Here is a 57,457-nt window from a genome sequence, read left to right as displayed (position 1 = left end):
GCCGATTTCCTTCATGGTCTGCTGGACGAACTGCTGCAGTTGTTCGCGCAGGTGATTGCCCGAGGTGGTGGAGCAACTGAAGGCGAGCCGTACGCCGTTCTTGGCACGGATGCCATCCGAGCCTTTTACCCAACCCGCATCATCGAGCAGCTTGCGTGCCTTATCGAGACTGAATTCGTGTTTGGGCAGATCATGGTTGTAGTAGACCGAGCCGCGCGGCATATAAGACTCGACGGGCTCGGGCAAGCCATAGTACAGCGCGTCGATGATCGCTTGTTTGTCGATGGCGGCATAGATCGCCTGGCGAACGGCGAGCTCCTTGAATACCGGACGTTCCAGATTCAGATAGATCTGCTCAACGGTGGGCGCCGGTTGCAATTCAACGACCCGGTTCTTCAGCGTCTTGGCCTCTGCGTAGTTGTCGGGCGTGATGTATTGACGTCCCACCAGATCAATATCGCCACTCTTGAACTGCGTATACAGCACTGTCAGATCGGGAATGTATTTGAATACCAGTTGTTCGATGTAGGGCCCTTCGCCGTGGTAGTTGGCATTAGCGACCAACTCGACATGATCGCCCGCGACGCGGCGGCCCCATTTGAACGCGCCGGTGCCGATCGGGGCTTGGTTGAACGCCGCGGTGTTCTTGTCGGCCTCTTTCTCCAGCACATGCTTGGGAACGATAAACGTCTCCGTCAGGAACGACATATACGGAGCGAAAGGCTCTTTCATCTTCCAGGTCAATTCGGTCGGAGAAACGACGGTAATGTCCTGAACGAGATTGTGCCCGGCGGTGCGCCAACTGCGGAACTTCGGATCGACGATCAGCTCGAGCGTGAACTTCACATCCTCGGCCGTCATGGGCGTGCCGTCATGCCACTTCACATCGTCGCGCAGCTTCACGCGCCATTGCAGACCATCAGCAGACAGCCCACCGTTTTCCTGGGTCGGTACCTCTGTTGCGAGGTTGGGCACAATCGAACCATCCGGCATAGTGCGAAACAGCGCATCGAACACCGAAAAATGCAGACCATCATCGACTTCGATCTTCAACATCAACGGATTGAACACCGTTGGCTCTTGCGACAGGCCCACGATGACTCGCCCTGTTGGCGCGGCGGGCGGCGTCTGGGCAAAAGCAGGCTTGCCCAGCAGATTCGTTGCAAACAAACCCGTCGCACCGGCAAGCCCCATCAGTTTCAATGCGGAACGGCGGCTCATCGAGGTGGTTGTGTCAGTCATGGGAGATCCTCCGTGGGAATACGGCATGGTTAGCGCTGAAGTCTTCAGTTGACGGCTCCCGCTGGCCCGGCTCCTGGCCCGGGATGGCAGCCACCAACTCGCGGGTATAGGCAGATTGGGGATTGAGAAAGATCTGCGAGGGTGGTCCCATCTCGACGATCTTGCCTCTCTGCATCACAACAATCTCGTCGCAAATCTGACTGGCGACGCGCAAATCATGGGTGATGAAAACCATCGATACGCCCGTCTCGCGTTGCACTTGATCGAGCAACATCAGGATTTGCGCCTGAATCGACACATCGAGTGCTGAAACCGACTCATCGGCCACCAGCAGCTTGGGCTTGAACATCAACGCTCGAGCGATGCCGATACGCTGACGCTGCCCACCAGAAAACTCATGCGGATAGCGCTCGAAAGCCCCCGCATCCAGGCCTACGTGCGACAACAGCGCTTTCGCTTGTTCGCGGGCCTGCGCGACGGGCATGCCATACGCGACCGGCCCGACGGTCAGGATGTGTGCAATGGTCGAGCGCGGATTCAGCGACGCGAAGGGATCCTGAAAAATCATCTGGATCTTTGGACGCATCGCACGGAATTTGTCCTCGCTCATCGGGGCGATATCGGTGCTCTCAAAGAAGATCCGGCCGCTATCGCTGTCCATCAGCTTGATCAGCAGCCGTCCAAGCGACGTTTTCCCCGAACCGCTTTCTCCCACGACGCCAAGCGTGCGACCGGGTTTCAGTTCAAAAGAGACATCGTCGACGGCCTTGACGATGCGCTCACTGCGCAGCAGGCGGCTGCCGCTGCGATAGGTCTTGACCAGATTTTCGACTTTCAGAATCGGCGTTTCGGTCGTTCGCGACAGCACGCGGTCGGTACCGGTCAAATGCGGGACGGCTGCGATCAGACGCTGCGTATAGGGATGCTCCGGAGTCCTCAGTACCCGGTCGGCAGGCCCTTGCTCGACGATCTTTCCCTTTTCCATCACCACCACGCTATCGGCGATCTCCGCGACCACGCCGAAGTCATGGGTGATGAACATCACACTCATCCCTTTGCGACGCTGGATATCTCGGATCAGGTCCAGGATCTGCGCCTGCGTGGTCACGTCGAGTGCGGTCGTCGGCTCGTCCGCGATCAGGATGGTGGGCTCCAGTGCCAGCGCGATCGCGATCATCACCCGTTGCCGTTGTCCGCCGGACAAGCGGAACGGATACTGGTGATACATCAACGCTGGGTCCGGCAAACCAACCTCGGTCAACAGCTTGAGGGCGCGCTCCTTCCGACTATCTGCGGTGCCCACACCGTGCGCCATCAACGCTTCGGTAATTTGCTCGCCTACCGTCATCAAGGGATTCAATGCCGACAGCGGATCCTGAAAGATCATGGAAACCACACGGCCACGCAAGTCGCGTAAACGCTCGGATGCGGCACCGATGATCTCGGTATCTCCCAACCGGATCGAACCCTCAGTGACACGAATCACTCTGGGCAGCAAGCCCATGATGGCATTGGCTGTCACCGATTTACCCGAGCCCGATTCCCCGATGATGCAGAGGATCTGCCCTTTCAGTAGATCGAATGAAATGCCGTCGACGGCGTGGGCACGCTCCATGCCAGCCGGCAGACTGACGGTCAGATTGCGCACTGCAAGTGTCGACTCAGAGGCTGCTGTACTGCTTGCCGGTATCGAAGCCACAAATCCCCCTACCTGTAATGATAGTGATGGCGTGCGAGCAAAAATTTAGGATATATTGAAAATCTGGCAGATATCTTCATTATCTTGCTAGACGCTCATTTCCTGTCAATAGGGGATTTCGATGCCGGCATCCGGGAAAAACGCCGATCAGCGTGCGACCGCCCATCATGCGGATGCCGTTGAATTTCATGTCGGCACCAATCTGCGAAAACTGCGCAAGCAAAAGGGAATGTCGCTCGAGAGCCTCGCTCAGGCGTCGGGAGTTTCCATGGGAATGATCAGCCAGGTCGAACGCGGTGTCGCCAACCCTTCAATGCGGCTGCTGACCTCGCTGCGCCGAGCGCTGAACATCAGCATGCAGGAATTGTTTGGCGAAACGAGAAACGAAGCGCTCAAGACAGGAGAGCCCTCTTTTGTGCGTCGCCGTGCACAGCGGCCAGTCATCGATCTGGGCATGCTGCACAAAGAACTCCTCACGCCGCCTGACCGGCAAAACCTGCAGATCATGATCCTGCGGCTTGAGCCTGGCGGGAAATCAGGCGGCCATGCCCTGAGCTATCCGGCAGAGAAAGGCGGCCTCGTCCTGTCAGGCAAGGTGGTTCTTACCGTCGATGATGAAGCCTCTGAGTTGGAGAGCGGCGATAGCTTCGTCTTTGACAGCAACCGGCCGCACTCCCTGCGCAATACCAGCGATGCTCCGACTGAGATTCTGTGGATCATCGGAGCAGTCCAGTTCGATCGTTTCCTCTAGCCCCCTATCCTGCACAAGGAGATTCTCCATGCAACAGCCTCCCCTCGCCGACAAGAGCACTCCCTATTGGTGGGAGGCCGCGCCGGTCCGACCGCTGCCGACACAACCGTTGGCCAAACAAGCCGATGTCGTGATCGTGGGTGCGGGCTACGCCGGGTTGACGGCGGGGTTGACGCTGGCGCGTGCGGGCCGTCGCGTCGTGGTGCTGGACAAGATGAATCCCGGCGAAGGCGCATCGTCGCGTAATGGCGGTATCACCAGCGGCAACATCCGATTGAGCTATGCCGAACTGGTACGGAAATATGGCGAGGCACGCGCCATGGCTATCGAGGCCGAGGGCAAGGCTGCGCGCGAATTCATCTACGACTTTATTCGCACTGAAAATCTGAATTGCGACTTCAGTTTGACCGGCCGCTTTTACGGCGCCATAGGCAAGGCGCAATACGAGACGATGGCCCGCAGTGCCGAAAAGCTGCAGAAAACGCTGGGAATCGAGTCCTATGCCATTCCGTATGCCGAACAGCGCCAGTATGTGGGCACCGACTACTATCGAGGTGGTTCGGTCCGCATGGATATAGGCGGGCTGCATCCCGGCAAATACCATGCAGAGATTCTGCGCGTGACACTGGCGGCCGGCGTTAGCGTGCATTCCGACACGGCAGTCAAATCCATCACGAATAATGGCGCGGGCTTTCGGGTCGAGACGTCGGCGGGCACCATCATTGGACGTCAGGTGCTGATCTGCACCAATGGCTATACCGATGGCGCCGATCCGTGGCTGCGGCGGCGCCTGGTCCCCGTACGCAGCCGTATTATCGCTACCGAGGAACTGCCCTCCGAACTGATGGCGCAGTTGATGCCACGCAGAATGATGTGCGGCGAAGGCAAGGTGCTTGGCTATTACTATCGTCCCTCGCCCGACGGAAAACACATCCTGCTGGGCGGTCGCGATGCATCGCAAAGCGGAGATCCAACGGCATCAACAGTGCAGTTGCGCGACGGATTGATCAATCTTTTCCCCGAGCTCGCGGATGTGAAACTCAGCCACAGCTGGTTTGGCAACGTCGCCATGCACCGCGACATGCTGCCTCGAATCTTTGAACACAATGGACTGACCTACGCCACGGGCTTTTGTGGCTCGGGCGTCGTGTGGGCTCCATGGATAGGCAGCCGTGCGGCGCACAAGCTATTGGCGGACGATCAACGGAAATCGGCTTTCGATTTCCGGCCTATCCCTGCCATTCCCCTCTACGCCGGTAAACCCTACTTTATGCCTGCACTCATCCAGGTCTATCGGCTGCAGGATCGCCTCGCGCTGGCTCGCGCCGAGCGCTGAATACGTTCTGTCTGCGCGACTCCAGCCTGGCACGTGCTCGGCGGCTTTGATTTCACAAGGATGTCTGATGGCCTTTCTCATGCTGTCCTATCCCGAACGCGTCGACGTATTTCGGCGTGCTTTCGCCCGTGATTTACCCAGCGTCCCCTTCTACAGCGACGCGACGCAGGTCGACCCACATGCGGTGCGATATCTGATGACCTGGACCTTTCCAGGCGATCTGGCTGACCGTTACCCGAATCTCGAAGTGATTTTTTCTGTGGGTGCGGGTATCGATCAGGTCGCCCAGACGCCGATCCCGCCTGGGGCAAAACTGGTGCGCATGATAGAGAGTGGCCTGACCAGTCTGATGCGAGACTATGTCGTGATGAGCGTCCTGGCGCTGCATCGCCGCCTGCCGACTTATCTGGAGCAACAGCGGCGCCATGAATGGATAAATCTCGATTTCGCCTGGGCAGATCAACGCCGTGTGTCGGTACTAGGCCTGGGTGAGCTTGGACGCGCATCGCTCGAGGCGCTCAAACCGTTCGGATTCCAACTCGCCGGCTGGAGCCGCAGCCCAAAAACCCTCGAAGGCATCCGCGCATATCATGGTCCCGATGGATTGCAGACCATGCTGGCCGCCACCGATATCCTCATCTGCCTGCTGCCACTCACCGACGAGACCACCCACATTTTGAACAGCGAACTCTTTGCGCAATTACCTCGCGGAGCCTCGCTCGTTCAAGTGGGTCGTGGCAAACACATGGACCAGGATGCACTATTGGCTGCGCTGGATAGCGGACAATTGGAGGCCGCGTTTGTCGACGTGACCGAACCCGAGCCGCTGCCCGCTGATCATCCGCTGTGGTCTCACGCGAAGGTCGTGCTGACGCCACATATTGCCGCACACACGCGCGCCGACAGCGCGGCCGCAGCGACGATCGTTAATATGCAACGGATACTGGCGGGTGAAAATCCTCATGGGCTCGTCGATCCTTTACGGGGATATTGACGCACTGACGAGGAGAAAAGCTGGCGGCGCGGGTCAAATGATGAGCCTGCATGATGCTGAGGCTCCGCGTCGCTATGACTTCATGGCATGACAAACGAACTAAAACGCCGGTTTACGCTGCCGCCAGGGCGCTGCCCGTTCGAGTTGAGCCGAGACGCTCAGTATCATGTCTTCGCGCCCGAAGCGTCCCACTAGTTGCGTAGCAACGGGCACGCCCTCTGCCGTGGCAAACAACGGCAGGCTGGCGGCAGGTTGGCCTGACGCATTGAATGCCGCCATAAAGGTCGCATACCTCGAGACCCTTTTACGCAGATCGAGAAACTCGCCGCGTTGCGTGGACAGCTCTCCGAGTTTCACAGGCAACTCGGTCAGTGCCGGCGTCAGAATCAGGTCAAAGTCACTCATGTAGGCTTCCATCGCGCGGCCGATGGCGTGCAAACGGTTCACGCTGGCGATGTATTCTTTCGCCATCAAGCGCTTGCCCTGTTCGTAGCCTGAGAGCATGATGGGCTCCAGATCGTCGCTTTGCAACGCTTTGCCCGTCAATGCCAGGCGCGTGTCCACCGCAAGCACAATATTGCTGGCCAGGATGCATGCATGCGCCAATACAAAGGCGTCATAATCGATGGCCGGTGGCGCCGAATCGATGACGGTATGCCCCAGGCTGCGCAGTAAGTCAGCGCTGTGCTGCACCGCATGCAATGGCTCTGACGAAATCGCGATATCGTTCCAGGCCGAACGCCATACGGCGATCCGCAGCGGCTTGATGGCCGACTCTGCCACCACATCCAGATAGGCCCCTGTCTTGGGAGGCGCCGCGTACGGCGCGCCAGGCTCGTAGCCGGAGATGGCATCCATGGCGGCGGCAGTGTCCCGCACGGTCACACTAAGCACGCCGTCGGTTGCCATGCCTCCCCATCCCTCGCCACGCAAAGGACCCATCGGTACGCGACCGCGGGATGCTTTTAAACCGTAAACGCCGCAGCACGCAGCCGGAATACGGATCGAACCGCCGCCATCACTACCATGAGCCACCGGGACGATACGTGCGGCCACTGCAGCCGCCGCACCGCCACTGGAGCCACCCGCCGAGCGGCTTCGGTCCCAGGGGTTGAGGGTGGGCCCACCGTTGACCACAGCCTCGGTCGTCGCCACCATGCAGAACTCCGGTACGGTAGTACGGGCGAACGCAATCAAGCCCGCCTGCTCGAAACGATCCGTGAGCGTGCCATTGCATTCGTAGGTCGTGTCGTTGAGCAGGCGCGAACCCACACTGGATGGAAACCGCGTAGACGGCAGCCCTGAATCCTTCAACAAAAAGGGAATACCGCCGAACGCTCCCCTCTGCAGCCAGGTGTTGGCCAACTCGATGGAGGTTTCATACTGCTCGTAGCGCAGCGCATTGAGTGTCTTTCCGCGACTACGCGCCAACTCCACAGCGCAGCGCATCAATTCGCCGGAGGAAATCTCCCCCGACTGAAGTCGAGCTGCCATGTCCAAACCGTCCAATGATTCATACTCGTCATGTTGCATATGCTGTAGGTTCCTCTGAAGAGCCGGCTCGGGAGAGATCCGGCTTGGACCACTGTTTACCGGGGATGGAGTCGATCAATCGACGCGTGTATGCGTGCTGCGGACGATAGAAAATATCGATGGCCCGCCCTTGCTCGACCAGCTCGCCCTGACGCATCACCGCAATGCGGTCGCAAATCTCGGCGGCGACACGCAAATCATGGGTAATAAACAAGACTGACAGATCGAACTGTCCGCTGACGGTCTTGAGCAGCTCCAGCACTTGTGCCTGAATGGACACATCCAGCGCCGATACCGCCTCGTCGGCCACGAGCAGCCGAGGGCGTAACGCCAATGCGCGGGCAATACCCACTCGTTGTCGCTGCCCGCCTGAAAACTGGTGTGGATAGCGATCGCCGGCATCCCCCCCCAGGCCTACGAGTTCAAGTAGTTCACGCGCGTTGGCCAACGCTTTGCGCCGTGACTCGCCAAATGCGATAGGACCTTGCGCCACGGCATCGACGATGCGATGGCGCGGATTCAATGAGGCATACGGATCCTGAAAAACCATCTGGATCTGGCGCCGATGCTCGCGCCATTGGCGGGCAGATAGGCCCACGAGTTCTCTCCCGTCGATCTTCACGCTGCCGCTGTCAGGAGTAATCAAGCCAGTGAGCGTGCGGCCCAGGGTGGACTTGCCCGATCCGGACTCACCGACCAGCCCCACTGTCTCGCCTTGCTGAATCGTCAGAGAGATATCGTCCAGCGCCAGTACCTGCCGTCCCTTGTCCGAACGAAAGGTCTTGCGCAATTGATCGATCACCATCAGCGGCGGCGCCACGGCTGCCTCCGCTTTGCCCAGAGGTTTATGCGGAACAGCAGCAATCAACTGGCGGGTATAGGCGGCTTGCGGCCGGTTCAGGATGTCGTCGGATGCGCCCTGCTCTACCACCTGGCCCTGCCGCATCACCACGATTCGATCAGCGATCTCCGCAACGACGCCAAAATCATGGGTGATAAAAATCACGCCTATGCCCATCCGCGCCTGGATGTCTTTGATCATGGCCAGAATCTGGGCCTGCGTGGTGACATCCAGCGCCGTGGTGGGCTCATCGGCGATGAGAATATCCGGCTCCATCGCCAGTGCCATCGCGATCACCGCACGCTGGCGCTGGCCGCCTGACAACTGGAATGGATAGGCATTCATCAACTTCTCAGGCTCGGGCAGCATGACGTCGCGAAACAGTTGCAATATCCTGGTGCGGCGCGCCTCGACAGATAGATCGGTATGGCGTTCGAGTACTTCGTCTACCTGACGGCCGATACGCATGATGGGGTTCAGTGCCGTCATAGGCTCCTGAAACACCATGCCAAATGACTTGCCTCGCAAGCCGTACCAGTCTTTCGGCGTCAATCCAACCAGTTCGCGGCCGCGATAAAGAATGCTGCCCGAATCGACCTGCAATTCGCCATCGGGCAACAGCCCCATCATGGCGTGCGCGGTCACGGATTTTCCTGAACCTGATTCACCGACCACGCACAGGATTTCGTTTCGGTTAACGGTATAGGACACGCCCTTCACGACGTGCGTCGAGGGTCCATTCTGCACGACAGAAATAGACAGATCGCGGATTTCCAGTAACGCTGTCATGAGCCGGCCCTTTTACGCGCCAGTTTGGGATTGAGCGCGTCGTTGAGCGCCTCACCCACCAAATTGAAAGCCAGCACCGTCATCAGGATGGCGACCCCTGGAAATACACTCATCCACCACGCATCGCGCAATACGCTGCGCGATGCCCCGATGATGTACCCCCATGTCATGGTGTTGGGATCACCCAGTCCCAGAAAACTCAGCGCCGACTCCAGCAAGATTGCGCTGGCGACCATCAACGAGCCGGACACGATGACGGGCGACAAGCTGTTGGGCAGTATCTGGGTCAGGATGATGCGCGTGTTGGACTGACCACTCAGGACTGCTGCCTCGACAAATTCGCGGTGTTTCATACTCATGAATTCGGCACGGACTAGCCGCGCCAGCGGTGGCCAGGATACGAGCGCAATCGCAAAGATCACCGTGCCGATGCTGGGGGTCAAAATAGCCACCAGCACGACAGCCAGGAAAAACCCTGGAATCGTCTGGAACAGCTCAATGAATCCGACGATGACTTGATCGACTTTGCCACCGTAGAAACCAGCGATAGCCCCGACTGTGATGCCGACCAGGACCGACACCGCTGTGGAGATCAACGCCAGCACCAATGTGACCCGGGCGCCATAGGCAATGCCGCTGGCGATGTCACGGCCCAGGGTATCGGTACCCAATAGAGCATCCTCGGACAAGGGAGGCATATACGGCGCGTTGACCATGTCCCATGGGCTGTCGGGAAATATCCAGCTGGCGCAAACGGCTAGCAGGCTGACCAGTGCCAGGACAGCCAAGCCCATCAGGCCGCCCTTGTTGCGGCAAAATGCGCGAAAGAAGCTCTTCATTTCAGCTCTATCCTGGGATCGACGATCGTGTAGAGAATGTCGGTCAGCAGATTGACAGCTACGACGACAATGGATGCAACGAAGAACACACCGAGCAACACGCTGTAGTCGCGTTGCACCAGGGCATCGAACGCCAATCGCCCTATGCCCGGCCAGGCGAACACGGTTTCAACAAGCAAAGACCCGCCTATCAGGTGCCCCGCCTGGATGCCCGCATAAGTGATGATGGGCAGCAAGGCATTGCGCAAGACGTGGCGCGTAATCACCGTGCGTTCCGCGAGCCCCTTGGCACGCGCCGTCTTCACAAAATCGAGCTGGCGAATCTCCAGCATGGACGCGCGGGTCAAGCGTGCATACACCGCCATGTAAAACATACCCAGCGTGATCGTCGGCAGGATCAAGTGGCGCGCAATGTCTGCGACACGTGCTAGCCCCGTCAGATTGGCACCCACGCTCTCGTAGCCAAAGGAAGGCAGCCACTGCAGTTGTACCGAAAACACCAGCACCAGCATCAACCCCACCCAAAATATCGGTGTAGCGTAGGCCAGCATGGCAAACGTCGTGATGATGGTATCGCCCCACTTGCCCACGCGTAATGCGGCCTGGATGCCCAGCCCGACTCCGGCAAGAAGCGCGAATGCAAACGACGTCAGCGCCAGCACCAGGGTTGCGGGTAAATGCGCCAGGATCAGTGTTGATACGGGGGTTTGCTGCCGATGGGAATAGCCCAGGTCAAACGTAGCCACGTCTTTGAGATAAGACCCGAGCTGTACCACCAAGGGCTTGTCCAGTCCAAAATCCTGGCGCAGCTTTTCGATGTATTCCGCGTCGGCTGCCCCGGACTGCCCTGCCAGAATCTCGGCAGGATCTCCCGGTGCGGCCCGAACGAGAAAGAAATTGAATATGGCGATCATGAAGAGCACCAAGAGACTCTTGACCACGCGCCTGCCCAGGAATGCGGCGATCTTGCTCATTCTTTCGACAACCAGGCATCGCTGTAGGTGTCGACTACGCCCAGGCCTGTAGTGATGGCGTCATGCACGCGCTTGTTCAAGACTGTGCCGTAATTGGTGTCCACCAGCCATACCAGCGGTACGTCCTCGACCAGAATTTTTTGCACCTCGGAGTAATACTGCTGCCGCTGCGCATCGTCGCCGGCTTTTGCGGCGAGGTTGAACAACTCGTCGACCTTCGGGTTGTTGTACTGGGACGTGTTGCTGAACATCACGCCCTTGCGTATGTTGGTACCCACATAGGTGCGCGCCACGCCGATGGCGGGATCGGCATACTGAAAGACGCCGTTGCCCGCCATGTCGTAGTCCCAGTTGCCGACACGCGACACCCATCCGCCTACGTCAGTGCTCTCGAGGTTCAACGCGATACCGACCTTGGACAAATTCTGTTTGATGTATTCGGCCACCCGCCGCGGCATCTCGCCATAAGGCAGCGGAATCATGCTGACGGTGACCCGCACGCCATCGCCGTTCGGTTTCAAGCCCATTTCATCGAGCAGAGCAATGGCCTTCTTGGGATCGTAGTCGTACTTCTTGACATTCGAATCATAGAAGCGCGTGTTGTGGTGGATCGGACCCGTGGCGGGTATCCCCTGGCCAACCATGATCTTTTCCGCGATGAACTTACGGTTGATCGCATACATCAATGCCTGGCGAAAACGCTTGTCGTTGAACGGTGCTTTCGCGTTGTTCAACTCGATCCATTGCATGGTTGACCAGTATTCGTAGCCCTTGTTGGTATGGGTCATGTTGGGCAGCTTCGCCACACGCGGCACATCCATCGGCTCCAGGTCTTGCAGCCAGGCTTGCATCACCGTGCCCTGCTCGATGGCCAATCGGCGCGAGGCGGCGTCGGGAATCACACGATAAGTAATACCGTCCAGGTACGGGCGACCGGCTTTCCAGTAATGCTCGTTCTTGACCAGCTCCACATACGAACCACGTTCCCATTTCTTGAACTTGAAGGGACCTGTGCCGATCGGATGCGCGTTATTCGGGTTTTGGCCGATGGGCGTGTCCACGTCGTATAGATGCTTGGGCAAAATGGCACCGCCACCGATATCAAGTCCATACAGGAACGCGGCGTAGGGTTCCTTTAACTTGAATACCACCGTGTTCGCATCGGGCGCCGTGATCGATTCGACGTTTTGCATCAGGCCACGGGTACGTGGTGTCTGGGACAACACTTTTTCATACGAAAACACGACGTCTGCCGAAGAAAACGGCTGGCCATCATGCCAGGTCACACCTTGCTGCAAATGGAAGGTATACGTCAGCTTGTCGTCGGAAATTTCCCAGGATTTAGCGAGGCTGGGCAATGGCTTCAGATCAAACGAATAGGTCAACAGGCTCTCGAAAATCTTGCCACCGACCATCTGCGTCCCAGCAACCTGCTGGAGTGCCAGGATGAGGCTGGGCGGCTCCGGATGCAAAATTGCCGTGAGTACGCCACCGGACTGCGGCGTTTCGGCGGCGTGCGCGGGCAGTTGTACCAGCATAGCGGCAGCGGCTAACGCAAACCCGCATTTGACAATGGCCCGACGGACCTGACTGACCAGTTTCATCCTGTTCTCCATGAAACACGTGGATTAACGGAAAGCATCAACTGCGCTTGGGTTCGACCCCGCACCACTCGTTTAGAAAGAGCGCAAACGTCTTGGCAACGCGCAGCATGCTCTGCACGCTGACGCTTTCATTGAACCCGTGATAGTTGCGCGAGACCGGTCCATAGCAAGTGACCGGCACATCCGCCATGAAATGGAAATGCCGGCCGTCAGTCGTGCCGGTCGATGCTACCGATTCAGGCAACTCCCCCGCTACCTGCCGGTGCAAATCTGCCAACAGGCGCAATGCTGGCACGGCCAGGTCATATTCGCACCCAGGCGCATGAAAACCTTCGTAGCGAATGATGAACTGGGTGTCGGGCTGTGCCACCTCTTGTTCGACTTGGCGTACGCACGCCTCGATACGCGCCTTCGCCGTTTCGACATGCATGTCTGGATAGCACGACAAGCGCAAGCCCAGCGTGCAGACACTGGGCACCGACGAGTTCCAATCGCCGGCATGGATCTGGCCGAGATTAAAGTTGATCGGGTGCGCGTGATCTCGATATGCAGGATGACGATTCTCGGGCAGATTCCATTCATGCTCGATTTTCTTGACCGCATCCACGACGCGCATGCCCAGATCCACTGGATTGATTCCCGTCGTCATCAGAGACGCGTGAGCCGGCTTGCCGATGATATCTACATACATCCAGAACACGCCCACCTGAGCCGACATCAGGGCTTCCTGCGTGGGCTCAGGAATCAACACCGCGTCGAACGAGCTGAGTTTGGCGACGCCCACCGCGCTTTTCAGCGCAGATATCGTGGCCAGCGTGCCATTGCCGGTGTTTTCTTCTTCGAGCACGCCGTTAAAGCCGACGAGCGCGGCGGGTTGCATGCCTAGATCCTGGAGTGCTTTGAATGCAGCCAGCGAACACACGATGCCCGCCTTCATGTCTCCCGCGCCTCGGCCATAGAGCCAGCCGTCATGCAGGCTGCCTTTAAACGGCGACTCTGCCCAGAGATGCTCCGGTCCCGTGGGAACGACATCCAAGTGGCCGTTGAAAAGCACGGACCGCCCAATATTGTTCGCCGGTTCATGGCATGCCAGCACATTGAAACGCCCGCCATCTGGGCAGCAAGCCGGCGAATAGAGGGGCAATCCCTCGATGTCTTCGGTACGCAGCGCGATGCGCTCGCTTTGCAGTCCGAGCGCTGCCAATTCGATCTCGAGGAACTCGGCAGCGGGGATCTCCTGGCCTGGCAGGCTGCGACATTGCACGAAACGCGACAAGGTGTCGGTCATGTAGTGCTCCAACCGGTCGACTGCTGCTTCGATGTCCTGTGCGGACAACTTTTGCGCCTGGACTTCGTTCATTTCACCTCCATGATTTTGTCGGTAAAATACAAGTATCAAATATTGATACTTACGTGCCTATTAATGACATCTTAGGATCGTATATAAAACCGGGCAAGATCTTTGGAATGAGAGATTTCCCTAACATCGGCAGTGGTACGACAATCGCTACCGTGTCAGCAGGAGGCAAATAATGAGCAGTGTGGATACTCGATTCAATCAGTCCGTGGCCAAGGCATTCGACATCCTTGAAGCGTTCAGCGTAAAACCCGGCATATTGAGCTTGAACGAGCTGGTGGAGATTTCAAATCTGGATCGCAACTCGACGTTGCGTATGCTGCATACATTGGTGGCATTGGGCTATCTCGAACGTGGCCCCAACCAACGCGGCTACACATTGGGCAAGAAAATCCTGCACCGGACGTTCGACTATCTGCGCGGCAACCCGTTGATCGAGCGTGCCAATCCGGTGTTGATCGAACTGCAGCAAGAGTCCGGCGAAGGGGTGGACCTGAGCCTGCCCAATGATCTGAACATTGTGTACGCACTGCGTCGGCAAACTCGGCGCCGCTACTATTTCGCGACCTTGGTCGGACGCACTATGCCGATGTACCGAGCATGCGCGGGCCGCGCCATCATGGCGCACTTGCCCGACGAGCAGGTCGATGACATCTTGACGCGTTCCGACCTTGTGGCCGCCACGCCGCATACCCTCACCGAGCCGCGCGCCATTTGGAAAAAAATCTCACAGGCCCGTCAAGACGGTTTTGCCATGACCGTACAAGAATCGTTGCTGGGTGAACTCGCCGTGTCGTCGGCTGTGCTGGACCTCGCGGGTCATCCCATCGCGGCGATTCACATTTACGGCCTGCTGTCGCAATGGAAGCCAGAGGATTTCGCCCAACGCTATGGGCCTTTGGTCATCAATGCGGCACAGGCGCTGAGTAAGCAATGAGACCGGCGATAAGCGCCGAATCTACCGACTGGAAGTCATTCGGCGCAACACCCCATCGCGCAGCACATAGTGATGGAACAGCGCCGAGAGTGCGTGCCCGACCGTCAACACAATAATGGTCCAGGCCACGTAGTAGTGCAGGCCACCAATGAACTGGCGCTGTTCATGATCGATCGCAATCAATGTGGGGATGGAGAACAGCCCAAAGAACGTAAAAGACTCGCCCTGGGCCCAGCGAAACAAAAACCCCAACACAATCTGCGCAGCCAGCAACAAATAGAACACGCCATGCACAGTCGCCGCGGCGCTTTGCATCAGGCCGCTCGAGGCAGGCGGCAAGCGCCGGCCCAGCGACACTCGCCACAGCATGCGCAGCACGAACACGACTGCAAACAGCAAACCAAAAGAAATATGGAGCCATTGCAACAGGCGCCGCACCGGCGTGCCTTTGGGCAGAAATTCCCAGATTTCTGCCAAGGCAAAAAGCCCCACCACCAAAAATACCGTCGCCCAATGAAAGAAGATCGTCAAACGATCATAGTGACAGGTTTTCGGGTCGTTCAAGGTAGTTGCTGAAGTCGCCACGTCGCACGCTCGCTGGTAGTGAATGGAGAAAATCCGAAGCCCCTAGCGTAAATAGGGACAGCTTACAAACCCCTGACTTCTGAACGCAGTAACTACTCGTTGATCCAGTTCTGGGTATCCCTCACGAACCATGGGAGATTTAGTCTTTCACCCTCACCCGACTGAATTGTCAGCCGGGGTTTCGGCGCAACATGTACGGTATCGCCGTCCTTTGCGGTATAGGTGTATTCCGGCGGCGATTCACCTCGTACCTCGGGAGGCTCGAACGCGGTATTGGCGCATGAGGCTAGCAACGCACTCATTATCGCCAGCGGGACTCGCGATGAGGCTAAACGATGGATAGGCATGATGCTGGCGGCTCCAAGTAGCTATGCCGCCAAGCATAGCAAATCTGTCAGCTCTTATTCAGGCCACCGATCGATTGAATTACAGTCCGCCATTTTTGAGTCTCAGAATCGACCAGTTGCGTCAATGCGTCAGGCGTTGAACCGACGGGTGTGGCGCTCAGGTCCTTGAGCTGGGCCTGCACATCCGGCTGTGCGACCACCTCATGCAAAGCACCGCTCAGGGCGTCGACCATAGGACGCGGCATACCGGCGGGGCCGAATACCGCGTTCCATGTCCATGTCTCGTAGCCGGGCACCCCGGATTCCGCCATCGTGGGCAAATCAGGAAAAGACGCTACCCTCTCGCTCGTGGTCACCGCGAGCGCGCGTACCGAACCTGCGCGTATATGCGAGGCTGCGCCGCTCAATACGTCGAACAGAATCGGAATATGGCCTGCGATGAGATCGGTCATTGCCGGGCCGCCGCCCTTGTACGGCACGTGGGCCATCTGCAATCCCATCATCGATTTGAACAGCTCGCCAGACAGATGCGGCGGTGTTCCCACGCCCGACGAGCCATAGCTGAACTGATTCGGATGCGCCTTTATCAAGGCGATCAACTCTCGTACGTTGTTGGCTTTGACCGACTTGTTTACTAGCAGCACGTTGGGCACTGTGACGACCAGCGACACGGGCGTGAAATCGGTCTGAGCACGGTATGGCAACTGCTGCCCCATAGACAGCGGATTGATCACATGCGTAGCGATGGTGCCCATCAATAAGGTATGGCCGTCAGGCGTAGCACGGGCCACTTTCGCCGCACCGATTGCGCCGCCACCTCCGGATAAATTCTCCACCACCACGGTGCGTTGGATACGATCCCCGAGTCGTTGCGTCACGAGACGGGAAACCACATCGGTGGCTCCTCCTGCGGCAAAAGGGACCACCAGGTTAATAGGCCCCTTTGGTAGTGCTGTGTCAGAGGACCTCGCCAGAACTGGCGATGCAACCAGCCCGAACATCGCCGTAACCCCAGCCTGCAACAGTTGGCGGCGTGATGGGTTCTGCATGGTGCTGTCTCCTTTTTTTGGTATCGGTAATAGACGCATCCCATGACAGAAACCGAAAGGATCAGGATGCCGGAGTTGAGATAGTAGAAATCAATTCGTTAATCCTTCAAATAGAATTTTGGCATCGATGGATCACAATTATTGATCGTCTGTTGAGCACTTCCATCGCTCAACAGACAGGAGTAAACGTTCGACACCGTTGGTCAGACTCTGCTTTGCCGGGACGGCAATACGAGCGGCAGGTAGCGCTTAGTCCACGCGGGCGCCCGACGCTTGGACCAACCGCTTCCACAGCACGACTTCGTCTTTCAAGAACGCCTGAAATTGAGCGGAGGTGCTGCCGACCGGCTCCGAGCCTTGGTCTTCGATCAATTTTTTGGTCTCAGGATTCGATACCGCCTTGACGATCGCCTTAGACAGGGTATCAACCACCGCTGGAGGTGTCCCCGCCGGAGCGAAGATTCCATTCCAGGTCCCCACGTCGAACCCTGGAAAGACCGTCGCAATCGGCGGCACATCGGGGACCTGAGGCGCCGGCTTTGACGTCGTAAGCCCCAGGGCTTTCACCTTGCCGCTGCGAATGAACGAAAGCGCATCGATCAACGGTGCAAACATGATCTGGATGTTTCCGCCCACTAGATCCGTCACCGCCGGAGCGGCGCCCTTATAGGGAACATGAGTCATCTTCACACCAGCCATCTGCTCGAACATCACGCCCGCCAGATGTTGCGACGTCCCCGACCCGCCCGAACCATAGTTCAGTTTGCCAGGATTGGCTTTGGCATACTTGACCAAGTCCTCGATACTATTTTCCGCGAGTGACTTATTGGCAATCAGTACCAATGGCGTGTGCACAATCTGCGAGATTGGGATGAAATCCTTTTCGATATCGAACGGCAGCGTTTTAAATAGCGAGATGTTGGCGATAGATGTACTGGTGCCCATGAACAGGATGTAGCCGTCCGGCGCAGAGCGTGCCACATAGTCACCTGCGATATTGCCACTGGCACCGGCCTTGTTTTCCACGACAACCGGCTGATTTAACTCGCCAGTCAGCTTGCTGGCCAGGATTCTCGTCACAATATCGGTACTGCCGCCCGGAGCGAACGGCACGACAATATTGATACGCCGATCAGGGAAACTGTCCGCGGCCAAAACAGACGCGGACAGCGCCAGACATAGCAATCCCGCCACGTATCGCATCGTATTTTTTTTCATGTTGTCTCCTCGAGGTTTTACACACTACGTATGGCGCGTATCAGCTCAGTACAGCGACCTTCATTCTTTCGATAAGCGCGAAATCAATATCGGCCCCTAGCCCGGGCCCGGTGGGTGCATACACATATCCGTCGGCATCTGCCTCGATGTCCGTTGCGAGACCGTATTTCTGCGCCCCGTCAGGCAGCAGCACCTCGAAGAACTCCGTGTTCTTCAGTGCCATGATGACGTGCAGACCTGCCACGTTGTTCAGTGAATTCCCGCCATGGTGAACTTCGTAATTCATCCGGAACGATTCAGCCAGGTGCGCGGTCTTCATCATGTTGGTGATGCCGCCCTTCAATGCGACATCACCACGCAGAAAATCCGTAGCGCTCTGCAACACCCATGGCGCATAAGCATCCAACCCCACAGCGGGAAACTCTGTCGCCATGATCGGGATGTGTACCTGCTGTTTTAGTTTTACATAGTTGTAAATGTCAGCATCATGCAAAGGATCTTCGTACCAGTAGTAGTTCAAGTCCTGAATCGCGCGCCCAACGCGCACGGCTTCGGGGTATTGATAACTCCAGGCTGCATCCAACATGACGAGGTAGTCGTCACCGACGGCTTTGCGAACCGCCTCGCAGACTTTGATGTCTTCCTGCCAAGGATGTGGTGGATGAATTTTGTAGGCGGCCCAGTTCAACGACTGATAGTGTTGCGCCTCCTCTGCATAGGCCTGTGGCGAATCCAGAATCATCGAGCTGGCGTATGCCTTGACCTTATCCCGATAGGAACCGAGCAGGCGATGGATGGGTAAATTGGCAACCTTGCCCGCGATGTCCCACAAGGCAACATCGCAAGCACCGATGGTGCGTACCGTCGTGGTACGCGAACGACGCCAGAGCGCATGAAACAGCCGCTCACGATCCAATGGATCCTGCCCCATCAAGATGGGCTTCAAATACTTGATCAAGTTCGGGCCGTCGAGATCAGCGCCGTAGTAGGCAGATCCTAGAAACGCGTGGCCCGTGACACCTTCGTCCGTTTTAATCTCCAGCAATCCGATTTTGCTGGATCCGGCGAATTTTCCCGTATGGGCGGCATAACTGGTCGGCGGAATATCGTTCCAGGCAAACAGCGTAAGCGAAACGTCCGTTATTTTCATTGTTTCCTCTCGTGTTGGGTAAAGTGGGGCCGGCCAATGGCCGGAAATCGAACTATGCGGCGTGGCAATTACACATAGGCTGGGCCCTCAATGACGGGATGAGCCAGCAAAAATGATTCATCCACCTCTACGCCCAAGCCCGGCTTGTCACTGGGATAAACACATCCGTCCTGGTCAAGCAGATCGGGGCGAGAGGTCAGCTGATCGCGAAACAGGTTTTCGCGCGCAACGTCTGCCTCGAAATAGCCGCCGTTATCGATTGAAGCCAGGAGGTGAATACTGGCTGCCATGTTCAATCCGCTGGCAGAGGTGTGAGGGCAAATTGGCAATTTCCACGCCGAAGCCAAGGCCGCGATTCGCAAGCCCTCGGTCAAACCCCCGGTCTTGGACAGGTCCGGCTGCAGAATCCCTACCGCCTCGTCTTCGATCAATCGATTGAACTCAAAGCGCGTGTAGTGATTTTCACCGGCAGCTAAGGGCACCGAGACCAACTGCCGTGCCTCGCGATAAGCACGGTAGTCCTGAGGCGCAAAGGGTTCCTCTAGCCACAACACCTTGTGATCACTCAGGGCCGCAGCCACATTGCGTACATCATCCAAGGTGTAGTTCACATTGGCATCGACCATAATGCCAATGTCGGCGCCAAAAGCCTGCCGTACCGCACTGAGCCGCTCTATATCACGTGACACCGTGTCGCCAAAGCGCAATTTGATGGCGCGATAGCCCTGCCCTACTAGATTGGAGACCTCATCCACCAATTGCTGTGGAGGTTGAAATCCCAGAGAAATGCCTCCTGCATAGGCCGCAATCGCCCGCGCCGAACCACCCAGCAATCGGTATAGCGGCCATCCCACCGCCTTGCCACGGATATCCCATAGGGCCATATCGAGTCCACTCATGGCCAAAGCGGCCGCTGTGCCCATTCCGTGACTGGCCAACTGGCGCTGATGTATACGTGACCATACCCCCACGACATCTGTCGCAGACATACCGCACACCAATTGGCGTAGGGTGGTCTTGATCAACTGTCCGATCGCCCCGGGACAACGTCCATGGTGCGACTCGCCCCACCCGACCAATCCGTTCTCGGTCGTCACCTTCACAATGACACAATCCCGTTTGACTGCCCGGCCAATCCCCAGTGTCACGCCCGCCGTCACCGGAAAAGAAGTCGGAAACGCTTGAACGTCGACAATACGCAATTCGTCAGGGATACTCATGCCAGTGTCTCCGCCATTTTTCGCCGGCGCTCCCAGATATCCGGATTCACGAGGTGGTCGGGGCGATCTCCGCGCATCAGTTGCAGAATCTGCCGCGCCGTACCGATACTCATGCTCGCTGTGCTTTCTTCGGTCAGGCCAGCGATGTGCGGGGTGAGCAATGCGTTATCGACATCAAGCAGCGCATGATCGGACGCCAACGGTTGCTGCCCATAGACATCCAGTGCCGCGCCTTTAATCCGCCGGGCACGCAGCGCATCCATCAGCGCCTCTTCATCCACAATAGGGCCCCGTGCGGCGTTGACCAACACCGCCTCGGCCCGCATCCGCCCCAACCGCTCGGCGTTTAAAAGGCCTTTAGTCTGGTCGGTCAGTGGACAACACAGCACGACAAAGTCACTTTCGCCGAGTAATGCCTCCAGCGTCGCCGGCACGATGTAATCAGGGACGCCCGCATAGGTCGGCTGATGGCCCAACACACGCATGTCGAATCCGAAATGACAGAGGCGCGCTAATTTTTGGCCCACAGTTCCCAAGCCGATGATCCCTACCGTTTTTCCGGCGATCTCTGCTGCGCCTGCGGTGAGCCTTCTACCGGCCTCCCAACCTCGCTCTCGAAAGCACCGGCCTATGCGATCGACCCCACGCGCCAAACTCAACATGCTGGAAATGCAGTATTCCGCGACGGCTTGGGCATTAGCACCCGGAACATTTGCGACCGGGATACCCAAGACGGAAGCTTCGGCAACCGGTATGAAATCAAGTCCCGTGCCATGTCGTATCACGCCTTTCAGACGGTCGCCATGGACGAAGACTCCAGACGGCAGCTTGGTGCGCACAACCAAAAAGTCAGCATGCGGCAATAACCTGGCAAAGGCATCACCCGATGTGTCGGGCATGACGGTGATGTCAGCGTGGCCTGCTAATAACGCAATACCCGCCGGGTGCATGGGGAGCGTACATAAGACGTTCATCACTGTGCTCCTGAGAGGTGGGCCGGACCGTCCGCCCATGGCGAGAAGTCGGCCGGTATCAAGATTTTGTTTTGCTGAGTCATGACCAACGGCTGCACTTTGGCCGCGTAGGCTTTCCAGGCTGGATCGGCCAAGAGCCGCGCGCGCCGCGCGCCACGGTCCTCAAAGCTCTCATAAGCCCATAGATGCACGACCTGATTCAACTCACCCATGTCGGAGGTGAAATACCCCACCAGGTGCCCGAGTATCGGGCGCTGTATTGCAAGACCTTCCGCCTGATACATCGCAACGTACTGCGCCGCCTTGGCGCAATAACAGGTGTAGATGCGTTCCTCGACAATCATCGATAAACCTCTCAATAAGTGGGTGCCACGATCCGGCCAGGAAAATCGAACAGCTCGATTTAAATACTATAGCTATAGTCCTATATAGGACTAGAATTCTAGTACTCTTGATCTGTGTGTCAAGCGGTTTTTTTGAACTGCCGAGACGTGCCTTAACATCCAGCTCCCGGATAAACTAAGCCTATGACTGCATCCGCTCATACCCCACCCCCTCTCCTGCATCTAACAGGTGTCAACGGACTTCCCAAGTACCTGCAACTGAGAGACGCGTTGATTTCAGCCATTGATGAGGGCCGATGGGTACCCGGCGATAAGCTTCCGGCGGAGGATGTGCTTGCAGAGATGTCCGGACTGAGCTTAGGTACAGTTCAGCGATCATTGCGCATGCTGGTAGAAGAAGGCCGGCTACTGCGGCGTCATGGTTCAGGCACTTTCGTGGCTGAGAAGCAAGCACCTCTTGGTGGACCTTTTCAGCATTTCCGTTTTCTTGACGATAGCGCAGAGGGCTTGTTGCCGATCTACACCAAGGTGGTTCGGCGCTTTGCGGTCAACACGGCCGGCCCATGGGACGCCTGGTTGAGCAGTGACCGCTTGATCTGCATAGACCGGATATTTTCAATCAATAAGGAATTTGACGCCTATGTGCAGATTTATTTCTGTGGCCGTCGATTTCCCGAGTTGAATCAAGTGGACACCAAGGCACTTACCGGCGTCAGCTTCAAGGATCTCATTTCCCGCCGCTATCACCAGCCGACGAGCAGCTACACACAAAAAATGCGGATCTGTGCGTTTCCCGACGCTATCTGCAAAGCAATCAAGCAGCCCGCGGGCACAACAGGTGCACTGATGGAGATTGTCGCGCACGATGCGCGCGGGGACGCTATCTACTTACAACACGTGTATCTGCCGCCTAATGGGCGCCAGCTTCTGATTCAGCCATAGAGCGGTGGCTGAGCAACGACGGTAACCTGAAGGCGCTGCTTAGCAGCNCCACAAACCGAAAAGGGCCTACAGAGAAAACTCTGTAGGCCCTCGGTATTGCTGGTCGGGACGGCGGGATTCGAACTCGCGACCCCTTGCACCCCATGCAAGTGCGCTACCAGGCTGCGCTACGCCCCGAAAGAAAAAGAGTATAGCAGAGATAAAAAAAGCCTGCATCGAAATGCAGGCTTTTTTTTAGGAAAAATGCGAAATTTTTTTAGTGCTTTGCGATACAGATAAGACCTCAGGCGTGCCCACCTGATTGCCCGCTTGACGCGGTTGCTGCAGCGCCACCCGATGAGGAATTCAACGCCTCTGCCAGCATGGTTGAGATGTTGCCCAACTCGGTACGCAACGACTGGAGCTCTGCCCCACTCAACCGCACTGCCGCGTCTTGATCATGTGGTGTATCGCGGGTATCGCCGAGACGATTGCGCGCACCGCTGATCGTGAAGCCTTGTTCGTACAGCAAGGAACGGATACGGCGTATCAGCAGGACTTCGTGGTGCTGGTAATAGCGGCGGTTGCCACGACGCTTTACCGGACTGAGTTGCGTGAATTCCTGTTCCCAGTAACGCAGCACGTGAGGCTTGACGAGACATAGATCGCTGACCTCACCGATGGTGAAGTAGCGTTTGGCGGGAATGGGCGGAAGCGCAACGGTGGGTTCGGGACGAGTCATGGATTGATTTTATGCCGTGATGGACGTTAAGCCGATAACAATTGCCGACAAAGCGTATCACTCCTCGTTGGAGTCCGCATCCGCCGGCTCGGTCTGTTCGACCACGCTTTTCAATTTTTGACTGGCGTGAAACGTAACCACGCGCCGTGCGGCGATGGGGATCGTCTCGCCCGTCTTGGGGTTGCGCCCAGGACGGGGAGGTTTGTTGCGCACCTGAAAATTGCCAAATCCCGATAGCTTGACGGCGTCTCCGCGAGCCAGGGCGTCGCGGATTTCCTCGAAGAATGTATCGACGATGTCTTTGGCTTCGCGCTTGTTCAGGCCGACTCGCTCGAACAGCAGTTCGGCGAGTTCGGCTTTGGTCAAGGTACGCGGCTCAGCAAGCATAGAGGTTCCCATGATCAAGTGCGTTGACGCGCGCCGTGTGCACCGATGAGCGCCTGAGTGATGCGGGCCAGGCAGTCGGCAACACGGGCTTCGTCCAGCGTGACTTCAGTGTCTTGTAGCCAGAAACGGAAAGCAAGACTTTTCTCGGTGACAGGCTTGCCGTCTTGGGGCTTGTCGCGCCATACATCGAACAGGCGCGTGTCTTGCACCACAGCCAATGTAGCATCTGCTGCGATGGTTGCGGCAACGGTGTCCAGCATCGCCTGGGCGCTGACGGGCAAATCGACCCACAACGCCAAGTCGCGAACGACGACAGGCTGACGCGATAGCTCGCGCACCTGGGGCAATTGCCCCTGCGACAGCGCCTGGACGTCGAGTTCGAACACGACGGGGGCATGCGCCAGGTCGGCCTGTTGCGCCCAACGGGGGTGCAATTCACCGATCCAACCCACAGGCTGGCCATCAAGATCGATGCGAGCGCTACGGCCGGGATGCAATGCGGGATGCGTGACAGCCTCGAAGCGCAATTCGCTGGCACGCGCACCGAACAAGGCCTCTACGTCCATTTTGACGTCGTAGAAATCGACCTGACGAGTCGGCGTGCCCCACTGTTCCTCGACGGCCGGGCCCCAGGCTGCGCCCGACAGGCGCAAGGGCTGGCGTACACCGGCCACATCGAGCGGACCGTCCTGGTGCGCCGAGTCGCGCAGGAATACGCGGCCCAGCTCAAAGACGCGCACGCGTGATTGTTTGCGATTGGCGTTGTAGCGGATGTTGGCGACCAGACCCGCGATCAGACTGGAACGCATGACCGACAGATGGCTGGCGATCGGGTTGAGCAGGCGCACAGGCTCGTTGTTGCCTGCGTAGTCACGTTCCCAATCGGCCTCGACGAAGCTGTAATTGACGACCTCTTGGTAGTCTTGGGCCGCAGCCATGCGACGCAGCGTATGCGGGCCGCGGCGCTGTTCGGGCTGCGAAAACATCTGCGCGCGCGCGATAGGCGGCACATCGGGCAGGCGCTCGAAACCGTAGATGCGTGCGACCTCTTCGATGAGGTCTTCTTCGATCTCGAGATCGAAGCGATACGAAGGCGGCTCGACAATGAAGTCGTCGCCTTCGACCTGGAACTGCAGACCGAGGCTATTGAAAATCTGCGCGACTTCGGCTTGAGGCACGGGGACGCCCAACACGCGATGGCAGCGCGACAGGCGCATGCGTACGGGTTGGCGCGTGGGCAGATTGACGATCTGGTCGTCTGCGGGGCCGGCCTGACCGCCGCAGATGTCGATGATCAGGCGCGAGATGAATTCCAGATGCTCGGGAATGCTGGCGTAGTCGACACCGCGTTCGAAACGATGGCTGGCCTCGGAGCTGAACTTGTAGCGGCGTGCGCGACCAGCGATGGCCTCGGGCCACCAGAACGCGGCCTCGAGATAGATGTTGGTCGTATCCAGCGTGACGGAGGTCGCCTCGCCGCCCATGATGCCGGCCAGGCTTTCAACCTGGTCACCCGCCACGACGACGCCGACTTTGGGGTTGAGCTCGACGGTTTGGCCGTTGAGCAATTCGAGGGTCTCGCCCTCGCGTGCCCAACGTACGTCGATATCGCCGCCGATCTTGTCCAGGTCAAAGACGTGGGACGGACGGCCCAGCTCGAGCATGACGTAGTTGGAGATATCCACCAGCGCCGAGATCGAACGCTGCCCTGCCCGCTCGAGGCGGTTTTTCATCCAGGCGGGCGTCGCGGCACGGGCATTGACGTCGCGGATCACCCGGCCTGCGAAACGGCCGCACAGGTCCGGCGCGGACACGGTCACGGGCAGGCGATCCTGCAAGGTGACCGGCACGGCGACCGCGGTGGGGACCGACAGCGGAGCGCCGGTCAGGGCCGCGACCTCGCGTGCGACGCCGAGGATCGACAGGCAATCGGCACGGTTGGGCGTGAGTTTCAGGGTAAAGAGCGTGTCGTCCAGGTCCAATGCCTCGCGGATCGACTGGCCCGGGGTCAAGTCGCCGGGCAACTCGAGCAGGCCGGCGTGATCCTGGGACAGGCCCAGTTCGCGAGCGGAACACAGCATGCCGGCGGACGGCACGCCGCGCATTTTGGCGACACCGATTTTCATGCCGCCGGGCAGTTCGGCGCCGACACGGGCCAGGGGCACGGTGAGGCCTTGGGCGGCATTGGGGGCACCGCATACGATCTGCAGCAGCTCGCCCGAGCCGTCGTCAACCTGGCAGACACGCAGCTTGTCGGCGTCGGGATGCGGCGCGATCGAGACGATGTGCGCAACGACCACGCCGGTGAAAGGCGGCGCAGCGGTGGTGGTTTCTTCGACTTCCAGGCCGGCCATGGTGAGCCGATGGGCCAGTTCGTCGGTAGTGATCGCGGGGTTAACCAGGGCACGTAGCCAAGATTCAGGAAATTGCATGATCAGCCGTCGGTTATACGTTGAACTGGCGCAGGAAGCGCAGGTCGCCTTCGTAGAATTGGCGCAGGTCGTTGACGCCGTAGCGCAACATCGTCAAGCGCTCGAGGCCGGAGCCGAACGCAAAGCCGATGTAACGCTCGGGATCCAGGCCGAAGTTGCGCACGACTTGCGGGTGCACTTGGCCCGAGCCAGAGATTTCCAGCCAGCGGCCACGGTTGGGGCCCGACGTGAACATCATGTCGATCTCGGCCGAAGGCTCGGTGAACGGGAAGAACGACGGGCGGAATCGCACGACCAGATCGTCGCTCTCGAAAAAGCGGCGCAGGAAATCGGTGTAGACGCCTTTCAGGTCGGCAAAGGAGATGTCCTCGGCGATCCAGAGGCCCTCGACCTGGTGGAACATGGGCGAGTGCGTGGCGTCGCTGTCGACGCGGTACGTACGGCCCGGGGCGATGACCTTGATGGGAGGCTTGTTCATGCGGGCATAGCGCACCTGCATGGGGCTGGTGTGCGTGCGCAGCAACAGCGGCAAACCATCACCGTCTTGCAGATCGACGTAGAACGTGTCCTGCATGGATCGCGCGGGATGATCCAGGGGGTTGTTCAGTGCCGTGAAGTTGGTCCAGTCGTTTTCGATTTCGGGGCCGTCGGCCACGTCGAAACCGATGGAGCGGAAGATTTCTTCGACGCGTTCCCAACTGCGAGCCACAGGATGTATGCCCCCCATTGAACGGCCACGGCCGGGCAAGGTGACATCGATGGTTTCAGAAGCAAGGCGAGCATCGAGCTCGGCCTGAGCCAGTTCAGCACGACGCTGGTTCAGCAGGGCTTCGATCTGCTGTTTGGCTTGATTGATGCGACCGCCCATTTCGCGTTTTTGCTCGGGGTCGAGCTTACCCAAACCCTTGAGCAACGCGGTCAGTGCGCCCTCTTTGCCCAGAAAACGCGCTTTGGCATTTTCCAGAGCCGCGGCGTCGGTGGCCTCGGCGAATCGTTCTTGGGCCTGGGAGACCAGGTCTTCAGCCAATAGAGTCATGGAGTCAGTGCCATAAAATGCGCCCCACGCCGCGCCTGGCGGCTTGCTGCCCCCGGGGGAGCTGTTTTGCCTTGGGGCGGCCCGGCGGCAAAACGCAACTAAGCCTCGATCAAGAGGCATTTTGCCTAAAAGTAGAGCTCGATGGGCGTATCCGCCTCGATACTGCACCTGCAGGCTTGCTGCCCCACTCGGGGTGTTTTGTCTAAGAACAGCCCCAGACAAAACGCAAACGGGGCCAAAAAGCCCCGTTTGCAGCGATGCGCGATGCGATCAGCGCACGTTAGGCAGCCAACGCTGCCTTGGCCTGTTGCACGATGGCGGCAAAGCCAGCCTTGTCGCGCACAGCCAGATCGGCCAGAACCTTGCGGTCGAGTTCGATCGAAGCCTTTTTCAGGCCGGCGATGAACACGCTGTAGCTCAGACCCTGCTCACGCACAGCGGCGTTGATACGGGTGATCCACAGGGCGCGGAACGTGCGCTTTTTGTTGCGGCGATCGCGATAGGCGTATTGGCCAGCACGCATGACCGCCTGTTTGGCGATGCGGAATACATTACCGCGGCGGCCACGGTAACCCTTAGCAGCGGAGATGACTTTTTTGTGACGAGCACGGGCAGTAACGCCGCGTTTAACGCGAGGCATAGTAGATCTCCTTTATCAAGCGAAAGGCATCATGGCTTTCACGGAAGCCACGTTGGTTTCATGGACCGCAGCCGAACCGCGCAGTTGGCGCTTGTTCTTGGTGGTCTTCTTGGTCAGGATGTGGCGCTTGAAAGCCTGGCCACGCTTGATCGATCCGCTGCCGCGAACCTGAAAGCGCTTGGATGCGCTTTTCTTGGTTTTCATCTTGGGCATGATGATTCCTACGTTGTTAATTTAATATGGACACACAGGTGCTCGACGGGCTGGCAGACTCATCGTCTGCCGGCACGGCAAGGCTTGCCGAACCTGGATCCACTTCTGGTTTCCCCCGAAAGATCCGGGAAAGCCTTTGATTATATGGTGGTTTTGGGATTTTTGTCTAATTCGATCGCGCCCGCGGCTCAGGGCGGCGCTCAATCCGAGCGCACATTCTGTCCCTCATTAGCGATCCGGCGGTACCCGGCGCAGGACAAAGACGCCAGAAAACCTATCGTAGGCGACAACGATACTGTAGCGCCTCGGCGACATGACGCGCCTGTATACGAGGTTGCTCGTCCAGATCGGCGACCGTGCGAGCCACACGCAGCGCACGATGGGTGACGCGGGCGGAACCGTGCAGACGTTGTATGGCCTGGATCAACAAATGCTGACTCTCGGCGTCCAGCTCGCAGTGGGCATCGATGTCCGGGCCGTGGAGCTGGGCGTTGGTGCATCCCTGGCGCTGCTGCTGGCGCTCGCGGCAACGGGCCACACGTTCGCGCACAGGCTCGGAAGGTTCGCCCGCAGGCAAGGAGAGACAATCTGTGCCTGTTGCCGGCAGCTCGATCAGCAAGTCGAGCCGGACAACGAGGGGACCAGACAATCTGCCGACATATCGGGCCACCTGGTCGGGGGTACAGGCGCAGGGGCGTTTGGGGTGTCCACGCCAGCCGCAGGGACAGGGATTCATGGCCGCGACGAGTTGGAAATGCGCGGGGTACTCGACGGTATGCCTGGCCCGGGCGATGACCACCCTGCCCGTCTCCAGTGGCTCTCGCAGCGACTCCAGCGACCTGCGGTTGAATTCGGGCAATTCGTCGAGAAATAGGACACCGTGGTGGGCAAGGCTGATTTCGCCTGGCCTGGGGTAAGCCCCGCCACCAATCAACGCGGCCGCTGAAGCCCCATGATGCGGCGCGCGAAACGGCGGCTGGCCCGGCAGGTCGGCGGCGGGTGTGCCTGCCAGGCTCGACAATGCCGCGGCCTCCAATGCCTGCACCCGTGAAAGTGGCGGCAGCAGTCCAGGCAAGCGCTGCGCCAACATGCTCTTGCCGGCGCCCGGCGGACCGACCATCAGTAAGCTGTGCCCGCCTGCCGCGGCGACCTCCAGCGCCCGCCTGGCCATGGGCTGGCCACGCACATCGGACAGGCAAGGCGGACGGGTCGCCTCAGTCCAGGCACTGGGCTGTGCCGCCGATAGCGTTGCGCTGCCTGTCAAATGTGCCGCCACGTCGGCCAGGGTGTCGGCGCAGAACACGGATAAATCCGGCACCCACGCCGCCATGGCCGCGCTGGCCGTCGGCAGAATCATGGTGCTGCCAGGCTGATCACGGGCAACAGCCAACGCCAATGCCAGGGGCGCGGCATCGCCATGCGCACCTGGCACCGCGATTTGGCCGGAAGCCAGCAACACACCCAATGCGATGGGCAGATCGAAACGCGCTGACGCCTTTGGCAGATCGGCGGGAGACAGATTGACGGTGATACGGCCATTCGGGAATTCAAAGCCGCTATTGATGATCGCGGCACGCACTCGCTCACGGCTCTCGCGGACCTCGGTATCTGGCAGACCCACCACGGTAAAGGCCGGCAAGCCCACGCCCAAATGCGTTTCTACACGCACGGCAGGCGCGTCGGCGCCGGACAAGGCGCGGCTGGCAAGGATGGCTAGAGTCATGGCGGCGTCTGAAGTGAAAACGACGGCCAGTATGCGTAAATGCGCTCGGGTTGGGCAGTGCCATGGTGATCGCAATGTCACGCTTTTCAGGCACTTTTTTCTGGCGCAGAAAGTGCCTTCGTTTGATTGGCGGCGTCGATGGATGGCGTTCCGGATTTCAACGGAGAAACCGGGTCCTGCCATCAATCCAAATCAAACAACCAGCGCAGGCCGATCGGCGAGCGCAAAATGCGAGCGCCCTCGTGCCCCAGACCCGGCACTATCTCAAACACGTGGCTGGGCGGCAGGCCGCCATACAAATGCGCCAGATAGTCCCGGTAGGCGAGACAGCGATCCCGCCGGTCACTGCCCTGCAACAGGGCTGCAGCGCTGCGATCCAGGTGCGGGTCGTTGGGATCGTTGTCGTGTTCCCCCACCAGATAGACGACGTCTTTGCCGGCATAACTGCGGCGCAGTTCGTCTGGATCGATACCGGCAACGTAGGCGTTGGGCCGCTGCAAGCCGTATTTGTAGTGGTCGTAACCCAGGCAGTGCAGCAAGGCCTGCCCGGATGGCTGGCCGTATGCACCAGCGGGCCCATGGCCGCGGCGGGCGGCGTCGAGGTACAGATACGACGATGGTCCCACCACGATGTGGCGCAGCGCAACGCCCTGCTCTCTGGCCAAGGTGGGGACGGAGCTCGCTGCCGCGTGGCGTTGCACGAATTGTGCTCCCGCCGAATGCCCCACGATAACGATGCGTTCGAGATCGGGAAAGCGTTCGCGGCACGCCAGGCGCCGGACCATGGCGTCGAGCACTGAAAACGCGCTGACACCTGTGCCGTGGCGCGACGCATCGCCCTGTTTCCAGGCCTGCGGCGCCCAGGCCAACGTGGATGCACCCAGGCCCCACGTACGGGCTTCGCGTCGCGTGTAGAACTGAGGCGCCGCCAGCAAAGTCTGATCGCGGACGCCTCGTCCCGCCAGACGCGCGGCCCTGTCCAACGCTCGCCAATAACGGTGGCCGTCGCGCTCGGTGCCATGGACGACCAGTACTGCACGACGTATGCCGGGCTGCGGTTCGTCCAACGTGCTGTCGCTGATATAGACGCAGGCCAGGCCTTCGCGCAGCCAAAGGCGGCGAGCATGCCCGGCATCTGAAACGTGTCGCAGGTTCAAACCGGATTCGCCTCCTACCTCGTGCGCAGCGCGGCACCGTGCCGCACTAGTTGATGATGCGGGTCGTTGTAGCACGTGGATTTGAAACTCGCGGGGCTCTTACCTGTTTTTAATCTGGCGCTTTTCTATTTCTCAATTGCGCGCGAGGCGGGCTTGATATCGTGAGCACATCAACTTTTCACGATCAAATATTTTGCGGAGATAGACATGTACGATCTCGACCTGCACCAGCGGCTGCAGCATTGCAAGACGGCATACAGCACCCGCCATGTGGATCTGTCCATGGCCACGGATCTGGTCACCACGGTCAGCCCACGCGCCGGTGACCTGGTCCTGGCGGAAGTGACCAAGCTCGGCCATCACAAAGCGCTGGAATCGCGCGATGGCCGGCGCTCCACCTTGTTTGTTGGCGACGAGATCGTGGTGGCCTACGGTAATCGCTATGCCCCCGATCAGTTCGAGGCGGAAATCCGCGGCGACCTCGGCCCATGTGACTTGGTCGCCGCCGGCGGCATCGCATCCAATGTGTTGTCGCGCAGTGCGAAAACCAGTGCTGCGACTGCCATCACGCCCGTGGGCTTGCTGGCCGATCGCACGGGCCGCGTCTTGAATGTAGCCGATGCCGCCTTGCCGGCCCTGCGTGAGCCCAAGACCGCTCGTATCTACGCCGTGATCGGTGCGTCGATGAACGCCGGCAAGACCACCACTGCCGTGAGCCTGATACGGGGGTTTCGTGCAGCCGGATATCGCGTCGGCTCTGCCAAAGTCACAGGCACTGGAGCAGGTGGAGATTTGTGGCGCATGATGGACGCTGGCGCCCGCCCAGCGCTGGATTTCACATCTGCTGGCGTGGTGTCCACGTATAAGGTGGGACACGACGAACTGCTGCGCATCTGCTTCACGCTGGCCTCGCATGCCATGAAGACCGGCATCGATGTTCTGGTACTGGAAATCGCCGATGGGCTATATCAGCGGGAAACGGCGATGCTGCTGCAATCGCCGGAGTTCCAGGAGTTGGTCGATGGCGTGTTTTTTGCTGCGCGTGACGCACTCGGTGCCAAGGCCGGCGTCGATTGGCTGGCACGGCATCGCCTCAAAACCCTCGCAATCAGCGGCATTATCACCATCGCACCGCTAGCCATTCAGGAAGCCACCGACGCTGTCGGACTGCCGGTGCTGGGCCTCGATGCGTTGGGCGACCCTGCCATGCTGGAAGAATTGACCGGCGCGGAATCGGTGCAGGCCGTCCTGTGAGGCGCCGCGGGCCGCTTCCGTCCGTGTTGGCGGGCAGCCGGCGCGGACTGATGGCCTGGCTGCTGGCCAACGGGATCGCGCAGGCGGCCACAATGGCGGGTATCGCGATCGCCACGCGGCATGGCTTTGACGGGCTGCATCAATCGGAAGTCGCGCCGCATTCGGTGCTGGCCCATGCCGCGGCGATTGCCGTGCTGGGCCTCGCGCTGATGTGGCTACGCATGGCAGAACGAACCACGGCGGAACGACTGGGACAGAGTTATCTGACCGCGACTCGTCTGCGGCTTTTCGATCATCTGAACAATCTGCCCAGCCGCGTGCTGCAAAAACGTACCCAGGGCGTCCTGATGGTGCGTTTTGTCGCCGACCTCAATGCGCTCAATGACTGGGTCAGCCGCGGGCTGGCTCGGCTGGCGGTAGCCGCGATCACGATTGTATCGGCCATCGGAGTATTGGCTTGGCTCGATCCGCTCATCGCCGCCTGTGTTGCCGGGGCGATCGCGGTAGCGATGGCGACCCTCGCGGCCGCTGGTTCGCCGCTGTACCGGCGCGTACGCGAACTACGGCGCGCGCGCGGCCGCATGGCAGCCAATCTGGGCGAAAAACTGAATGTCTATTCGCCGGTACGCGTATTCGGCCGCACCCGCGGCGAGCGCTCGCGCCTGCAGAAGCAAAGTTCGCGGCTGGCCCAGGCAGCCGTATCGCAGGCACGCCTGGCCGCTTTGCTGCGAGCGGTGCCTGACGCTGCATCGACCATATTGACTGCACTGGTGCTGGCGGCCGGCCTGTTGCGCGTACAACAGGCCGGCTGGGGCACCCTGCTGGCGGCCATCCTGGTGGTCAACCTGCTGGACTCACCGTTGCGCGACCTGGGCCGCATTTTCGTGTTCTGGCAGAATTTCCGCGCGGCGCGGGATGTACTGGGCGGCTTTTTACGCCTGCCCACCCTGGCATCCGGCCGGCGTATGCCCCCGCTTTCTACCGGCCCTGGGCATCTGGAGCTGGACCAAGTATCGGTAGCCGGCGCACTCGGGCAGATCAGCGTGCAGGCGGCGCCAGGTTCACTGATAGCCATCACAGGCGGCAGCGGCTCGGGAAAATCTACGATACTGGCCCTGGCTGCTCGCATGTTCGACCCCGACCACGGCACGGTACGGCTGGATGGAGAAGTGCTGGCCCAACATGACCTCACCTCTATCCGCCAAGCAGTGGGCATGATTTCGCCCGACCTGCCGCTGCTGCGCGGCTCGATCCGGCGCAATCTGACTTATCGAGCAAGCACCGCCAACGATGCCGAGATTGCGGACGCCTTGCAATTATGCGAGTTGCAGCAAGCCATTGCCGCACTGCCCCGCGGCCTGGATACCCGTATTGCCGAGCGTGGCTCGGACCTGCCCGCAGCGCTGCGGCAGCGGCTGATCGTGGCACGGGCCGTGATGGGCGGGCCGCGTCTGCTGTTGATCGATGATGCCGACGCCATGCTCGACGAGGTGCGTACCGGTACGCTGGCACGGGTGCTGCGCCGACGTGGCACGACGATGTTGCTGGTCACCAGCGACCCGCAATGGCTGTCTGCGGCTGACGCCGTATGGCGCATGGATGCAGGACAACTCGAACCCGTTACAGAGACGAAACATCTACATACATCAGAACATGCATGTGCGGAAGCAAATATATAAAAGGATGCCCTCGCCGGGCACCTTCGCACATGCATGATGCGCGGCCCATCCGCGCATTCTGAGTGTATGAGGATAACTTGAGTATCAAGACTCGGATCTGGTTGTTCCAGGCCATAGTCGCTTTTTCCGTCATTGTCATGGCGATTACCTCTGTCTTTGCCACGCGCACGGCCAAGGATTACTTTGACCGGCTTTTGCATGCGCGCAAAGAACTAGCCATGACGTCTGATCTGGCGATCGACGCGAATCGCTATGCCGAGCAGATCGCCGAACTGATATTGATTGGCCCTGCAGAGCGGTCTGATTTCGAAAGCGCCCGTGCCGACGTCTATAAATCGTTCTTCGACGTGAAGCAGCTGGATCTGCGCATCACGGCAGAATCGGAGCGCGACGACATCATGACGCTGTCGCTCTATGAGCGTATGCACCTGCTTATCGACAGCATTGACGGCTCCGTGGATGAGTTGCTCGCCCTGTCCTTGGCCGGCAAGCGCGATGAAGCGATTGCTCAGTTCCGTTATCAGATCGAAAACCGGCTGGATTCGGAACTCGAATATCTGATTGCCGAGAATGTCCGCAGCAAACAGGCCGAGGTCGACGCCCTGGAGTCTGTCACTGAACAATTGCGACAGAAGGTGACCGTGTCCGTGTTGGGTTTGCTGGCTGTCCTGCTGGCCTTGATCTCCGTGTCGGGCTATTTGCTGGCCCGCTCCATTGGCCGCCCTATCCGCGCCCTGGCAGCAGGCACACGCGCCATTGAACAAGGCTCGCTGCACTATCGCATCGGCAGCCAGGCACGCGATGAATTGGGTGTGCTGTCGCGCAGCTTCGATGCGATGGCCGAACAACTGCATGGGCAGCACGCGCAGTTGCTCGCGTCCAAGAGTCAACTGGAATGCGAGGTGGCACAACGCACGCAGGACCTGGCCCAGGCCAATCATCGGCTGACCCAGGTAGACCAGCAGCGCGTGCGCCTGCTGGCCGATATCAGCCACGAACTGCGCACTCCGCTGACCGCGTTGCGGGGCGAGGCCGAGATTGCATTGCGCGGCAAGGCCTGGCACGAGACCATGTACCGCGAGGCTCTGGCTGCGGTGGTGGCGCGCGCGCAGGAAATGGGGCATCTGATCGAAGACCTGCTTTTCCTGGCGCGTTCGGAAGGCGACGATATCGTGTTCGAAAAAGCCCCTCTTGACCTGAAGGAAGTCGCGCTGGCAGCCATCCAAGACACCAACGTACTGGCTCGCCGCCAGGATGTCAGGCTGGTGATGCAGGATGCGCCGACGGACGCCGTACCCATATGGGGAGACCGGGCGCGGCTCAAGCAGGCCGCCATGATCGCGCTGGACAACGCGATCAAGTATTCACCCGCCGCCACTACAGTCGAGGTTAGCGTGCGCGCAAGCGCCCAAGGGGAACTGATCGTTCGTGATCACGGCGTGGGCTGCGCCGAGCAAGACCTGCCCCATGTCTTTGACCGCTTCTATCGCGGTACGCTGGCACGGGAGCGCTGGGCAGCCGGCAGCGGCCTGGGCCTGTCGATCGCCCGCTGGATTGTGCAGAAACATCAAGGCACTGTGGATTTCAGCAGTACAGCGGGAAAAGGTTCGACATTCACCGTCCGGCTGCCATTGAGACATCGCCATGTATAACGCCAAAGTCTTGTTGGTCGAGGACGACCCGCGCATCATTTCTTTTCTGCAGCGCGGCCTGCAGGCCGAAGGCTATCGCGTCGAAGTCTCGCGCGATGGCCAGCATGGATACGAAACCGCACGCGACGGCGAATTCGATCTCATCATCCTCGACCGCATGTTGCCGCGGATGGAAGGCGTCGAGATCTGCGCCCGCTTGCGCGCTGATGGCTGCCGCGGCCTGATTCTGATGCTGACGGCCAAAGCAGAACTGCAAGAACGCATTCTAGGCTTAAAACAAGGAGCGGACGATTATCTGGCCAAGCCATTCGCATTCGACGAGCTGGTGGCGCGCATGCAGGCGCTGCTGCGCCGGCGCCAGGATGGCCGCGCCCCGGGCACGACGCTCAGCGTCGGCGATCTGCGGCTGGATTTCGCCGCCAGGACTGCGCATCGCGGCGAGCGCCGCATCGAGCTGACGGCGCGCGAATTCGCGCTGCTTGCTTATCTGATGGAACACGCGGGCACAGTAGTCAGCCGTGCGCGGTTATTGCGCGACGTCTGGGGTATGGACTTCGATCCGGGCACGAAGGTGGTCGACGTCTACATCCGCTATCTGCGTCGCAAGATCGAACAAGAAGGCGAACTCCCGCTGCTGCGCACCGCTCGCGGCTTTGGCTATACGATCAGTGCAGAAAAGACCGATTAGAAAAGACAGATCCGGTCTCTAGTGAAGATGCCGCGGCAATCTAGTAGAGTTTGACCAATTGAGGTAAAAGCGACAAGAACTCAAGGAGACCCGCGTGAGTACAAAGCGAGTACTGGTAACAGGTGCCAGCAAAGGAATCGGACGAGCTATCTGTCAGCGGCTGATCGACGACGGCTATGCGGTCGTCGGCGTGGCCAGGACCCGGCCGGCGGACTTGCCAAACGGCATTGAGTTTCACACCGCCGACCTCGCCGACACACAAGCTCTCGAACAATTCTTGGCGAGTGCAATGGCCGAGCCGTTCTACGGTCTGGTCAACAACGTAGGCTTGGTACCCATTGCCAACCTGGAAGACATACGCATCGAAGACCTTTACCGTGCCGTGCAGTTGAATGTGGAGGTCGCTATCCGTTTTTCGCAACGTCTGGCGCCTGCCATGAAAGCAGCGCGACAAGGCCGCATCATCAATATTGCATCGCGCGCGGCGCTGGGCAAACAGGGCCGGACCGTGTATGGCATGACCAAGGCGGGCTTGATCGGCATGACGCGGACCTGGGCACTCGAACTGGCGCCGTTCGGCATCACCGTCAACGCTATCGCGCCCGGACCCATTGCGACCGAATTCTTTGCCGGCGCCAATGATCAAAACGACGCGCACACCCAGGCGCTACTGGCCAGCATTCCGGTCGGCCGCATGGGACAGCCCGAAGAAGTCGCGCATGCGACGGCTTACCTCATGGATCAACGATGCGGCTTTGTGACGGGTCAGACACATATGGTGTGCGGCGGTCTATCCATTGGCGCTGCGTGACAGGACACGGATATAGCATCGATCTCCACGAGACCTGAGAAGTAAAAAATGAACTTCTATTCGCTGCTTTTACAACATGCTCAGACAGCCCCCGCACGGATTGCATTCCACGATAAAGACCGTGCCCTGAACTACGCGGAGTTGTTGGCCGAGGTGGACCGAGTGGCAGCGCTGATGGCGTCGCATGGGGCTCGCCGCGGAGACCGTCTGGCGCTGTGGATGCCTAATTGCGTCGAATGGCTCGTGACGTTTCTCGCATGTGCCAGATTGGGAATGATGGTGATCGCTGTCAATACCCGTTTCAAGGAACATGAAGTGGGCCAACTGCTGCAACGCGGACAATGCCGCTGGCTGGCATTCTGGCCGGCCTTTAAAGGGTTGCCGTTTGTTGATACGCTCCAACGCGTGGACGCCGCTATCGTTGGTCAACTGAAAGGCGTCATTGCCGTCCAGGCCAACGCAGACACCACCCAAGCCTTGCGCGACGCGTGGCCCGCGCTGGATCTGATCTCGTACGCACACACGGCGACGACGTTTTCCGTTTCCGATCCTGGGCAAGCCTATGACGGCGCGTTGGTGTACACGACCTCGGGCACCACCTCCGCGCCAAAGCTCGTTCTGCATCGGCAAGAGGGTCTGATCGATCACGGAGCCATTGCAGCCTCGGCCTATGGCGTCACGGCACAGAGCGTGGTGCTCATTGCCGCGCCGATGTGCGGCGCGTTTGGGTTTTCCACGATGCTCAGTGGCCTGGTCCCTGGCGCCTCCTTGGTCTCACTGCCAGTATTCGAGGCCAGCGCTACGGTGCGGCAGATTGGCGATCATGCGGTGACCCATACCTTTGCCAATAACGAACTCATTGATCTGCTGCTAAAGGAAACGGCGGGCAATGCGCAGCCCTTTCCTACGCTGCAGTATGTGGGCTACGCCAGTTTTTCCCCCTCGATGGACGATCTGCCTGAACGCGCGCTACGGGCAGGGATTCCCATTGCCGGGTTATACGGATCCAGCGAACTCCAGGCCTTGGTCGCCGGCCAACGGCTCGATGCAGACTGGCAATATCGACGTGCCGCCGGAGGCACCTTGGCCTCGCCAGCCGGCAAGGTTCGCGCAGTAGATCCCGAGCATGGCAATACGCTGCCGCACGGAGCCATCGGGCAGATTGAAATCAAAGGCCCCAGCCTGATGTCGGAGTATCTGGATAATCCTGAAGCCACCCGCAAAGCGATCCAGCCCGATGGATTTTTCCGCACTGGCGACCTGGGTTTCACCGTCGATGAACGCACGTTTGTTTTTCAGGGCAGAGACGGGGAGCATCTGCGCCTGGCGGGTTTTCTGGTCAACCCGATGGAAATCGAGGCATTCATCCGCGGGCTCGACGGCATTCAAGCGGCGCAAGTCGTGGGCGCCGAGCGCGAGGGGAAAACCGTACCGGTGGCATTTGCCATTGCTACGCCTGGGGCCGATGTGAACGAGGCAGCCATCATTCGCGCCTGTCAGGCCTCAATGGCAAAATTCAAAGTCCCTGAACGGGTCGCGTTTGTGCAGCAGTTTCCAATGGTGCAAAGCGCCAACTCCAACAAGGTGCAAAAGCACGAACTCAGGAAAATGGCGCAGATGCTGCTTGACGGAGAGCTGCGCACCACGTTGTGACGCTTGAGTTCGACGCACCTCTCGGCACAGCGGCAGAGACCCCTATCTATTCATTGCGCGCCGCCCTTCGAGGCCAGCGCGAGCCCAACCTATTCCGGCTTGCTTTCCAAAGCCGAAACGCGCGACTCCAGCTGCTGGACCTGAGTCTGCAGTTGATCCACACGCTCACGTGCACGGGCCAGCAAATCCGCCTGCACGTCGAATTCCTCGCGGGTGATCAGATCCATTTTCGTAAAGGCCTGTCCCATCATCGCCTTTACATTGCGCTCGAGATCGGCGGCTGGGCTGCGGGCGATCAGGTCGGATAAATTTTTCTGGAAATCCTCAAGCCATTGGGTGCGGTTCATAGCGTCCTCGCATTCGATGTTCTGAATAAATAGAGTGTAGTCGCTATTGCCTTGGGGCGGCCCGGCGGCAAAAAAAGCCCCCACGCTACGCCTACAGGCTTGCTGCCCCCCGAGGGGGCCGTTTTTGCCTTGGGGCGGCCCGGCGGCAAAAAAAAATGGGCGGGCCGTACACGGCACCGCCTCAAAGCACAGGAGAAAATCGAATTGCACCAGAACCATCACTGAGACGGGCACACTGTCCGAGTGCCTGTCGCATTGCCATCTGGTACGGTTTGATTCTTCCTGACGTTGCGGCCAACAACAAGCCACTGGGTGTAATGCCGCGTATCAACAAATTCGATACATTGCTGCGAAGAGCCGAAACAGACGCAGCAATTCGATACAACACTAGGCGCTGGCAAATGTTTTGTTTCAACCGTCCCTGCCCCGGTGCTACGCACCAATCAGGGGATCATCCCGGGGCATAAAAGCACCAATATGGTGCAACGACGCACTATATCTGTTCAAAAACTGCTCAGCGCCCTTCGCTTTCCCAGCGCGAACGGCATCCGAGACAGGCATTGCCATTGCGCTCAGAGCGAGTTTGCGCCCTGACAGGGCTTTTTTACCCTGAGGCGGCTCGGCAAGCAAAAGATGGCACGCATATTGCTTTATTGCTCATGCGTGAATGCAACCATCAGAGGAACTGCCATGAAACTCATCATCGCCATCATTAAGCCGTTCAAGCTCGACGAAGTACGAGTAGCGCTTTCCGGGATCGGCGTACAGGGGCTGACGGTCACCGAAGTCAAAGGCTTTGGCCGTCAGAAGGGACACACTGAACTGTATCGCGGCGCGGAATACGCCGTGGACTTTTTGCCCAAGCTGCGCGTAGAAGCTGCTGTGCCGGATCATCTGGTGGACCAAGTGATCGACGTGATCGAGCAAGCTGCCCGCACCGGCAAGATCGGCGACGGCAAGATCTTTACCGCCCCGCTGGAGCAAGTCATTCGTATTCGGACAGGTGAATCCGGCGAAGCCGCCCTGTAAGCAAAACAACAAAGCAAAATGCATTGGAGCCTGAAAAATGGATAAAGCGGATATCTCCTGGTTGCTCGTTTCAACCCTGCTAGTACTCATGATGGCCGCTCCCGGCCTGGCATTGTTCTATGGCGGCATGGTACGCAGCAAGAACGTGCTGTCGGTCATGCTGCAAGTACTGTGCACGTTCGCACTGGGAGTTGTGCTCTGGTTTATTTACGGTTACTCGTTGGCCTTTACAGAAGGCAATGCCTTTTTCGGCGGGCTGTCGCGCGCGTTTTTCTCGGGGATGTTCAATTCCGCAGACGGCACCTACTCGATGTCCGGTTCGTTGACCGAACTGCTGTTTGCATCGTTCCAGGCTACGTTTGCCGGGCTGACGTGCGCACTGATCGTAGGCAGCTTTGCCGAACGTGCACGCTTTTCCGCTGTGCTCGTGTTCACGATCATCTGGTTCACCTTTGCCTACGTGCCCATTGCGCACATGGTGTGGTTTGCCTCGGAGACCGCGCCTGGCTTGCTCAATGCCCGCCAAGCATTGGATTTCGCCGGCGGCACGGTGGTGCATATCAACGCGGGGATCGCAGGTCTGGTTGGTGCGTATGTCATCGGCAAACGCGTGGGTTATGGCCGCGAAGCAATGCAACCCCATAACCTGCCCATGACCTTCATCGGCGCCTCGCTGCTGTGGGTGGGTTGGTTTGGGTTCAATGGTGGCTCGGCACTGGCCGCAAACGAAGGCGCTACGCTGGCATTTTTTAACACCATGATTGCGACCGCTGGCGCGATTCTGGCTTGGCTGTTCACCGAATGGGCGATCAAGGGCAAGCCTTCGATGCTGGGTGCTGCTTCTGGCGCTATAGCAGGCCTGGTGGGTATTACGCCCGCTGCGGGTTTCGTTGGCCCAGGCGGCGCGCTCATCATCGGCGTGCTGGCTGGCATCGTCTGCGTATGGGGTGTCAATGGCCTGAAGCGCATGCTGCGTGCGGACGACTCTCTGGATGTATTCGGCGTGCACGGTGTCGGCGGTATCGTCGGTGCGCTGCTGACCGGTGTCTTCAATGCCAAAGCGTTGGGCGGTCTCGGCGCCGGCACGGGCGAAATCATGTCTCAGCTCTGGGTACAGTTGGAAGGCGTGCTGTTGACTATCGTGTGGTCGGGTGTGGTGGCATGGGTTGCCTACAAGATCGCCAATATGCTCTGCGGTATCCGCGTGCCTGAAGACCAAGAGCGCGAAGGCCTGGACGTGACCAGCCACGGCGAATCGGCGTACCACAGCTAAAAGGAAAGGGGCTGACGCCGCGCTGAATATAGCGGCAAACAGTCTCCCCAAGGGGAAAAGCCACCGATGTGAAAGCATCGGTGGCTTTTTTGTCGCCGGGCCGCCCCAAGACAAAAAAGCCCCCTCGGGGGGCAGCAAGCCGAAGGCGCAGCGTGGGGGCTTTTTTTATTTGTTGGTAGTATTTAGCCCGCTATTACCCATCCCCGATCAAATCTGCCTAGACTGCTCTCCATACCGCAATGCCAAAACGCATTGCCCACTATAAAAATGACTGGAGACCTGCATCATGGCAAAACTGATTCACACGATGGTACGTGTGCGAGATCTGGATAAATCGCTGGCGTTCTATCAAGCCGCATTTGGGCTTGAGCCCAGCTATCGTCTGGACTTTGATAGTTTCTCGCTCGTGTACTTGCGTAATAGCGAGAGCGAAACGGAAATCGAACTCACGTGGAACAAAGGCAAGAGCGAACCGTATACACACGGCGATGGATACGGGCATGTCGCTTTTGTGGTGGACGATGCCATCCACGAGCGCGAGCGCCTGACTGCGCTGGGGTTCGCCCCCAATGATCTCAAAGAATTTTTTGCCGCCGACGGCGCATTGATCGCGCGCTATTTCTTCGTTCAAGACCCTGACAATTACAAGATCGAAGTGCTCGAACGCCACGGGCATTATCAGTAGCTCAACGATGCCAGGCTATGGCAAAGACCAAGCCTTCGGCCAAGAAAAGCCTGCTCAAGACTACGATAAGGAGACACATATGCAATCCAAGCACATCGCGCTCGCTGTCGAGCGAGAACCGTCACGCGCCACAGGAAAGCCCTGTATTTCGCTCACGCGCCGAGCCTTGTTGAAAGGCACGGGCGTGTTATTCGGCACATTGGCGATGTCGTCCACGCTGGCCCTCATCGCGCCGAGCCGAGCCTGGGCGCTGGAATTAAAGAGCCTGGACGAGCATCAGGGAAAAGTCTTGCTTGCACTGGTCAAGCGCATCTATCCCCATGCCACATTAGAAGACGCGGTGTATGCACTCGTCGTCAAAGACCTGGACGGCAAGGCGGCAAACACGGCGGCGATACGGGACCAACTCGCCGAGGGCGTACGCAAGCTCGATGCGCAAGCAGGTGGTGATTGGTCCGCGCGTGCCGTCGCCGACCAGGACCGTGATGCGGCCGCATTGGCGGACACGCCATTTTTCCAGACCGTACGTTCGACAGCGGTGGTCTCGCTTTATTCCAATGCCCTGGCTTATGCCCATTTTGGTTATGGCGCACAGGCGGGAGATGGCGGCTATCTATATAAGGGATTCAATGATCTCGCGTGGCTGCCGAATCCCCCGGAACAAGACAGCGGCCCCATCCCGGCAAACTAATTAGAACAAGGAGACAGACATGGCGAACACCAATACTCAAGAACCGCCCGGCAAAAAATTTTCCCTCGACGATGATCATGTCATCGTGGTGATCGGCTCGGGCGCCGGCGGCGGCACATTGGCCAACGAACTCGCGCAGAAAGGGGTCGACGTCGTCATCCTCGAAGCCGGAAAATTGCATACGCAAGCCGATTTTCTGGCCGACGAATGGGCGTCGTTTCAGCAACTGGCGTGGCTCGACCCACGTACCGCATCGGGCTCATGGCGTATCGCAAAAGATTTTCCCAACCTGCCTGCATGGATCTGTAAAACCGTCGGAGGGACATCGGTGCACTGGGCCGGCGCCAGCCTGCGCATTCAGCCGTATGAATTCAAAGCGCTGACGACATATGGAAAAGTCGATGGTGCGACGCTGCTCGACTGGCCTATCACGCGCGAGGATCTTGATCCCTATTACGCTCGTGCCGAGAAAAAACTCGGCGTAACCCGTACGAACGGCTTGCCGGGTTTGCCGGGCAACAACAACTTCAAAATATTCCACGAAGGCGCCACCAAGATAGGCTACAAGCACGTCAACACGGGCCACATGGCGATCAACAGCGTGGCCAATGATGATCGGGCGCACTGTTATCAGCGGGGGTTCTGTTTTCAAGGCTGCCGATTCGGCGCGAAGTGGTCGACGTTATATACGGAGCTGCCACGCGCGATTGAAACCGGGCATGCGGAACTGCGTACCGAGGCACACGTGGCGCGTATCGAACATGATGAGGCGGGCAAGGTCAATGCCGTGCTGTACTACGACGCCAAAGGCGCGCTGCAACGGCAAAAAGCCCGTGCGGTGGCGGTGGCGGGGAATTCGATCGAAACACCACGTCTGTTGCTGAACTCGCATTCGGCGAAATTTGCCAATGGTTTGGCCAATAGCTCTGACCAGGTAGGCCGCAACTACATGCGGCATACGACGGGGTCGCTCTACGCCACCTTTGCAAATAAAGTCGATATGTACAAGGGCACGGTAATGGCCGGCATCGTCGAGGACGAGGCGCGCCACGATACATCGCGCGGGTTCGCGGGCGGTTATCACCTGGAGACGATATCCCTGGGACTGTCGTTCTATGCGGCGTTTCTGGATCCGGGCGCGTGGGGTGCGAAATTCGCTGATGCGATGGATCAGTATGCGCATACCGCGGGGCTATGGATCGTGGGCGAGGACATGCCCCAGGCCTCCAACCGGATCACCCTGAACACCGCGTTGAAAGACCAATACGGCCTGCCTGCGGCAGACGTACATTTCGACGATCATCCAAACGATGTTGCCATGCGCGAACATGGCTTCAAACAATCAGAGGCCCTGTATAAAGCCGCGGGCGCCAAAGACACGTATCGTGTACCGCCCTATCCTTCCACGCATAACCTCGGCACGGCACGGATGAGCGACAAACCCGAAGACGGCGTGGTCAACAAACATGGCCAGGCACACGATGTGCGTAATCTGTTTATTGCGGATGGCAGTCAATTTACGACAGGTGCGGCGGAGAACCCCACGCTGACGATCGTATCGTTGGCAATTCGCCAAGCGGACTACATCGCCGCACAGATGAAGCAAGGAGCGATTTGAACGCATGAGGCCATGAAATGGGGGAGACTACCAAGTGCGTCACCCTCACCACGGATGGCGATTACCGTACCGGCACCGGCACCGGCGGCTAATACGGAATCGGCGTAACATCATTGCGGCAAGCCCGGCGTTCGACCGGGCCCCGTTATTTCTCAAGGTAGGAGGACAATCGTGTGCCAGATCTATGTAAATACAGATCCGATTCTTTACGAGTCCCGCACGCGTTCGTTGCGCATTCACGGGGTGGTAACGACGGTCCGATTGGAAAATCTGTTCTGGAACGTCTTGCAGGAAATCGCGGAACGCGAGGACCTGACAACGAGTCAGTTCGCTATCAAATTGCACGACGAACTGCTCGCTCGCCATGGGGATATGCCGATGAGCTTTGCGTCGTTTTTGCGTGTTTGCTGTCTGCGGTATTTATCGCAGAAGAACACCGATCTCACGCCTTTATGCGACGGCCGCGACGCAACGCGGTTTCAGCCGGTATTGGCGCATGCGCGGTGACGCGCCGTTGAGCCGGTTGCCTGCTCAGCGTTTGACCGGCGGCGCCGGCTGCAGTGTTGCAATGCTGGCATCTATCAAACGGCTGGCGACTTCGGGCAGATAGCGCGCGGGTCCGCCCTCGCCAAACAGCTGGCAAGACACAAACGCCCCCTCCAGCAGCAACATCAATCCATCGGCCAGGATATCCGGCTCCCCAGCCCCCATCTCCGCTGCCAGCTCGACCATACGCGCACGCAGCGCCGCCTTGTGCGTCACGACGACTTGATGAGCGGGATGATCGGGTTCAGGGTACTCGACGACGGCGTTGGTCAAGCCGCAACCGCGATAGCGTGTGGTGGCCGGGGGCATGACGGCCTCGTCCGGTGTGACATGATCCGACGCCGGCTGCGTACGCTTGCCCGCCGAGCGTTGAGCCAGGCGTTCGAAATACACCATCAACGCAGCGCGTGGATCATCTGGGTGAATGGCCGCTCCCTCGTTGAACTTGGCCCAGAACTCCCTCTCGTAGTCGCGTAAATACGACGCCGCCAATTCGTCCTTCGACGAAAAGCTGCGATACAGACTGGGCTTGGTCACGCCCGCCTCGGCCACCAAGGCGTCCACGCCGACCGCGCGAATGCCATCCTCATAGAACATGCGGCGCGCGGTCTCGCGAATACGTTCGGACGCCAGCTTGGGGGGAGCCGATTTAGGGGACGGCTCGGCCGCGGCAGAGGAAGCAGTTTTACGGGTCATGGCGATACTCCTGACATCGAATCAATATTTTTACTTGACGATGTTACTGACCGGTACGTAGCATACGAGTTCCCGATACGTACTGGTCAGTAATATGAGTATATCCCAGCTCCCCGGCCCCTTTCGGCACTATGGGCAACGCTACGCCTTTGTGGTGGTTGCCGTCATCTTTTTATCTCTGCTGGTCTCGGCAGGCCTGCGCTCTACGCCCAGTGTCTTGCTCGTCCCGCTGGAGGAACACTTTGGCTGGAGCCGTGCAACCACGTCGCTTTCCGCGGCAGTCGGGATTTTTCTGTACGGTTTGGTGGGGCCATTTGCCGCCGCCGCAATGGAACGCTTTGGTGTACGCCGGGTATTGATTGCCGCATTGAGCTTGATGGCGGTGTCTACCGGGCTCAGCAGTTTCATGACGCAATCCTGGCATTTGCTGCTGACTTGGGGGGTGTTTTCCGGGATTGGCTCGGGCGCAGTGGCCGTTGTGCTGGGAGCGACGGTGGTCAATCGCTGGTTTGCGTCCCGCCGTGGCTTGATGATGGGTTTGCTGACTGCCAGTACGGCAACCGGGACGTTGCTGTTTTTGCCTGGCTTGGCCGCCCTCGCCTCCTCGGGTGACTGGCGGCGTGCGGTGTGGGCCGTGACAGCGGCGACCGCAGCATTGATACCCGTGGCCTGGTGGCTGGTACGTGACCGGCCTGCCAGCGTGGGTCTGACGCCCTATGGTGCTGCCCCCGATACGCCGCTGGCAGCAGCGGCGCCGCGCACAGGCTTGCTGGCAGCGACATTCGGGGCCTTGAATCGTGCGATTCGCACACGCACATTCTGGTATTTGTTTGCCACGTTTTTCGTCTGCGGTTTTACGACGAATGGCCTGGTGGGCACGCATTTGATTGCGCTGTGCGGTGACCATGGGATTCCCGAGGTTCGTGCGGCAGGACTGCTGGCCGTCATGGGGGTTTTTGATCTGATCGGCACGACGGCGTCCGGATGGCTGACAGATCGCTATGACCCACGCAAGCTGCTGTTTGTTTACTACGGGCTGCGCGGATTGGCGCTGATGTACCTGCCCTATTCCGATTTCTCGTTCTATAGCCTGTCGATTTTTGCGATATTTTTCGGTCTGGATTGGATCGCGACCGTACCGCCCACATTGCGCCTGACGACCGAGGCATTCGGCGAACGCGATGCCCCTATTGTGTTTGGCTGGATCGTCGCAGGCCATCAAGTGGGCGCTGCGTCGGCGGCGTGGATGGCGGGCTATATTCGCGACACGCAAGGCAGTTATTTGGTCGCGTTCGTGTTGGCGGGCTCTACCGGCATCATCGCGGCCATCCTGGCGCTGATGATTCGGCGCTCGGGCAGCAGATCGCCCGAGCCGAATACATTGCCGGCAACTTGAGGTTGGCTCAATAGCGATATTTCAACGCCAGATTCCCTCCCGTCTCGTGATACCCGGATTTGCCTTGGTTGCGGAACAAGGCAACGTCGAGTGCGACACGCTGATTGATGTCGCCCTCCACACCCAATTTCAATTGGCCTGTGTTGCGCCCGCCATTCATCTCGGCGCCCACTCCGTTCATACGCAATGCGTAGTTTTTGCTGGAGTGCAACCAGTTGAGCTCGAGATGGGGAGTGATAGTCGAGGTCAATCCGCTGGGAACGTGGGCAGCCGCCCGTACACCGAGCACCGTCTGCGTACGGCCACGATTCAGGAACTCGACGCGGGTACCGTTCTCCTCGCGCAGACTGTCGGATCGCACGTTTTGATAAATGATCTGCGCGTGAGGCTGCAGCACGTACTTCACGTTATTGTGCTCGGCAATCTTGGCGTTGTAGCCCAGCTCTGCCGAGGCGGTGACGCCTTTTGAGGTGTATCTCTCATTCGGCAAGTCATCGCCCTTGACCTTGTTGTTGAACCGGTTCCACAGCACCCAGCTGTCCAGGTAGATCCCCGACTGGGTATCGGCGTTTTGCTGGTAGGTGCCATAGATCCCCACGCTGTGACCATCTACCCTGCCGTGGCTGGAATAGCCTGACACACGCGATGCCGTGTGGCCACGGTAATGGCCGTATCCGCCCATGAGGCCGATCGTGAACTGATCGAGCAGGTCGGTCGAACTCGCGAGCATATCGATGCCCAGCATCACGATGTTTTTATCGCCCCGGATACGCAACTGCCCGGAGGCGTCATTGAAGTGATCGCGCGCGCCGTTGTACCGCACCCACGCACTGCCGCGATGACCATGGCCTTCGCCCTGGTAGTAGCTGCTGAGCCGGTCGTTCAGATTCATCTGGAACATGGTGTTGGCTGCCAGGGCATTGCTGTTGTAGGAACCTGCTTCGGGACGGATGATCTTTATGCGAGGTGCGAAGAGCACATCCTCGGAGAATGTTTCCTCCCGCGACGTGTCGTCGTTCGAGCGTGACAAGTCGCCTGCATTGGCCGCTACATCCGTCTCGTCCTCGGGTAACGTGCCTTTCTCTGACTGTGTGTCGTCCAATGACGGTGTTTGATCGACGTTTTCAGGTGGTGGTGCTATCTGCAGAGGTGCATTCGACGGATTATTGAACACGACAGGCGGTGTCCTGGCCACCCGGTGTTGTTGCCCGATGGGTATCCCAACGGGCCTGCCGTCCGCTGTCTGAGATGAGCCGTCCTCTGCCGGAGATAGGTCGTCCTCTGCTTCAGTTGATTGCTTGCCATTTTCCCCCGCTGATGATGCATCACTCACCAAATACCAGTTCTTCGATGCATCGGTATCTGGATAGCTGCTATCTCCTCGTACGAGCCGGTACTCATAGGTGCCCGCTACGGCGCGCTGCTTCATGATGAATTCCGCCTCTGAGTTTCCAGCTACGGTAATCAATTTGATAGAGCCGCGAGCATAATCCATAGCGGCGCCACCCCCGCCCAAGTTAACAACGTTGACTTGCGACTCGCCGCTGCTGTTTCCCATGATCACCAGTTTGTCGTGGACAATCTTGGTCCCCGGAACAAACCAAGGCGATGGGTCAGAGCGCGAATGGATCGCCATATGCACGGCACTGTTCTTTTCGCCATGGTAGTCACCCTGCACATAAAGCGTACTGCCGGCCCCGCTTGACAGGTTATGAATCCAAACATCGCCGCGGTTGGTCAGATTGCCTTTAACGGCGAAAGATTTGATTTGATTTTCGCTCGTCTCGCTCAACGTGCCGACTTGCAGCGATGCGCCGCGCTCTACCAGAATACGCTGATCCCGCGCTCTCCCAGGCTCATAGTCGGGTGCGGCCAGAGTGTTGGTTATTAACTGGGCGCCGTTTTTCACAAAGATCTGCTTTGCAGCAATGCTGTGGCCATCCATCTGCAACGCGTTGCGTGTGATGATCACTTGACCCTCAAAATCGCTGGCGTACATAAGCACCGGTTGAGCGGCGTCACCGCCCCAGATGATCAATTTGCTCTGGCGATCACCGATAACATGCACATCACTGAAGGCATAACCGTCCTGCGTCTTCATATCGACATCGACCACCACGGTTTGAGAGCCGAACAGAACCCTGCGGGTCGAGTTGAGCCTCTCGTTCACGGTTTGCTCTTCGGTGCGAAGTCTGGAGAAACGATTCGCGCGAGACGCTTGTTCAGGCGCGCCATGGCCGACATACGGGCCGAACGCAGATTGTGCCGAACTGGGTATGAGCAACGACGCCAGCAACACGTATGACGTAAGTCTCGTGGATTGCTGTGCCCATTGTTTGCGCAACGCTGGGACAATTGCCCAGTCGCGAAAACGCCTGCTTCCATTGAGGTTGAAGATCGTGATCATTGGCTTTCTCCCGCGCAATAAATGACGCGGGTTATTGAGCCATGGCCTCTCGGAAAACCAAAAAAATATGCCAAGGAAGCACAGAAACGGGACTAACCTGACAAGACCAGTTCACTCGTCACCATTATGACACGCTGCAACCGGCCTTGCCGTCACGGCGGATTCCATCCGTCTATCCAAACTCGTAGCGCAGCCCTGCCGAAATCGCCTTGCTGTTTACACCATGATGGTCGAGCTGCATGTCGACGTTGATGAACCAGTTCAGATGTGAGGAATCCTGGCGAGTGACAGCTCCTACACCCAACCAGCCACTATGCCGCGGCAGTCCAATCCCCTGCAGGGTGAACGTGGCATCGGGTACGCCGTTGAATGCCGCGGAGAATCTCAGGCTGGCTGGATTGCCGTAGCGATAAGCGCCCGCCGCCGTCAGTGTTGTCTCGCCAGCCGCCCACCGCATCGGCCCGGATCGATAGCGCATGCCGAACAATGCTGCGCTTTGTTTATACGACATATGATGCGCACGCAAGCCAAACTGGCTGCCAGTTTCTTGAAAAGCGCCACGACGCAGATGGTTGTATTCGATGCCTGTAAAAGGCGTATAGGTTGATGACCCCAAGGGCAAAACACGACCTAGCTCTGCATATGCGGATGTCACACCATCATGACGGCTGCTGGCGATATGCTCGGCCTGTCCAATCACGATGTCCCGCTCGACGTCGGTATGGATCCAATCGTGGCCCAAGCGGCCAGCCAAGTAATTTCCTGTTTCTGCGCCATAGCGCCCATAAAGAGAAAGTCCTACGCTGCGGCCCTTGGAACGGCCACCCAGCCCGTCAAAAGCTGCATTCGCCTGCGACCATGAGAATGCTGCTCCGATGATCGTATGCGAGCTCGATCGATGGTCTATCCCCAACTGCGCGCCAAACAAATACGTATCGGCGCTGGCGTAACCAGACTGCCGCAGTTTGCCATCGGCGCCCAGCATGTTGATCCATAGTCCGCCGCCGTCGTGTGCACGGCTCAGCTCGTCGACACGGTTGGACAACGCACGATTGACGATCTGTGCCTGCTGAAAACTCAATGCTTGAGACGACGCGTAGACTTCGCCTGTCAGGCTACTCAATGTGATGCCCAGGGCATCTGTGGAGTCGGCGTGTTGCAATACCGCTGCCTGCGATATGAACGCGTCGCTCACCTCAAGGGGTTCACCCTGCAATCTGCGATCCACTGCTGCAAACGAGGTCTCGACGGCAAGTGCGCCGGCTTGTAGCGCCCGCCCGTGGGCGAACAGCACCCGCGCTGCGGCGGCAACGTTATATCTGTCGATCAGCACATCGACCTGTTCGGAACCATACTCCACCGTGGCCTGGTACAAGCCAGCTATCGCGACAGCGCTGAACTCGCCAATGATCTCGCCGGCGCGCATTAGCACCCGGGCCGCCGTTGATATGTAGATCTGATCGGGCGACAAAATATGCAAGCTCGAGTCGCCGATATACGCTCGCCCGTCAATATCGAATACGGCGCCGACCGGCATATAGACATGCAACGTCGATCCCATCTCAATGTAGTCGCCTTGCACGTGCAAGCCCTTGCCCTCCAGGTACAAGTCGCCGGCATTCACAAAATCGCCGCCGATCTTGCCTCCGTTGCTGATGAGGATGGCTCCCTGAGACAGGGACAGCCAGCCTGCAACGCTGCCGTGGAGCTCCAGGACTCCTTCCAAAACTTGCGTGCCGCCGGCGTAAGTATTTTTCCCCCACAACGCCAATCTGCCACTGCCTTTTTTGATCAGCCCACGATCACCGGCAATATTGTTATAAAAACTGGATGACGGTACGGAGCTCGGGATATCGGCAATGAAATCCCCGCCCAAGGTAAGCTGCGAATCAAACAAGGCCGGGCCGCGCACGGCACGATCCGCATTCAGACGCCCCCATCCGTAGATCTCAGGCGTTCCAATATAATCCGCCGTGGAAAGCAAGGTCTGCCGCAACGCGCTGTTATCCATCCACGGATGAGCTTGAGCAACCAGCGCCGCGGTACCAACCACCACTGGAGCGGCATATGAGGTCCCGTCATACTTGCCCACAGGCCTTTCCACTGCACTGATGCACCAATTGGAGGCTTCGCCGCATGCATTCGCATAGGACGGCAATACGCCTTCAGGACTAACAGACGTCACGGCGAGCCATCCTGGTTGCAACCCGGGCGTCAGAATGGGCAGCAATGCTGGATAGGCGGGGTCTGATGCACCCGCATTCCCCGTCGCCCAAACCAGAAGCATCCCATTGTCCAGAACCGCGCGAAGCATCGTTGCCTGTATACGCCTAATGAGTGCGTCGTCGTTGTGAGCCAAGCTGTCACCGCTGCGCAGCGCTCGGATCGTCTCCTGGAGCGAATCATTCCACCCCCACGAGTGATTGACGATAGTCACATTATGTTTAAACAACTCGTCGTATAAGTCGTCGGAACCGGAATCGAAGTTCTTATTTGTCATGTATAGACGACAGCCCTGAGCAATGCCCTGAGCGTGCGCATCTCCAGCGGGCTTGCTTGCCACGATGCGGGAGACTACCAGACCGTGATCCCCCACGCCCTCGCTTCCCTCAGGCGGGGCATTGAGATATACCAAGACACCGTCCAAAGCGGAGCGATGTGGAGAAGAGTCGTCTGGCGCGACACTCCAGTCGGATATACCGACCTTGAGCCCCTCTCCGTTAAAATCAGAGGCATAAACGGGATGTGGCGCAAGGGTGCCTTTGAGCGGCCAACGAGGAACTGTGATGGTGGGCTCGCTCAGCTCGGTGACGCCATCGAGGTCTACTCTGAATAGGACCTCGTTGTTTCCATCAGAAAAAACGCGAGTTGCTTGTCCAAGCCCCTTGCCGGGCGACCTCGCCTGGGCCGCGCTGAAAGCCACTGCCAATACGCACGCCAATGCCATGATCGTCGGTGCGCATCTGTACGTGAACGTAGTCCTTCTTGAATTCATTCCCCATGCCGTTGACAGCATTGCTATTGGCGGCATTGTGATCAATGCCGGATCTGGTCAAAGCAAAGGCTGTTCCGAAGAAGAGAATTCGGACGATTAGAAACAGCAAGACCGGTCGTGGTTCATCGGCGATGGTGTTATTCCTTTTTTAGCAAGCACCGGCTCCGTACTGTTGCACAACTCAGGACGCCGCTGGCGGCGCCGTGCGCACCGTACGCATCTGATAGGCCTTGCGCCCTTTCAAATGACCGCGGATCAAGGATTCCGCCTCTTCCCCATCGCGCCGTAGCAAGGCGCCGACAAACGCCTCGTGGTCGTTCATCGCCTTGGTCCATTCGTCCAGATCGAAGTTTGAGCGGTAGCGCAGTGCCTGGACTTGCAGATTGAATCGGTCGTAGGCGTGCGTCAGCGCGGGGTTGTGCGCCGCGCGATTGATTGCGATGTGCGTGCCCATGCTGGTGGCGTAGTAGGCACGGATGTCCCGGTTGTTGTAGTGATCGCGCGTCTGCTCGTGCAACTGCGCGATGTGCGCGAGTTCTGCGTCCGTGGCACGCTCTGCCGCACTGTGGGCGGCTAAGCCTTCCAGTACCGCCAATACATCGAAGATGTTCTCGATGTCTTCGGCAGACAGCTCTATCACCATGGCGCCGCGCTTGGGCTGCAACGTCAACAACCCGTCCGAGGCCAGCATCCGGTAGGCCTCGCGCAGCGGCGTGCGCGAAATTTTCAGGCGGTCGCACAGGTCACGCTCATTGAGCCAGGTGCCCGGCTTGAGCGTGCCATCAATGATCAATTGGCGCAGCCGTTCAGCCACGACGGCCGGCAAAGTGGGATGGTGAATGGCCAAATCCAGGGGGGATTGGTCAGAAACCGAAGCTTCAGCGTTAGCCATGGGTTGTTCGTACGTCCTAAATCGTCTATTGTTGTATCTGGTATACCAAACACCAAAGGCATACCAAGCCTGTGCCAATCATAGAGCAAGCCATGCCCGGACAGGCTCACATACTGAGGAGACATACCCCTATGCATACCCCCGTTCGTGCCTGGGCCAGCGCCCTGGCGATCACCACACTGCTATCCGCCGGCGCCCCTGCTCTAGCCCAGGACGCGTCGAAATGGCCTGAACGGCCGATCCGCCTGGTTGTCGGTTTCGTGCCCGGCGGCGGCACAGATGTGTCGGCGCGCATTCTGTCGGCGAAACTTTCCAGCGTTTTAGGCCAGCAGATCGTCGTGGAAAACAAACCCGGCGCCTCGGGCTTGATCGCGTCCGATTACGTGGCCAAGGCGGATCCCGATGGCTATACGCTGATGCTGGCCAATATGCAGTCGACCGTGTCCGCGCCCTATGTGGTCCAGTCGGATATCGACCCGAGCAGGGATTTCACCGCCGTGCGCTACATCGGGTCGGTGCCGAATGTATTGGTGATCAATCCCACCAAGCACGACTACAAGACAGTACAAAATCTGATCGACGACGCCAAGGCTCATCCCAAACAACTGCTATACGCGTCATCCGGCCAGGGCAGCCCGCAACATCTGAGTGCCGCCCGGTTCTCGCAAATTGCCGGTGTGGAGATGGAACACGTGCCGTATAAGGGCAGCGGCCAGGCGATGACGGACCTGTTGGGCGGCAACGTGGACATGAATTTCGATACGTTGCCAGGCGCGATCGGTCAGGTCCAGGCCGGCAAATTGCGCCCACTGGCTGTCACCAGCGCGCAGCGCAGCAAGCGTTTGCCTGAGGTCCCCACTCTGGGCGAGGCCGGCATCAAGGGGATGGACATCATCCAATGGTATGCCTTGCTGGCGCCTGCCAAATTACCCAAACCGATCCTGGACAAGCTGGACCAGGCCGTGGCACAGACCCTGGCCGATCCTGATATCCAGGCGAAACTGGCCGACCAAGGTATGGAGTTGGGCGGCGGTCCCGAGACGCCGGCCGAGTTCGCCAGCTATATCAAGGACGAATGGAGCAAATACGGAAAAATCACCAGCAGTCTGGGCTTGACCAAGCAATAGGCCATCTCGGCTCACCCCGATGGCCGGTCTTCTCAGACGTCCATACGCAATTTCTTTGACTGACCCTGCAGCCTGTCGGCTGCGCCCTTTTCCCACCCGGCATCAATATCGAGGCTGATCGGAGATCTAATGAACGCAACTTCCACCACCAACGCTGCCGGCGAATCGCTGGTTCAGGTGCAACGCGATGGCGGCATCGTGACTGTCGTCCTGAACCGTCCGGAAAAGCTCAATGCCTTCACCATCGATGGCTGGCGATTGCTGGGCGATACCTTTCTGGAACTGAACGAGGATGACAGCGTGCGCTGCATCGTGTTGCGCGGCGCGGGTGAAAAGTCCTTTTCGCCGGGCAACGACATCAGCGAATTCGAAACCTCGCGCAGCAATAAAAAACAAGCCGTCGCGTACGGCGCGGTCATGCGCCGCACGATCGAGTCGCTGGCCAACTGCCGTCATCCGATCGTGGCCCAGATTCATGGGATTTGCGTGGGCGGCGGGCTGGAGATCGCCAGCCTGGCCGACATCCGCATTTGCGGCGAGAGCTCGCGTTTTGGCGTGCCGATCAAGAACCTCGGTCTGGTGATGTCCTATTCGGAACTGTCGCCCCTGGTGCGTCTGGTGGGCCCCACGGTAGCACTGCAGGTGCTGCTGGAAGGCACGATTTTCGACGCCAGCGAGGCCCTGCGGCTGGGCGTGGTCACGCGGGTAGCAGCGGACGATCAGGTCGCCGCCGAGGTCCAGGCGACCGCACGCCGCGTCGCCGAAGGCGCGCCGCTGGTGGCGCGCTGGCACAAGAAATTTGTCCGCAATCTGATGTCAGGCACGCCATTGACCGACGCCGATCGCGACGAGGCCTTCGATTGTTTTGATACGGAAGACTTCCGCACAGGCTATCGCGCGTTTTTGGCGAAAGAAAAACCCCAGTTCAACGGACGCTGAGCCCGTTTCAGGAAACACTATGGAAAAGCACGCTTCCGATACCCCCTCTGCAACCGGCGCTGCCAAAGGCGCGTTGGCAGGCATGCGCGTGATCGAGTTGTCGCAGATCATGGCGGGCCCCACCTGCGGCATGATGTTGGCCGACTTGGGCGCCGACGTGATCAAGGTTGAAAAAATCAACGGCGGCGACGATTCACGGCAGTATCGAGACCCGCAGATCAATGGAATCTCGGCGCCGTATTTGATGCTGAACCGGAACAAGCGCGCCATCGCGCTGGATTTGAAGCATCCCGAGGGCAAGAAGGTCCTGCTGCGCATGATCCGGGACGCCGATGTCGTCACGGAGAATTTTCGCAAAGGCACGATGGAGAAACTGGGCCTGGGTTACGAGACGCTGCGCAAGGAAAATCCTGGTCTGATCTACTGCGCGGTATCGGGCTATGGTTTGTCGGGTCCCTATGCGGACAAAGGGGGCTTTGATCTGGTCGCTCAGGGTTTCTCGGGCCTGATGGCGATTACCGGTGAGCCCGGCGGCCCGCCGCTGCGTACGGGGAACTCGGTGGCCGATATCAATGCGGGCTTGCTGGCGGCGTTCGGCGTGTTGGCGGCGTACCAACACAAGCAACGTACAGGCGAAGGCCAGATCGTCGAGACTTCGTTGCTGGAGGCCAGCCTGCAGCAGTTGTATTGGCATGCCGCGATTTATTTTGGCAGCGGCGTATCGCCTGGGCCTACCGGGTCGGCGCATGTCCTGAGCACCCCGTACCAGGCGTTTCCTACAGGCACGGACTGGATCATCATCGGCGGGGCCAACGAAAAGAACTGGCAGCGTATTGCAGCGGCGTTAGGTAAGCCTGAATGGGCCGAGGATCCACGCTTTGCGCGCAACCGGGACCGGATGAACAATCGCGATGAACTTGTCGAAAGTATGTCCGCTATCTTGAAAACGCGTAGTGCGCAGGAATGGCTGGATATTTTCGATGAGGCTGGCGTACCGGCTGGGCCCGTGCATTCAATCGCACAGGCGCTGTCGCATCCGCAGACATTGGCGCGCGGTATGGTGGTGGAACAGGAGCACTCCGTTGCGGGTACGGTGCGTACCGTGGGGATGCCGGTCAAGCTGTCGGCTACACCGGCGCAGTACCATCGGCCTGCTCCGCAGCTGGGTGAGGATACGATCGCTATTCTGGGGGAGTTTGGCTATAGCGAGTCGGAGATTGATGCTTTGATCAATGCGGGGGTTGTGGCGGCGATCGATCGCGAGGCTGCTACCGCGTAGGTGTGGCGTTTTGTGGATTCGGTTAGGGGTGTGGGTTAGGTGCGGAGGGTGGCGTGCTTATTGGACGTCGAGCCGAGGCAATCGGGCCGTGGGGGCTNCACAAAGCCGGTCCGGCGCGCGGGCGCCGGACACCGTGTTCGCTCGTTTCGTCCGCGCCTTCGCGCTCCCTTCAACGTCCGCTCCACTCGGCTTTGAGGCGCCCCCACGGCCCGATTGCCTCGGCTCGACTCGCAGTAACTCAAGCTCATCACATCGCTGGCACGGCTGTTTTGCTTGGCGTTTTTCTGTGACCGTGTTGGCAAAGAGGAAGATCTTGCGGGGCTGCTATTCGCGCGTGCCCTGCACACGCGCGAATAGCGATCGGTCCGGGCATGCGGCGAGGTGGCAGGGTGCCAGGTTGGAAGATCTGCTTGGCTAGAGTTAATGCATGCGGAGATACGTCGCACATCTTTGGATGTCGCGCAGTCGTGGAGCGAACAATCGCCTGTTTATCTATGAGAAATCGTTGCTCGAGAGATCTTCTGTTTGCCACCGATGCCAAAGCCCTCGCATGCAGATCACGAACGCTATTCATTGGCGCGCCCATAGGCGCCAATGAATAGCCGCCCTGCAAGATTTTCATCTTTGCAGAAATCATCGCCTACGAAGCCTACGTAGACCACCCGTGCCAGCGACGGGGGAATCAGAGATGCTGTGAGTCGAAGCGGGGCAGTGACCGTGTTGGCGCGCCTCGGAGTCGAGCGAGGGAAACCGAAGGAGCGTAGCG

The 57,457-nt window shown here is 58.8% G+C and carries 51 protein-coding genes and 1 tRNA gene (1 of these 52 cut by a window edge); 22 read left to right on the top strand and 30 right to left on the bottom strand.

Translation table 11 applies throughout. The annotated features are described in order from the left end of the window. Window positions 1-1,242, bottom strand: the 5' portion of a protein-coding gene (locus ACNA0J_RS20335; protein ID WP_415820683.1) for a peptide ABC transporter substrate-binding protein. Its footprint begins 420 nt before the window's first position; 1,242 of the gene's 1,662 nt are visible here — the first part of the coding sequence; it begins with the start codon at window positions 1,240-1,242; its stop codon lies beyond the left edge, outside the window. Beyond that, a complete protein-coding gene (locus ACNA0J_RS20330; RefSeq protein ID WP_415820682.1) occupies window positions 1,235-2,890 on the bottom strand; it encodes an ABC transporter ATP-binding protein in 1,656 nt (551 codons plus the stop codon). Before ACNA0J_RS20330 ends, ACNA0J_RS20335 begins: the two co-directional genes overlap by 8 nt. Before the next feature lie 172 nt (window positions 2,891-3,062). Here ACNA0J_RS20330 and ACNA0J_RS20325 point away from each other — a divergent pair, with 172 nt between their 5' ends. From ACNA0J_RS20325 to ACNA0J_RS20315, 3 genes are all read left to right on the top strand, one after another. After that, window positions 3,063-3,692 carry a cupin domain-containing protein gene (locus ACNA0J_RS20325; protein ID WP_415820681.1) on the top strand — a complete coding sequence of 210 codons (630 nt, stop codon included), beginning with the start codon at window positions 3,063-3,065 and terminating at the stop codon, window positions 3,690-3,692. Between the two features lie 28 nt (window positions 3,693-3,720). Continuing rightward, the gene (locus ACNA0J_RS20320; RefSeq protein WP_415820680.1) at window positions 3,721-5,028 is read left to right on the top strand and encodes an NAD(P)/FAD-dependent oxidoreductase; all 1,308 of its coding nucleotides are present in this window, start codon (window positions 3,721-3,723) and stop codon (window positions 5,026-5,028) included. A gap of 67 nt (window positions 5,029-5,095) precedes the next feature. Beyond that, window positions 5,096-6,022, top strand: a complete 927-nt coding sequence (locus tag ACNA0J_RS20315) for a 2-hydroxyacid dehydrogenase (protein WP_415820679.1) — start codon at window positions 5,096-5,098, stop codon at window positions 6,020-6,022. 99 nt (window positions 6,023-6,121) lie between these two features. On the opposite strand, the gene ACNA0J_RS20310 is transcribed toward ACNA0J_RS20315, so the two are convergent. Genes ACNA0J_RS20310 through ACNA0J_RS20285 form a run of 6 tightly spaced genes read right to left on the bottom strand, consistent with a single transcriptional unit; the run spans window position 6,122 to window position 13,962 of the window. Then, complete coding sequence (locus ACNA0J_RS20310) at window positions 6,122-7,516, bottom strand: amidase (protein WP_415820678.1); 1,395 nt, start codon at window positions 7,514-7,516, stop codon at window positions 6,122-6,124. 28 nt (window positions 7,517-7,544) lie between these two features. Beyond that, window positions 7,545-9,185, bottom strand: a complete 1,641-nt coding sequence (locus tag ACNA0J_RS20305) for an ABC transporter ATP-binding protein (protein WP_415820677.1) — start codon at window positions 9,183-9,185, stop codon at window positions 7,545-7,547. Next, window positions 9,182-10,024 carry an ABC transporter permease gene (locus ACNA0J_RS20300; protein ID WP_415820676.1) on the bottom strand — a complete coding sequence of 281 codons (843 nt, stop codon included), beginning with the start codon at window positions 10,022-10,024 and terminating at the stop codon, window positions 9,182-9,184. The genes ACNA0J_RS20305 and ACNA0J_RS20300 overlap by 4 nt, the downstream gene beginning before the upstream one ends. After that, window positions 10,021-10,998, bottom strand: coding sequence for an ABC transporter permease (locus ACNA0J_RS20295; RefSeq protein ID WP_415820675.1), 978 nt, complete (start codon window positions 10,996-10,998; stop codon window positions 10,021-10,023). Before ACNA0J_RS20295 ends, ACNA0J_RS20300 begins: the two co-directional genes overlap by 4 nt. Continuing rightward, window positions 10,995-12,602, bottom strand: coding sequence for an ABC transporter substrate-binding protein (locus tag ACNA0J_RS20290; RefSeq protein WP_415820674.1), 1,608 nt, complete (start codon window positions 12,600-12,602; stop codon window positions 10,995-10,997). The genes ACNA0J_RS20295 and ACNA0J_RS20290 overlap by 4 nt, the downstream gene beginning before the upstream one ends. A 37-nt stretch (window positions 12,603-12,639) precedes the next feature. Then, on the bottom strand, window positions 12,640-13,962 hold the full coding sequence (locus tag ACNA0J_RS20285) for an ArgE/DapE family deacylase (protein ID WP_415820673.1): 1,323 nt from the start codon (window positions 13,960-13,962) through the stop codon (window positions 12,640-12,642). 172 nt (window positions 13,963-14,134) lie between these two features. Here ACNA0J_RS20285 and ACNA0J_RS20280 point away from each other — a divergent pair, with 172 nt between their 5' ends. After that, on the top strand, window positions 14,135-14,896 hold the full coding sequence (locus tag ACNA0J_RS20280) for an IclR family transcriptional regulator (protein WP_415820672.1): 762 nt from the start codon (window positions 14,135-14,137) through the stop codon (window positions 14,894-14,896). A 21-nt stretch (window positions 14,897-14,917) separates the two neighbouring features. On the opposite strand, the gene ACNA0J_RS20275 is transcribed toward ACNA0J_RS20280, so the two are convergent. The 8 genes from ACNA0J_RS20275 to ACNA0J_RS20240 form a co-directional block, all read right to left on the bottom strand. Beyond that, window positions 14,918-15,460, bottom strand: coding sequence for a cytochrome b (locus ACNA0J_RS20275; protein ID WP_415820671.1), 543 nt, complete (start codon window positions 15,458-15,460; stop codon window positions 14,918-14,920). 113 nt (window positions 15,461-15,573) lie between these two features. Continuing rightward, on the bottom strand, window positions 15,574-15,828 hold the full coding sequence (locus ACNA0J_RS20270; protein ID WP_415820670.1) for a hypothetical protein: 255 nt from the start codon (window positions 15,826-15,828) through the stop codon (window positions 15,574-15,576). A gap of 47 nt (window positions 15,829-15,875) precedes the next feature. Further along, a complete protein-coding gene (locus tag ACNA0J_RS20265; RefSeq protein WP_415820669.1) occupies window positions 15,876-16,877 on the bottom strand; it encodes a Bug family tripartite tricarboxylate transporter substrate binding protein in 1,002 nt (333 codons plus the stop codon). Window positions 16,878-17,126: 249 nt separating this feature from the next. Then, complete coding sequence (locus ACNA0J_RS20260; protein WP_415820668.1) at window positions 17,127-18,095, bottom strand: Bug family tripartite tricarboxylate transporter substrate binding protein; 969 nt, start codon at window positions 18,093-18,095, stop codon at window positions 17,127-17,129. Window positions 18,096-18,135: 40 nt separating this feature from the next. Beyond that, entirely contained in the window at window positions 18,136-19,245 is a 1,110-nt protein-coding gene (locus ACNA0J_RS20255) for an enolase C-terminal domain-like protein (protein ID WP_415820667.1), read from the bottom strand. Between the two features lie 68 nt (window positions 19,246-19,313). Then, entirely contained in the window at window positions 19,314-20,465 is a 1,152-nt protein-coding gene (locus ACNA0J_RS20250) for a mandelate racemase/muconate lactonizing enzyme family protein (RefSeq protein ID WP_415820666.1), read from the bottom strand. Then, window positions 20,462-21,439, bottom strand: coding sequence for an NAD(P)-dependent oxidoreductase (locus tag ACNA0J_RS20245; RefSeq protein ID WP_415820665.1), 978 nt, complete (start codon window positions 21,437-21,439; stop codon window positions 20,462-20,464). Before ACNA0J_RS20245 ends, ACNA0J_RS20250 begins: the two co-directional genes overlap by 4 nt. Next, window positions 21,439-21,783 carry an NIPSNAP family protein gene (locus ACNA0J_RS20240; protein WP_415820664.1) on the bottom strand — a complete coding sequence of 115 codons (345 nt, stop codon included), beginning with the start codon at window positions 21,781-21,783 and terminating at the stop codon, window positions 21,439-21,441. The genes ACNA0J_RS20245 and ACNA0J_RS20240 overlap by 1 nt, the downstream gene beginning before the upstream one ends. Window positions 21,784-21,966: 183 nt before the next feature. Here ACNA0J_RS20240 and ACNA0J_RS20235 point away from each other — a divergent pair, with 183 nt between their 5' ends. Next, entirely contained in the window at window positions 21,967-22,725 is a 759-nt protein-coding gene (locus tag ACNA0J_RS20235) for a GntR family transcriptional regulator (RefSeq protein ID WP_415820663.1), read from the top strand. A 100-nt stretch (window positions 22,726-22,825) separates the two neighbouring features. Here the strand turns inward: ACNA0J_RS20235 and ACNA0J_RS20230 are convergent. From ACNA0J_RS20230 to ACNA0J_RS20190, 9 genes are all read right to left on the bottom strand, one after another. After that, window positions 22,826-22,902: transfer RNA gene (locus tag ACNA0J_RS20230), tRNA-Pro, on the bottom strand. 106 nt (window positions 22,903-23,008) lie between these two features. After that, complete coding sequence (locus ACNA0J_RS20225) at window positions 23,009-23,446, bottom strand: MerR family transcriptional regulator (RefSeq protein WP_415820662.1); 438 nt, start codon at window positions 23,444-23,446, stop codon at window positions 23,009-23,011. A 57-nt stretch (window positions 23,447-23,503) separates the two neighbouring features. Continuing rightward, window positions 23,504-23,845: an integration host factor subunit alpha gene (locus ACNA0J_RS20220; RefSeq protein WP_415820661.1), complete on the bottom strand. Its 342-nt coding sequence runs from the start codon at window positions 23,843-23,845 to the stop codon at window positions 23,504-23,506. A gap of 2 nt (window positions 23,846-23,847) precedes the next feature. Further along, the gene (pheT, locus tag ACNA0J_RS20215) at window positions 23,848-26,265 is read right to left on the bottom strand and encodes a phenylalanine--tRNA ligase subunit beta (RefSeq protein WP_415820660.1); all 2,418 of its coding nucleotides are present in this window, start codon (window positions 26,263-26,265) and stop codon (window positions 23,848-23,850) included. A 13-nt stretch (window positions 26,266-26,278) separates the two neighbouring features. Continuing rightward, complete coding sequence (pheS, locus tag ACNA0J_RS20210) at window positions 26,279-27,301, bottom strand: phenylalanine--tRNA ligase subunit alpha (RefSeq protein WP_415820658.1); 1,023 nt, start codon at window positions 27,299-27,301, stop codon at window positions 26,279-26,281. Between the two features lie 280 nt (window positions 27,302-27,581). Continuing rightward, window positions 27,582-27,941: a 50S ribosomal protein L20 gene (gene rplT / locus ACNA0J_RS20205; protein ID WP_415820656.1), complete on the bottom strand. Its 360-nt coding sequence runs from the start codon at window positions 27,939-27,941 to the stop codon at window positions 27,582-27,584. A gap of 15 nt (window positions 27,942-27,956) precedes the next feature. Further along, a complete protein-coding gene (rpmI, locus tag ACNA0J_RS20200) occupies window positions 27,957-28,154 on the bottom strand; it encodes a 50S ribosomal protein L35 (protein WP_012249552.1) in 198 nt (65 codons plus the stop codon). A gap of 274 nt (window positions 28,155-28,428) precedes the next feature. Next, on the bottom strand, window positions 28,429-29,877 hold the full coding sequence (locus ACNA0J_RS20195) for a YifB family Mg chelatase-like AAA ATPase (RefSeq protein ID WP_415820655.1): 1,449 nt from the start codon (window positions 29,875-29,877) through the stop codon (window positions 28,429-28,431). 182 nt (window positions 29,878-30,059) lie between these two features. Beyond that, window positions 30,060-31,034: an alpha/beta hydrolase family protein gene (locus tag ACNA0J_RS20190; RefSeq protein ID WP_415820654.1), complete on the bottom strand. Its 975-nt coding sequence runs from the start codon at window positions 31,032-31,034 to the stop codon at window positions 30,060-30,062. 207 nt (window positions 31,035-31,241) lie between these two features. Between ACNA0J_RS20190 and ACNA0J_RS20185 the strand changes: the two genes are divergently transcribed. The 6 genes from ACNA0J_RS20185 to ACNA0J_RS20160 all read left to right on the top strand — a co-directional run bounded on the left by ACNA0J_RS20185 (window position 31,242) and on the right by ACNA0J_RS20160 (window position 38,771). Continuing rightward, window positions 31,242-32,288: a DUF1611 domain-containing protein gene (locus ACNA0J_RS20185; RefSeq protein WP_415820653.1), complete on the top strand. Its 1,047-nt coding sequence runs from the start codon at window positions 31,242-31,244 to the stop codon at window positions 32,286-32,288. Window positions 32,289-32,338: 50 nt separating this feature from the next. Further along, the gene (locus ACNA0J_RS20180) at window positions 32,339-33,967 is read left to right on the top strand and encodes an ATP-binding cassette domain-containing protein (RefSeq protein WP_415820652.1); all 1,629 of its coding nucleotides are present in this window, start codon (window positions 32,339-32,341) and stop codon (window positions 33,965-33,967) included. Window positions 33,968-34,044: 77 nt separating this feature from the next. Next, window positions 34,045-35,619 carry a sensor histidine kinase gene (locus tag ACNA0J_RS20175; protein ID WP_415820651.1) on the top strand — a complete coding sequence of 525 codons (1,575 nt, stop codon included), beginning with the start codon at window positions 34,045-34,047 and terminating at the stop codon, window positions 35,617-35,619. Further along, window positions 35,612-36,307, top strand: coding sequence for a response regulator transcription factor (locus tag ACNA0J_RS20170; RefSeq protein ID WP_415820650.1), 696 nt, complete (start codon window positions 35,612-35,614; stop codon window positions 36,305-36,307). Before ACNA0J_RS20175 ends, ACNA0J_RS20170 begins: the two co-directional genes overlap by 8 nt. A gap of 94 nt (window positions 36,308-36,401) precedes the next feature. Then, window positions 36,402-37,118 (top strand): SDR family oxidoreductase, encoded by a 717-nt coding sequence (locus ACNA0J_RS20165; protein ID WP_415820649.1) that lies wholly within the window; start codon window positions 36,402-36,404, stop codon window positions 37,116-37,118. A 48-nt stretch (window positions 37,119-37,166) separates the two neighbouring features. After that, window positions 37,167-38,771: an AMP-binding protein gene (locus tag ACNA0J_RS20160; RefSeq protein WP_415820648.1), complete on the top strand. Its 1,605-nt coding sequence runs from the start codon at window positions 37,167-37,169 to the stop codon at window positions 38,769-38,771. Between the two features lie 89 nt (window positions 38,772-38,860). Here the strand turns inward: ACNA0J_RS20160 and ACNA0J_RS20155 are convergent, their stop codons facing one another. Then, a complete protein-coding gene (locus ACNA0J_RS20155; RefSeq protein ID WP_415820647.1) occupies window positions 38,861-39,118 on the bottom strand; it encodes an accessory factor UbiK family protein in 258 nt (85 codons plus the stop codon). Between the two features lie 690 nt (window positions 39,119-39,808). Here ACNA0J_RS20155 and glnK point away from each other — a divergent pair. The 6 genes from glnK to ACNA0J_RS20125 all read left to right on the top strand — a co-directional run bounded on the left by glnK (window position 39,809) and on the right by ACNA0J_RS20125 (window position 44,921). Continuing rightward, window positions 39,809-40,147 (top strand): P-II family nitrogen regulator, encoded by a 339-nt coding sequence (gene glnK, locus ACNA0J_RS20150; RefSeq protein ID WP_012249555.1) that lies wholly within the window; start codon window positions 39,809-39,811, stop codon window positions 40,145-40,147. A gap of 37 nt (window positions 40,148-40,184) precedes the next feature. Then, window positions 40,185-41,420: an ammonium transporter gene (amt, locus tag ACNA0J_RS20145; protein WP_415820646.1), complete on the top strand. Its 1,236-nt coding sequence runs from the start codon at window positions 40,185-40,187 to the stop codon at window positions 41,418-41,420. A 286-nt stretch (window positions 41,421-41,706) separates the two neighbouring features. Then, complete coding sequence (locus tag ACNA0J_RS20140) at window positions 41,707-42,105, top strand: VOC family protein (protein ID WP_415820645.1); 399 nt, start codon at window positions 41,707-41,709, stop codon at window positions 42,103-42,105. Between the two features lie 79 nt (window positions 42,106-42,184). Then, complete coding sequence (locus tag ACNA0J_RS20135; protein WP_415820644.1) at window positions 42,185-42,796, top strand: tat (twin-arginine translocation) pathway signal sequence; 612 nt, start codon at window positions 42,185-42,187, stop codon at window positions 42,794-42,796. Between the two features lie 19 nt (window positions 42,797-42,815). Then, complete coding sequence (locus ACNA0J_RS20130) at window positions 42,816-44,414, top strand: GMC family oxidoreductase (protein ID WP_415820643.1); 1,599 nt, start codon at window positions 42,816-42,818, stop codon at window positions 44,412-44,414. A gap of 171 nt (window positions 44,415-44,585) precedes the next feature. Then, on the top strand, window positions 44,586-44,921 hold the full coding sequence (locus ACNA0J_RS20125) for a ribbon-helix-helix domain-containing protein (RefSeq protein WP_094821715.1): 336 nt from the start codon (window positions 44,586-44,588) through the stop codon (window positions 44,919-44,921). Window positions 44,922-44,945: 24 nt separating this feature from the next. On the opposite strand, the gene ACNA0J_RS20120 is transcribed toward ACNA0J_RS20125, so the two are convergent. Further along, window positions 44,946-45,656: a TetR/AcrR family transcriptional regulator gene (locus tag ACNA0J_RS20120; RefSeq protein WP_415820642.1), complete on the bottom strand. Its 711-nt coding sequence runs from the start codon at window positions 45,654-45,656 to the stop codon at window positions 44,946-44,948. Window positions 45,657-45,750: 94 nt separating this feature from the next. On the opposite strand from ACNA0J_RS20120, the gene ACNA0J_RS20115 reads away from it, so the two are divergent. Then, entirely contained in the window at window positions 45,751-47,052 is a 1,302-nt protein-coding gene (locus ACNA0J_RS20115; protein ID WP_415820641.1) for an MFS transporter, read from the top strand. Between the two features lie 7 nt (window positions 47,053-47,059). Here the strand turns inward: ACNA0J_RS20115 and ACNA0J_RS20110 are convergent, their stop codons facing one another. Both ACNA0J_RS20110 and ACNA0J_RS20105 read right to left on the bottom strand, forming a co-directional pair. Further along, a complete protein-coding gene (locus ACNA0J_RS20110) occupies window positions 47,060-49,459 on the bottom strand; it encodes an autotransporter family protein (protein ID WP_415820640.1) in 2,400 nt (799 codons plus the stop codon). A 172-nt stretch (window positions 49,460-49,631) separates the two neighbouring features. Then, entirely contained in the window at window positions 49,632-52,094 is a 2,463-nt protein-coding gene (locus ACNA0J_RS20105; protein ID WP_415820639.1) for an autotransporter domain-containing protein, read from the bottom strand. A 151-nt stretch (window positions 52,095-52,245) separates the two neighbouring features. On the opposite strand from ACNA0J_RS20105, the gene ACNA0J_RS20100 reads away from it, so the two are divergent. Continuing rightward, the gene (locus tag ACNA0J_RS20100; RefSeq protein ID WP_415820638.1) at window positions 52,246-52,554 is read left to right on the top strand and encodes a hypothetical protein; all 309 of its coding nucleotides are present in this window, start codon (window positions 52,246-52,248) and stop codon (window positions 52,552-52,554) included. An 81-nt stretch (window positions 52,555-52,635) separates the two neighbouring features. Here ACNA0J_RS20100 and ACNA0J_RS20095 read toward each other — a convergent pair whose 3' ends face one another. Continuing rightward, window positions 52,636-53,346 carry a GntR family transcriptional regulator gene (locus ACNA0J_RS20095; protein ID WP_415820637.1) on the bottom strand — a complete coding sequence of 237 codons (711 nt, stop codon included), beginning with the start codon at window positions 53,344-53,346 and terminating at the stop codon, window positions 52,636-52,638. A 131-nt stretch (window positions 53,347-53,477) separates the two neighbouring features. On the opposite strand from ACNA0J_RS20095, the gene ACNA0J_RS20090 reads away from it, so the two are divergent. From ACNA0J_RS20090 to ACNA0J_RS20080, 3 genes are all read left to right on the top strand, one after another. Further along, window positions 53,478-54,473 carry a Bug family tripartite tricarboxylate transporter substrate binding protein gene (locus ACNA0J_RS20090; protein ID WP_415820636.1) on the top strand — a complete coding sequence of 332 codons (996 nt, stop codon included), beginning with the start codon at window positions 53,478-53,480 and terminating at the stop codon, window positions 54,471-54,473. A 129-nt stretch (window positions 54,474-54,602) separates the two neighbouring features. Further along, window positions 54,603-55,412, top strand: a complete 810-nt coding sequence (locus ACNA0J_RS20085; RefSeq protein ID WP_415820635.1) for an enoyl-CoA hydratase/isomerase family protein — start codon at window positions 54,603-54,605, stop codon at window positions 55,410-55,412. A gap of 19 nt (window positions 55,413-55,431) precedes the next feature. Beyond that, complete coding sequence (locus ACNA0J_RS20080) at window positions 55,432-56,691, top strand: CaiB/BaiF CoA transferase family protein (protein ID WP_415820634.1); 1,260 nt, start codon at window positions 55,432-55,434, stop codon at window positions 56,689-56,691. Window positions 56,692-57,457 lie beyond the last annotated feature (766 nt).

This window comes from Bordetella tumbae, assembly GCF_965139195.1.
In the GTDB taxonomy this organism is placed as follows: Bacteria; Pseudomonadota; Gammaproteobacteria; order Burkholderiales; family Burkholderiaceae_B; genus Bordetella_A; species Bordetella_A tumbae.
This window is presented reverse-complemented; position numbering and strand designations above follow the sequence as displayed.

Excerpts from the sequence above, each read along its gene's own strand:
- ACNA0J_RS20130 (WP_415820643.1), top strand. The coding sequence starts at position 42,816 with ATGGCGAACACCAATACTCAAGAACCGCCCGGCAAAAAATTTTCCCTC.
- ACNA0J_RS20140 (WP_415820645.1), top strand. The coding sequence starts at position 41,707 with ATGGCAAAACTGATTCACACGATGGTACGTGTGCGAGATCTGGATAAA.
- ACNA0J_RS20300 (WP_415820676.1), bottom strand. The coding sequence starts at position 10,024 with ATGAAGAGCTTCTTTCGCGCATTTTGCCGCAACAAGGGCGGCCTGATG.
- ACNA0J_RS20305 (WP_415820677.1), bottom strand. The coding sequence starts at position 9,185 with ATGACAGCGTTACTGGAAATCCGCGATCTGTCTATTTCTGTCGTGCAG.
- ACNA0J_RS20235 (WP_415820663.1), top strand. The coding sequence starts at position 21,967 with ATGACTGCATCCGCTCATACCCCACCCCCTCTCCTGCATCTAACAGGT.
- pheS (WP_415820658.1), bottom strand. The coding sequence starts at position 27,301 with ATGACTCTATTGGCTGAAGACCTGGTCTCCCAGGCCCAAGAACGATTC.
- ACNA0J_RS20080 (WP_415820634.1), top strand. The coding sequence starts at position 55,432 with ATGGAAAAGCACGCTTCCGATACCCCCTCTGCAACCGGCGCTGCCAAA.
- ACNA0J_RS20255 (WP_415820667.1), bottom strand. The coding sequence starts at position 19,245 with ATGAAAATAACGGACGTTTCGCTTACGCTGTTTGCCTGGAACGATATT.
- ACNA0J_RS20095 (WP_415820637.1), bottom strand. The coding sequence starts at position 53,346 with ATGGCTAACGCTGAAGCTTCGGTTTCTGACCAATCCCCCCTGGATTTG.
- ACNA0J_RS20315 (WP_415820679.1), top strand. The coding sequence starts at position 5,096 with ATGGCCTTTCTCATGCTGTCCTATCCCGAACGCGTCGACGTATTTCGG.
- ACNA0J_RS20160 (WP_415820648.1), top strand. The coding sequence starts at position 37,167 with ATGAACTTCTATTCGCTGCTTTTACAACATGCTCAGACAGCCCCCGCA.
- ACNA0J_RS20240 (WP_415820664.1), bottom strand. The coding sequence starts at position 21,783 with ATGATTGTCGAGGAACGCATCTACACCTGTTATTGCGCCAAGGCGGCG.
- ACNA0J_RS20135 (WP_415820644.1), top strand. The coding sequence starts at position 42,185 with ATGCAATCCAAGCACATCGCGCTCGCTGTCGAGCGAGAACCGTCACGC.
- ACNA0J_RS20285 (WP_415820673.1), bottom strand. The coding sequence starts at position 13,962 with ATGAACGAAGTCCAGGCGCAAAAGTTGTCCGCACAGGACATCGAAGCA.
- ACNA0J_RS20260 (WP_415820668.1), bottom strand. The coding sequence starts at position 18,095 with ATGAAAAAAAATACGATGCGATACGTGGCGGGATTGCTATGTCTGGCG.
- ACNA0J_RS20115 (WP_415820641.1), top strand. The coding sequence starts at position 45,751 with ATGAGTATATCCCAGCTCCCCGGCCCCTTTCGGCACTATGGGCAACGC.
- ACNA0J_RS20290 (WP_415820674.1), bottom strand. The coding sequence starts at position 12,602 with ATGAAACTGGTCAGTCAGGTCCGTCGGGCCATTGTCAAATGCGGGTTT.
- ACNA0J_RS20250 (WP_415820666.1), bottom strand. The coding sequence starts at position 20,465 with ATGAGTATCCCTGACGAATTGCGTATTGTCGACGTTCAAGCGTTTCCG.
- ACNA0J_RS20225 (WP_415820662.1), bottom strand. The coding sequence starts at position 23,446 with ATGACTCGTCCCGAACCCACCGTTGCGCTTCCGCCCATTCCCGCCAAA.
- ACNA0J_RS20090 (WP_415820636.1), top strand. The coding sequence starts at position 53,478 with ATGCATACCCCCGTTCGTGCCTGGGCCAGCGCCCTGGCGATCACCACA.
- ACNA0J_RS20280 (WP_415820672.1), top strand. The coding sequence starts at position 14,135 with ATGAGCAGTGTGGATACTCGATTCAATCAGTCCGTGGCCAAGGCATTC.
- ACNA0J_RS20110 (WP_415820640.1), bottom strand. The coding sequence starts at position 49,459 with ATGATCACGATCTTCAACCTCAATGGAAGCAGGCGTTTTCGCGACTGG.
- ACNA0J_RS20185 (WP_415820653.1), top strand. The coding sequence starts at position 31,242 with ATGTACGATCTCGACCTGCACCAGCGGCTGCAGCATTGCAAGACGGCA.
- ACNA0J_RS20195 (WP_415820655.1), bottom strand. The coding sequence starts at position 29,877 with ATGACTCTAGCCATCCTTGCCAGCCGCGCCTTGTCCGGCGCCGACGCG.
- ACNA0J_RS20265 (WP_415820669.1), bottom strand. The coding sequence starts at position 16,877 with ATGCAGAACCCATCACGCCGCCAACTGTTGCAGGCTGGGGTTACGGCG.
- pheT (WP_415820660.1), bottom strand. The coding sequence starts at position 26,265 with ATGCAATTTCCTGAATCTTGGCTACGTGCCCTGGTTAACCCCGCGATC.
- ACNA0J_RS20155 (WP_415820647.1), bottom strand. The coding sequence starts at position 39,118 with ATGAACCGCACCCAATGGCTTGAGGATTTCCAGAAAAATTTATCCGAC.
- ACNA0J_RS20120 (WP_415820642.1), bottom strand. The coding sequence starts at position 45,656 with ATGACCCGTAAAACTGCTTCCTCTGCCGCGGCCGAGCCGTCCCCTAAA.
- rpmI (WP_012249552.1), bottom strand. The coding sequence starts at position 28,154 with ATGCCCAAGATGAAAACCAAGAAAAGCGCATCCAAGCGCTTTCAGGTT.
- ACNA0J_RS20100 (WP_415820638.1), top strand. The coding sequence starts at position 52,246 with ATGGTGGGCTCGCTCAGCTCGGTGACGCCATCGAGGTCTACTCTGAAT.
- ACNA0J_RS20180 (WP_415820652.1), top strand. The coding sequence starts at position 32,339 with ATGGCCTGGCTGCTGGCCAACGGGATCGCGCAGGCGGCCACAATGGCG.
- rplT (WP_415820656.1), bottom strand. The coding sequence starts at position 27,941 with ATGCCTCGCGTTAAACGCGGCGTTACTGCCCGTGCTCGTCACAAAAAA.
- amt (WP_415820646.1), top strand. The coding sequence starts at position 40,185 with ATGGATAAAGCGGATATCTCCTGGTTGCTCGTTTCAACCCTGCTAGTA.
- ACNA0J_RS20245 (WP_415820665.1), bottom strand. The coding sequence starts at position 21,439 with ATGAACGTCTTATGTACGCTCCCCATGCACCCGGCGGGTATTGCGTTA.
- ACNA0J_RS20085 (WP_415820635.1), top strand. The coding sequence starts at position 54,603 with ATGAACGCAACTTCCACCACCAACGCTGCCGGCGAATCGCTGGTTCAG.
- ACNA0J_RS20295 (WP_415820675.1), bottom strand. The coding sequence starts at position 10,998 with ATGAGCAAGATCGCCGCATTCCTGGGCAGGCGCGTGGTCAAGAGTCTC.
- glnK (WP_012249555.1), top strand. The coding sequence starts at position 39,809 with ATGAAACTCATCATCGCCATCATTAAGCCGTTCAAGCTCGACGAAGTA.
- ACNA0J_RS20220 (WP_415820661.1), bottom strand. The coding sequence starts at position 23,845 with ATGGGAACCTCTATGCTTGCTGAGCCGCGTACCTTGACCAAAGCCGAA.
- ACNA0J_RS20170 (WP_415820650.1), top strand. The coding sequence starts at position 35,612 with ATGTATAACGCCAAAGTCTTGTTGGTCGAGGACGACCCGCGCATCATT.
- ACNA0J_RS20325 (WP_415820681.1), top strand. The coding sequence starts at position 3,063 with ATGCCGGCATCCGGGAAAAACGCCGATCAGCGTGCGACCGCCCATCAT.
- ACNA0J_RS20310 (WP_415820678.1), bottom strand. The coding sequence starts at position 7,516 with ATGGCAGCTCGACTTCAGTCGGGGGAGATTTCCTCCGGCGAATTGATG.
- ACNA0J_RS20320 (WP_415820680.1), top strand. The coding sequence starts at position 3,721 with ATGCAACAGCCTCCCCTCGCCGACAAGAGCACTCCCTATTGGTGGGAG.
- ACNA0J_RS20270 (WP_415820670.1), bottom strand. The coding sequence starts at position 15,828 with ATGCCTATCCATCGTTTAGCCTCATCGCGAGTCCCGCTGGCGATAATG.